General features: G+C 51.0%; 61 protein-coding genes and 1 tRNA gene (2 of these 62 running past the window's edge). 33 read left to right on the forward strand and 29 right to left on the reverse strand.

The window, feature by feature from the left end; all coding sequences use genetic code 11:
• Positions 1-1444 carry the 3' portion of a penicillin-binding protein 1C gene (pbpC, locus tag BD_RS01380; protein WP_011162895.1) on the forward strand. 575 nt of this gene lie to the left of the window's left edge, so the window shows 1444 of its 2019 coding nt (coding positions 576-2019); its start codon lies off the left edge, out of view; the stop codon is at positions 1442-1444.
• Here pbpC and BD_RS01385 read toward each other — a convergent pair whose 3' ends face one another.
• From BD_RS01385 to BD_RS01400, 4 genes are read right to left on the reverse strand one after another with little or no spacing between them, the layout of a single operon-like run.
• Complete coding sequence (locus BD_RS01385; RefSeq protein WP_011162896.1) at positions 1445-1852, reverse strand: OsmC family protein; 408 nt, start codon at positions 1850-1852, stop codon at positions 1445-1447.
• Between the two features lie 52 nt (positions 1853-1904).
• Positions 1905-2408 (reverse strand): response regulator, encoded by a 504-nt coding sequence (locus BD_RS01390; protein WP_011162897.1) that lies wholly within the window; start codon positions 2406-2408, stop codon positions 1905-1907.
• A gap of 11 nt (positions 2409-2419) precedes the next feature.
• Positions 2420-5818, reverse strand: coding sequence for an ATP-binding protein (locus tag BD_RS01395; protein ID WP_011162898.1), 3399 nt, complete (start codon positions 5816-5818; stop codon positions 2420-2422).
• 6 nt (positions 5819-5824) lie between these two features.
• Positions 5825-6130 carry an Hpt domain-containing protein gene (locus BD_RS01400; RefSeq protein WP_226987893.1) on the reverse strand — a complete coding sequence of 102 codons (306 nt, stop codon included), beginning with the start codon at positions 6128-6130 and terminating at the stop codon, positions 5825-5827.
• A 99-nt stretch (positions 6131-6229) separates the two neighbouring features.
• Between BD_RS01400 and BD_RS01405 the strand changes: the two genes are divergently transcribed.
• Both BD_RS01405 and rnk read left to right on the forward strand, forming a co-directional pair.
• Complete coding sequence (locus BD_RS01405; protein ID WP_011162900.1) at positions 6230-7147, forward strand: phosphate/phosphite/phosphonate ABC transporter substrate-binding protein; 918 nt, start codon at positions 6230-6232, stop codon at positions 7145-7147.
• 218 nt (positions 7148-7365) lie between these two features.
• On the forward strand, positions 7366-7782 hold the full coding sequence (rnk, locus tag BD_RS01410) for a nucleoside diphosphate kinase regulator (RefSeq protein WP_011162901.1): 417 nt from the start codon (positions 7366-7368) through the stop codon (positions 7780-7782).
• Here rnk and BD_RS01415 read toward each other — a convergent pair.
• Positions 7779-8159, reverse strand: coding sequence for a hypothetical protein (locus BD_RS01415; protein WP_011162902.1), 381 nt, complete (start codon positions 8157-8159; stop codon positions 7779-7781). The genes rnk and BD_RS01415 overlap by 4 nt on opposite strands.
• Before the next feature lie 127 nt (positions 8160-8286).
• On the opposite strand from BD_RS01415, the gene BD_RS01420 reads away from it, so the two are divergent.
• A complete protein-coding gene (locus tag BD_RS01420; RefSeq protein ID WP_011162903.1) occupies positions 8287-9267 on the forward strand; it encodes an NAD(P)H-quinone oxidoreductase in 981 nt (326 codons plus the stop codon).
• A gap of 6 nt (positions 9268-9273) precedes the next feature.
• Here BD_RS01420 and BD_RS01425 read toward each other — a convergent pair whose 3' ends face one another.
• On the reverse strand, positions 9274-10140 hold the full coding sequence (locus BD_RS01425) for a M14 family metallopeptidase (RefSeq protein WP_231839245.1): 867 nt from the start codon (positions 10138-10140) through the stop codon (positions 9274-9276).
• 114 nt (positions 10141-10254) lie between these two features.
• On the opposite strand from BD_RS01425, the gene BD_RS01430 reads away from it, so the two are divergent.
• Together BD_RS01430 and BD_RS01435 are read left to right on the forward strand one after the other, a co-directional pair.
• A complete protein-coding gene (locus BD_RS01430; RefSeq protein WP_011162905.1) occupies positions 10255-11154 on the forward strand; it encodes an aminoglycoside phosphotransferase family protein in 900 nt (299 codons plus the stop codon).
• An 87-nt stretch (positions 11155-11241) separates the two neighbouring features.
• Entirely contained in the window at positions 11242-11856 is a 615-nt protein-coding gene (locus BD_RS01435) for a DUF899 family protein (RefSeq protein ID WP_011162906.1), read from the forward strand.
• Here the strand turns inward: BD_RS01435 and BD_RS01440 are convergent.
• Complete coding sequence (locus BD_RS01440; protein ID WP_226987896.1) at positions 11853-12701, reverse strand: pirin family protein; 849 nt, start codon at positions 12699-12701, stop codon at positions 11853-11855. The two genes, BD_RS01435 and BD_RS01440, sit on opposite strands and share 4 nt — an antisense overlap.
• On the reverse strand, positions 12658-13068 hold the full coding sequence (locus BD_RS01445; RefSeq protein WP_226987897.1) for a SpoIIAA family protein: 411 nt from the start codon (positions 13066-13068) through the stop codon (positions 12658-12660). Before BD_RS01445 ends, BD_RS01440 begins: the two co-directional genes overlap by 44 nt.
• A 111-nt stretch (positions 13069-13179) precedes the next feature.
• Between BD_RS01445 and BD_RS01450 the strand changes: the two genes are divergently transcribed.
• Positions 13180-14343, forward strand: coding sequence for a benzoate/H(+) symporter BenE family transporter (locus BD_RS01450; RefSeq protein ID WP_011162909.1), 1164 nt, complete (start codon positions 13180-13182; stop codon positions 14341-14343).
• Here BD_RS01450 and rsmG read toward each other — a convergent pair whose 3' ends face one another.
• On the reverse strand, positions 14344-14961 hold the full coding sequence (gene rsmG, locus BD_RS01455; protein WP_011162910.1) for a 16S rRNA (guanine(527)-N(7))-methyltransferase RsmG: 618 nt from the start codon (positions 14959-14961) through the stop codon (positions 14344-14346).
• Positions 14962-15157: 196 nt separating this feature from the next.
• Between rsmG and BD_RS01460 the strand changes: the two genes are divergently transcribed.
• From BD_RS01460 to BD_RS01470, 3 genes are all read left to right on the forward strand, one after another.
• Positions 15158-15922, forward strand: coding sequence for a transglycosylase SLT domain-containing protein (locus BD_RS01460; RefSeq protein ID WP_011162911.1), 765 nt, complete (start codon positions 15158-15160; stop codon positions 15920-15922).
• 61 nt (positions 15923-15983) lie between these two features.
• Positions 15984-16481: a thiol peroxidase gene (tpx, locus tag BD_RS01465; RefSeq protein WP_011162912.1), complete on the forward strand. Its 498-nt coding sequence runs from the start codon at positions 15984-15986 to the stop codon at positions 16479-16481.
• Between the two features lie 94 nt (positions 16482-16575).
• On the forward strand, positions 16576-17931 hold the full coding sequence (locus BD_RS01470) for a DEAD/DEAH box helicase (protein WP_048349682.1): 1356 nt from the start codon (positions 16576-16578) through the stop codon (positions 17929-17931).
• Positions 17932-17964: 33 nt separating this feature from the next.
• On the opposite strand, the gene BD_RS01475 is transcribed toward BD_RS01470, so the two are convergent.
• The 3 genes from BD_RS01475 to BD_RS01485 are packed head-to-tail and all read right to left on the reverse strand — an operon-like array spanning position 17965 to position 19150.
• On the reverse strand, positions 17965-18291 hold the full coding sequence (locus BD_RS01475; RefSeq protein ID WP_011162914.1) for a hypothetical protein: 327 nt from the start codon (positions 18289-18291) through the stop codon (positions 17965-17967).
• Entirely contained in the window at positions 18292-18651 is a 360-nt protein-coding gene (locus BD_RS01480; protein ID WP_011162915.1) for a hypothetical protein, read from the reverse strand.
• A gap of 1 nt (position 18652) precedes the next feature.
• Positions 18653-19150 carry a hypothetical protein gene (locus BD_RS01485; RefSeq protein WP_157865627.1) on the reverse strand — a complete coding sequence of 166 codons (498 nt, stop codon included), beginning with the start codon at positions 19148-19150 and terminating at the stop codon, positions 18653-18655.
• A 306-nt stretch (positions 19151-19456) separates the two neighbouring features.
• Between BD_RS01485 and BD_RS01490 the strand changes: the two genes are divergently transcribed.
• Entirely contained in the window at positions 19457-19771 is a 315-nt protein-coding gene (locus tag BD_RS01490; RefSeq protein WP_011162917.1) for an RNA recognition motif domain-containing protein, read from the forward strand.
• Positions 19772-19837: 66 nt separating this feature from the next.
• A complete protein-coding gene (gene infA / locus BD_RS01495; protein ID WP_011162918.1) occupies positions 19838-20059 on the forward strand; it encodes a translation initiation factor IF-1 in 222 nt (73 codons plus the stop codon).
• A gap of 24 nt (positions 20060-20083) precedes the next feature.
• Here infA and BD_RS01500 read toward each other — a convergent pair whose 3' ends face one another.
• Together BD_RS01500 and BD_RS01505 are read right to left on the reverse strand one after the other, a co-directional pair.
• The gene (locus tag BD_RS01500) at positions 20084-21331 is read right to left on the reverse strand and encodes an NAD(P)/FAD-dependent oxidoreductase (protein WP_011162919.1); all 1248 of its coding nucleotides are present in this window, start codon (positions 21329-21331) and stop codon (positions 20084-20086) included.
• A 79-nt stretch (positions 21332-21410) separates the two neighbouring features.
• Positions 21411-21995 (reverse strand): dihydrofolate reductase family protein, encoded by a 585-nt coding sequence (locus BD_RS01505; RefSeq protein WP_041583433.1) that lies wholly within the window; start codon positions 21993-21995, stop codon positions 21411-21413.
• Positions 21996-22178: 183 nt separating this feature from the next.
• Between BD_RS01505 and BD_RS01510 the strand changes: the two genes are divergently transcribed.
• Positions 22179-23417 carry a DEAD/DEAH box helicase gene (locus BD_RS01510; RefSeq protein ID WP_011162921.1) on the forward strand — a complete coding sequence of 413 codons (1239 nt, stop codon included), beginning with the start codon at positions 22179-22181 and terminating at the stop codon, positions 23415-23417.
• A gap of 20 nt (positions 23418-23437) precedes the next feature.
• Here BD_RS01510 and BD_RS01515 read toward each other — a convergent pair whose 3' ends face one another.
• The gene (locus tag BD_RS01515; RefSeq protein WP_011162922.1) at positions 23438-23785 is read right to left on the reverse strand and encodes an arsenate reductase family protein; all 348 of its coding nucleotides are present in this window, start codon (positions 23783-23785) and stop codon (positions 23438-23440) included.
• A gap of 2 nt (positions 23786-23787) precedes the next feature.
• Complete coding sequence (locus BD_RS01520; protein ID WP_011162923.1) at positions 23788-24336, reverse strand: glutathione peroxidase; 549 nt, start codon at positions 24334-24336, stop codon at positions 23788-23790.
• Positions 24337-24545: 209 nt separating this feature from the next.
• Between BD_RS01520 and BD_RS01525 the strand changes: the two genes are divergently transcribed.
• The 3 genes from BD_RS01525 to BD_RS01535 are packed head-to-tail and all read left to right on the forward strand — an operon-like array spanning position 24546 to position 27267.
• The gene (locus BD_RS01525; protein WP_011162924.1) at positions 24546-25301 is read left to right on the forward strand and encodes an SDR family NAD(P)-dependent oxidoreductase; all 756 of its coding nucleotides are present in this window, start codon (positions 24546-24548) and stop codon (positions 25299-25301) included.
• Positions 25298-26935 (forward strand): CRTAC1 family protein, encoded by a 1638-nt coding sequence (locus tag BD_RS01530; RefSeq protein ID WP_011162925.1) that lies wholly within the window; start codon positions 25298-25300, stop codon positions 26933-26935. The genes BD_RS01525 and BD_RS01530 overlap by 4 nt, the downstream gene beginning before the upstream one ends.
• Complete coding sequence (locus tag BD_RS01535) at positions 26935-27267, forward strand: nuclear transport factor 2 family protein (RefSeq protein ID WP_011162926.1); 333 nt, start codon at positions 26935-26937, stop codon at positions 27265-27267. The genes BD_RS01530 and BD_RS01535 overlap by 1 nt, the downstream gene beginning before the upstream one ends.
• 200 nt (positions 27268-27467) lie before the next feature.
• On the opposite strand, the gene BD_RS01540 is transcribed toward BD_RS01535, so the two are convergent.
• The 8 genes from BD_RS01540 to BD_RS18025 all read right to left on the reverse strand — a co-directional run bounded on the left by BD_RS01540 (position 27468) and on the right by BD_RS18025 (position 34733).
• Positions 27468-27558 (reverse strand) — tRNA-Ser (locus BD_RS01540).
• Positions 27559-27636: 78 nt separating this feature from the next.
• The gene (locus tag BD_RS01545) at positions 27637-28140 is read right to left on the reverse strand and encodes a hypothetical protein (RefSeq protein ID WP_011162927.1); all 504 of its coding nucleotides are present in this window, start codon (positions 28138-28140) and stop codon (positions 27637-27639) included.
• Positions 28137-29246, reverse strand: coding sequence for a 3-oxoacyl-[acyl-carrier-protein] synthase III C-terminal domain-containing protein (locus tag BD_RS01550; RefSeq protein ID WP_011162928.1), 1110 nt, complete (start codon positions 29244-29246; stop codon positions 28137-28139). The genes BD_RS01545 and BD_RS01550 overlap by 4 nt, the downstream gene beginning before the upstream one ends.
• Before the next feature lie 44 nt (positions 29247-29290).
• On the reverse strand, positions 29291-30562 hold the full coding sequence (locus tag BD_RS01555; protein ID WP_041583434.1) for an NAD(P)/FAD-dependent oxidoreductase: 1272 nt from the start codon (positions 30560-30562) through the stop codon (positions 29291-29293).
• Positions 30563-30743: 181 nt separating this feature from the next.
• Positions 30744-32087 (reverse strand): AmpG family muropeptide MFS transporter, encoded by a 1344-nt coding sequence (locus BD_RS01560; RefSeq protein WP_011162930.1) that lies wholly within the window; start codon positions 32085-32087, stop codon positions 30744-30746.
• A complete protein-coding gene (locus BD_RS01565; protein WP_011162931.1) occupies positions 32084-33727 on the reverse strand; it encodes an amidohydrolase family protein in 1644 nt (547 codons plus the stop codon). Before BD_RS01565 ends, BD_RS01560 begins: the two co-directional genes overlap by 4 nt.
• A 20-nt stretch (positions 33728-33747) precedes the next feature.
• Complete coding sequence (locus BD_RS01570) at positions 33748-34203, reverse strand: GNAT family N-acetyltransferase (RefSeq protein WP_011162932.1); 456 nt, start codon at positions 34201-34203, stop codon at positions 33748-33750.
• Entirely contained in the window at positions 34200-34733 is a 534-nt protein-coding gene (locus tag BD_RS18025) for an HNH endonuclease (protein ID WP_080558973.1), read from the reverse strand. Before BD_RS18025 ends, BD_RS01570 begins: the two co-directional genes overlap by 4 nt.
• Positions 34734-34893: 160 nt before the next feature.
• Between BD_RS18025 and BD_RS01580 the strand changes: the two genes are divergently transcribed.
• The 7 genes from BD_RS01580 (at position 34894) to BD_RS01610 (ending at position 41484) form a co-directional block, all read left to right on the forward strand.
• On the forward strand, positions 34894-35367 hold the full coding sequence (locus BD_RS01580; protein WP_011162933.1) for an FKBP-type peptidyl-prolyl cis-trans isomerase: 474 nt from the start codon (positions 34894-34896) through the stop codon (positions 35365-35367).
• A gap of 199 nt (positions 35368-35566) precedes the next feature.
• Entirely contained in the window at positions 35567-36052 is a 486-nt protein-coding gene (locus BD_RS01585) for a YajQ family cyclic di-GMP-binding protein (RefSeq protein ID WP_011162934.1), read from the forward strand.
• A gap of 129 nt (positions 36053-36181) precedes the next feature.
• Positions 36182-36544 carry an RNA recognition motif domain-containing protein gene (locus BD_RS01590; RefSeq protein WP_011162935.1) on the forward strand — a complete coding sequence of 121 codons (363 nt, stop codon included), beginning with the start codon at positions 36182-36184 and terminating at the stop codon, positions 36542-36544.
• Between the two features lie 66 nt (positions 36545-36610).
• Positions 36611-37210 (forward strand): arylesterase, encoded by a 600-nt coding sequence (locus BD_RS01595; RefSeq protein ID WP_011162936.1) that lies wholly within the window; start codon positions 36611-36613, stop codon positions 37208-37210.
• Positions 37207-37872 (forward strand): ABC transporter ATP-binding protein, encoded by a 666-nt coding sequence (locus BD_RS01600; protein ID WP_011162937.1) that lies wholly within the window; start codon positions 37207-37209, stop codon positions 37870-37872. The genes BD_RS01595 and BD_RS01600 overlap by 4 nt, the downstream gene beginning before the upstream one ends.
• Entirely contained in the window at positions 37872-40421 is a 2550-nt protein-coding gene (locus BD_RS01605) for an ABC transporter permease (RefSeq protein ID WP_011162938.1), read from the forward strand. Before BD_RS01600 ends, BD_RS01605 begins: the two co-directional genes overlap by 1 nt.
• 46 nt (positions 40422-40467) lie before the next feature.
• The gene (locus tag BD_RS01610) at positions 40468-41484 is read left to right on the forward strand and encodes an L-threonylcarbamoyladenylate synthase (RefSeq protein ID WP_011162939.1); all 1017 of its coding nucleotides are present in this window, start codon (positions 40468-40470) and stop codon (positions 41482-41484) included.
• Here BD_RS01610 and BD_RS01615 read toward each other — a convergent pair.
• Both BD_RS01615 and BD_RS01620 read right to left on the reverse strand, forming a co-directional pair.
• A complete protein-coding gene (locus tag BD_RS01615) occupies positions 41474-42358 on the reverse strand; it encodes a cation:proton antiporter (protein ID WP_011162940.1) in 885 nt (294 codons plus the stop codon). The genes BD_RS01610 and BD_RS01615 overlap by 11 nt on opposite strands.
• Positions 42355-42873 (reverse strand): hypothetical protein, encoded by a 519-nt coding sequence (locus BD_RS01620; protein ID WP_144313896.1) that lies wholly within the window; start codon positions 42871-42873, stop codon positions 42355-42357. The genes BD_RS01615 and BD_RS01620 overlap by 4 nt, the downstream gene beginning before the upstream one ends.
• A 120-nt stretch (positions 42874-42993) precedes the next feature.
• Between BD_RS01620 and BD_RS01625 the strand changes: the two genes are divergently transcribed.
• The 5 genes from BD_RS01625 to BD_RS18135 all read left to right on the forward strand — a co-directional run bounded on the left by BD_RS01625 (position 42994) and on the right by BD_RS18135 (position 46374).
• Complete coding sequence (locus tag BD_RS01625) at positions 42994-43869, forward strand: GNAT family N-acetyltransferase (protein ID WP_011162942.1); 876 nt, start codon at positions 42994-42996, stop codon at positions 43867-43869.
• 35 nt (positions 43870-43904) lie between these two features.
• On the forward strand, positions 43905-44669 hold the full coding sequence (locus BD_RS01630) for a lysophospholipid acyltransferase family protein (RefSeq protein ID WP_011162943.1): 765 nt from the start codon (positions 43905-43907) through the stop codon (positions 44667-44669).
• A gap of 32 nt (positions 44670-44701) precedes the next feature.
• Positions 44702-45772, forward strand: coding sequence for a DNA polymerase IV (gene dinB / locus BD_RS01635; protein ID WP_011162944.1), 1071 nt, complete (start codon positions 44702-44704; stop codon positions 45770-45772).
• A gap of 247 nt (positions 45773-46019) precedes the next feature.
• The gene (locus BD_RS18235) at positions 46020-46157 is read left to right on the forward strand and encodes a hypothetical protein (RefSeq protein ID WP_162145199.1); all 138 of its coding nucleotides are present in this window, start codon (positions 46020-46022) and stop codon (positions 46155-46157) included.
• Between the two features lie 67 nt (positions 46158-46224).
• On the forward strand, positions 46225-46374 hold the full coding sequence (locus tag BD_RS18135; RefSeq protein WP_157865628.1) for a hypothetical protein: 150 nt from the start codon (positions 46225-46227) through the stop codon (positions 46372-46374).
• Between the two features lie 27 nt (positions 46375-46401).
• Here BD_RS18135 and BD_RS01640 read toward each other — a convergent pair whose 3' ends face one another.
• Positions 46402-46761 carry an arsenate reductase family protein gene (locus tag BD_RS01640; RefSeq protein WP_011162948.1) on the reverse strand — a complete coding sequence of 120 codons (360 nt, stop codon included), beginning with the start codon at positions 46759-46761 and terminating at the stop codon, positions 46402-46404.
• On the reverse strand, positions 46754-47809 hold the full coding sequence (locus tag BD_RS01645) for an agmatinase family protein (RefSeq protein ID WP_011162949.1): 1056 nt from the start codon (positions 47807-47809) through the stop codon (positions 46754-46756). The genes BD_RS01640 and BD_RS01645 overlap by 8 nt, the downstream gene beginning before the upstream one ends.
• Before the next feature lie 148 nt (positions 47810-47957).
• Here BD_RS01645 and BD_RS01650 point away from each other — a divergent pair, with 148 nt between their 5' ends.
• The 5 genes from BD_RS01650 to BD_RS01670 all read left to right on the forward strand — a co-directional run bounded on the left by BD_RS01650 (position 47958) and on the right by BD_RS01670 (position 53427).
• Positions 47958-49580, forward strand: coding sequence for a peptide-binding protein (locus tag BD_RS01650; protein WP_011162950.1), 1623 nt, complete (start codon positions 47958-47960; stop codon positions 49578-49580).
• A gap of 53 nt (positions 49581-49633) precedes the next feature.
• Positions 49634-50665 carry an ABC transporter permease subunit gene (locus BD_RS01655; protein WP_011162951.1) on the forward strand — a complete coding sequence of 344 codons (1032 nt, stop codon included), beginning with the start codon at positions 49634-49636 and terminating at the stop codon, positions 50663-50665.
• Positions 50662-51681, forward strand: coding sequence for an ABC transporter permease subunit (locus BD_RS01660; RefSeq protein ID WP_011162952.1), 1020 nt, complete (start codon positions 50662-50664; stop codon positions 51679-51681). The genes BD_RS01655 and BD_RS01660 overlap by 4 nt, the downstream gene beginning before the upstream one ends.
• 160 nt (positions 51682-51841) lie before the next feature.
• A complete protein-coding gene (locus BD_RS01665) occupies positions 51842-52435 on the forward strand; it encodes a hypothetical protein (protein WP_011162953.1) in 594 nt (197 codons plus the stop codon).
• A 107-nt stretch (positions 52436-52542) separates the two neighbouring features.
• The gene (locus BD_RS01670; RefSeq protein ID WP_011162954.1) at positions 52543-53427 is read left to right on the forward strand and encodes a hypothetical protein; all 885 of its coding nucleotides are present in this window, start codon (positions 52543-52545) and stop codon (positions 53425-53427) included.
• A 104-nt stretch (positions 53428-53531) separates the two neighbouring features.
• On the opposite strand, the gene speA is transcribed toward BD_RS01670, so the two are convergent.
• Positions 53532-55104: the 3' portion of a biosynthetic arginine decarboxylase gene (speA, locus tag BD_RS01675; RefSeq protein WP_038450681.1), read on the reverse strand. 329 nt of this gene lie beyond the right edge of the window; the window shows 1573 of its 1902 coding nt (coding positions 330-1902); its start codon lies beyond the right edge, outside the window; the stop codon is at positions 53532-53534.

Below are 55104 nucleotides of genomic sequence, written 5' to 3' on the forward strand. Positions count from 1 at the left end.
GGATCTTTCCCGGGTGGATGCGACCCTCTTGTCGGTCCTGATTCGTTCACCAAATTCTGAAACAGCCCAGTGGGAAAAGCGCGCCTGCTGGCAGGAACCAGATCTGTGTGCGACCTTCAAAGACAGCATCAGTCGTATTCAGCCGCAGAAGATGATTTCTCAGAATCAGCAGGCCTTGCACTTGGCCCAGCGGTTTTCCAAAGAAGGCCGTCGTGGGCAGATCCAAACAACCCTGGATCGCGATCTGCAAAGCTATATCCAGGAACAGATCACTTCCCAGATTCGCAGGCTGCAGGCACAGAACGTGAATGATGCCGCGGTGATTGTGATTGAAAACCGCACCGGCGAGGTCTTTGCCTATGTTGGAGGATCCGGTGATCTTTCCAGCGCGCCTTATGTCGACGGGGTGCAATCCCTAAGACAGGCAGGGTCCACATTAAAACCATTCTTGTATGCCACGGCATTTGAAAAGAAATTGTTGAATCCGGAATCCTGGCTTGAGGATTCCGCTGTGGATATCGTCTTTGACCGGGGAGTTTACAAACCCCAAAATCACGACCGTCAGTTCTATGGCTGGGTGATGGTGAAGACGGCCCTGGGATCTTCACTGAATGTTCCGGCCGTGAAGGCCTTTAAACTTTTGAATGATGAATCCTTCTGGGGAAAGTTAAAGGCTCTGAATTTTAGAAACCTGGAAGAACCCGAACACTATGGCCCGGCCTTGGCGCTGGGGGTGGCGGATGTGACCCTGGAAGATCTGGCGCAAGGTTATCGAACCTTGGCGCAGGATGGATTCTTGTCGTCGCTAAAGTTTGAACCTCACCAGGAAACCGCCGAAGCCACGGAAGTGTTTGAGGCTGCCAGTGCACGCGAAGTGAAAGAAATCCTGTCCGACAATCAGAACCGCGCCTTGGGGTTTGGTCTGGATTCAGCTTTGGCACTGCCGGGGGCGGCGGTGAAAACCGGCACCAGCAAAGACATGCGCGACAACTGGTGTGTGGGCATGAATGACCGCTTCACTGTCGGTGTGTGGGTTGGAAACTTCAGCGGAGAACCCATGTGGAATGTGATGGGCGTCAGTGGTGCGGCCCCGATCTGGAAGCGCACCATGATCTGGCTGCAGGATCACTATCCGTCGGAAGCCCGAATGGCTGAAGTCGTACCGGTCAAAGAGTCTCAGCCTGAAGCTTATCCGGGGGCGCGGATTTTGTATCCGCAGGATGGCATGGTGCTGGCGCTGGATCCGGCGATCCCGGCGGGCAATCAGAAGATGCCGCTGCTGGTGGAAAATTCTTTGAAGAAAGATCTGTACTGGAAAATCAACGAAGACAAAAAAATAAAGGCGACCGAGTCTTATCTATGGTCGCCTTCACTGGGTCGTCACCACTTTGTGCTTTATGAAGGAGACAGCAAAGTGGCCGAGGTTTCTGTTCTGGTGAAATAACTAGATGTCATAGTGGAACAAAACCGGAACCTGCATGTCCGGGTGAACGCTTTGTTTCACCGGGCAGGTCATGGCGATTTGTTCCAGTTTCTTTCTGTAGTCGTGCGGGATGCTTTGAGGCATGTGAAGAACCACATTCAGCTTCACGATACGGCGCGGGTTTACGCCCATTTCTTTTTCCACTTCAAAGCGGGCGCCTTTCAGCTCCACGCCGTCTTTTTCGGCGGCAATAGCCATCACCGTCATCATGCAGCTGCCCATGGCGGCACCCACAAGATCGGTCGGAGAAAATGATTCACCTTTGCCATTGTTGTCTTTAGGGGCGTCAGTTTCCAGCGCGGCACCGGATGGGCCGTGTTTGATTTCACTGTGTTTGTGACCTTGATAGACTCCGGACATTTTAACCATGGGGCAACTCCTGTGAAGTTAACATGGCCTCAAATCGGGAGCCGGTCAAATCTTAGGACGACATTTCCTCGATAATCTTACGCAGTCTCATTTCGGAAGACTTGGACATATCCGCATAGATTTTTCGAAGGTGAGAGGATCTCACAGCATCGTTTTTGGAGGACTTCATCTCACGGCCGAACTTCAAAGCCGCACAGACGCTTTCGATCACGACTTTGCGTTTGGAATCCTTGGTGATGAAGTCAAAGGCGCCTAAAGAAAGAGCTTCCAGGGCGCGGGAATGATCACCGTGAGCAGTCAGCACCACAAACGGAGTCATCTGACCCAAAGAGCGCACATAAGCCAAAAACTTAAGACCGTTCATATGGGGCATTTCAATATCAGACAAGATGGTGTCGAATTCCTGGGCTTTGACGAACTGAAGAGCGGCAGAGCCGTCCTCGGCTTCCACGATTTCATCCACAAATTCTTTGAGGAAATGCTTCAACAGCTCACGGATATCAGAGTCGTCCTCGACGATGAGCAATCGGCTTTTCTCTTCTTGTGGCGCAGCCATCCTTGGTTCTCCTACAGAGAGTATTTGTTAATGACTCCCAACAGGGTGTCCTTCTTAAACGGCTTGGCGATGTGATCGTTGCAGCCGGCCCGTAAGGATTTTTGTCGATCTTCCGCCAAAGCATGCGCCGTCAAGGCGATGATAGGAACCGGAGGCTTGTGACTTTCCTTTTCCCATTCACGGATGCGATCGGTGGCTGCATAGCCATCCATTTCAGGCATTTGCACGTCCATAAAGACGATGTCAAACTCACCTGACTTTATCTGATCTATGGCTTGAAGTCCATTCTCTGCTTCAATTATTTCAAACGGTTCGTTCTTAAGATAGTGAGTGAACAGGGTGCGATTGTCCTCGGTGTCATCGGCAATCAGGATCTTCACCTTATGGTTTGGATCACGCGGCTTCGGACTTACAAAATCCAGCTCAGGGGTGCGCATTGGCACCGGCATATAGTTTACCGGATTATAGATCTGTTCGCGATACGGAATCGTGAAGAAGAAGGTCGTTCCAGTGCCCGGGCGGCTCTTAAACCAGATCTGGCCACCCATCAGTTCCACCAGGCTCTTGGAGATCGCAAGACCCAGACCTGTGCCTCCGTACTTTCGGGTGACGGAGTTGTCGGCCTGAGAGAACTTTTGGAAGATCATGTGCTGGCGATCCTCGGGGATGCCGATGCCAGTGTCAGTGATACTGATAAGCAAAGTGTCTTTTTTGGACGGATTTTTGCCGATGACCAGACGCACCTGGCCCTTGTTGGTGAATTTGATCGAATTCCCGATCAGGTTGATGAGCACCTGGCGAAGCTTGGTTGGATCGCCCATCAGGTGAGGCGAAACTCCCGGAGCAATTTCACAAATACAGTTCAGGCCCTTTTCAAGGGCTCGTGGTTTCATCATGTCCTCAACATCGGCCATCAGCTTTTTCATGTCGAAGGGGATGTTTTCAATGGAAACTTCACCGGCTTCGATTTTGGAAAGATCCAGAATATCATTAATCAGAGACATCAGGACTTCACCGGCTTTGCAGAAGATCGTCACATAGTACTTTTGATCGACATCCAGTCTGGTTTCTTTCAATAGCTCCGCCATTCCCATGATTGCGTTCATCGGCGTGCGGATTTCGTGACTCATCTGGGCCAGGAATTCGGACTTGGCCTGGGACGCCTTCAGAGCTTCATTTTTGGTGGTGATCAGGGACTGCTCCACACGACGGAGTTCGGTGATGTCCTGAGTGGTCACGTACATGAACAGGGCATTGCCATAATCGTCGTACTCGGTACGGCCCTGACAGCGCACCCAGATCAGGTCGTTGGAGTCCTGCTTTTTCATGCGCAGATCCACATGGAAGGGGGCAATGTTTTTATGGGCTTCAGCCAGTGCCTTGTCAAAGACCGGCAGATCCTCGGATAGAATCAAAGAGCGGAACAAATCATAGCTGGGCACTACGTTGTCCGGGGTTAAACCCAGCAGGTGGAATTCTTCTTCTGACCACAGGCATTTGCCGGTGCGGATGTCCCAGCGGAAGGATCCGGTCTTGGAAAGCGACTGGGATTCCTTCAGAAGCTCTTCCTTCAGCTTCAGTTCTTTTTCAATTTCCTTCTTCCAGCGCATGTCTGTGCCCATCATCGCCAGCAGGACCTTGTCTTTGTTTTCTGTATTGACCCGGGCCCAGGAGACCTCCAGCGGAACACGGTCACCGGTGATCTTTTTCAGGGAGGCCTCTGCTGTGTGGGTGGACTTGTTTGCATCCCTTTCGCGCAAAGAATTTTCAATCACGGAATAGTCGGTCTCCAGCCACAGGCTCAGATCGCTGTTTTTCAGGGCGGGGCCCGGAGCCCCGGTCAGGGATTGTGCGGTGGGGTTGAATCCCCGCACGCGGAAGTTCTTGCGCAAACTGTCTTCGACGTCCTCCACCTCAACGATGAAAAAGACTTCATTCAGTGAATAGACGACATTTTCCAGGAAGTCGCGGGCCGCCTTGGTTTTGCGGAAGTCCTCACGAATCTCGTCAAATTTCTTGTACAGGTCTTTGTATTCTTCCTCTTCAGGTGCCTGGAGAGTTTCGCTGAAGTTATGCGACTTTAGTTTGTCCATGCCATCAGACAGCACCTGTGACGGGAAGAACATGCGGCGATAAACCAGCCACGCTCCTCCCAGAGCCAGACTCCACAGCAAAAAGCCACCAATAAAGAACCAGGGAAGCTTAAAGGACAGAGGTGCCAGCGCTTCGTTCAGATCCATTTTGCTGATGATGATCCAGTCGGTGTTGTCGACCACGTTGACACGGCCCGCAGACTGCAGGCTGCGCGTGCCCATATAGTCTTCGCCAGAATCAAAGGCCACACCCCGTTCCATATAACGACGAATCTGGGTGGGGGGAAGAATCAAAGATAAAGAGGCCGAACTGGATCTTTCAATGCTTTCCAGGGCGGCACGGGCGTCTTCCTGCTGGCGGACTTTTTGGAGGAATTGAACCGGGCTTTCCAGATACAGGCGGGGGTTGTTGCGCACAAAGCCGTCGGTGCCAAAGGCGACAACCTCGCCAGTCATGCCAAGTCCCAGCTCTTTCCACTTGCTGTTGTGGCTGAGGATTTGATCAATGCGCTCCAAAGAAAGCTGAAACACCAGGGTCCCGACAAAGTTGGTTTGATCAAAAAGGGGCATCGTCAAAAAGGCGGCGGGTGTGTGCCAGAAATGACTGACCGGGGTGAAGTCAAAATACTTGGTGGCGCCTTTGGGGGCATTCAGTGACCAGCGATAAGCCTGTGCCAGGCGGGAGTTGGAAAGAGGGCCGGAGATAAGGTTGTCCCCCAGCGCCAGGGACTTTGCCGCCGAGTATGCCACCGTGCCGTTGGGTTCAATCAGCAGCACGTCGTTCAGGTGAGATCGTTCCAGAACGTCGAATAGTTTAGAATGAAGACTTTCGTAACTGCGGAAATAGTTCAGATCAGAAAACCCATTGACCGAAGCCAGTTGGGGTAACGGGCGGTTCTGGGAGCGCGCACTTTGCTGAAACTGGTATTGTAAGAACAGCGGCAGCGCCGTGAACTGTTCCAGAATGCGAGGATAATCAGAAACCTGGGGCGGGCGGTGTTCTTCCATCTCGTTACGCCAGGCGGTGGCCTTGCCGTGGGAGCGCAGCCAGCTCTGCATTTGCTGGTGTTCTTGGGGATAGCGACGCAGGAATTGCAGGATCGGGGTGTATTCCGAAGTCAGCACCAGCGCATTCTTCAGATAGGCAAATTCTTTTTGAATTTCGTCCGACTTGAAGTCGCGAATCTGCACCAGCCGTTCGCGGGTGCTTTGTTCCAGCGAAGAACTGCCCATCTTGTAACCGACAGTTCCGGCAATGAGCAGGGTGCCCAGTACCAGAACTGAGGTGAAAAGAAACAGGCGGTTCTTGTGGTTCATAGGCTCCTACATCGGGACGTAATGGATCTCTATATTCAGAAAGTGAATGCGCATTTTCTTAACAAGGTCAGGCAATGGAGTTGCATCGTTTTTCTTCGCGGCAACTTCCATTTGGGCGGCAAGGTCGCTGAGTTCAGCGAAACCGTAACCAGCAGCAGCACCTTTGATTTTGTGAGCCATTTGCGCGATGGACTGGAGATCGTTTTTCTCCACGAGAGCGCTAAGGGACTCAATGTCCTTCTTCCGATTCTCAATAAACTGAGGAATCAGATCTTGTAGATCAGCATCGATTTCAACCTTCACCTTAGACATTTCCATGCCCTCCTTATCCTCGAAAACCGCTCATGTTTACAATTCATATTAGTTTATGACAGTGTTTATTGCATACATTTAATACCAAGAGTAAATTCGATGAGAAATTTTCAGGAGAGCCCTTTGCTAAAGCATTTGCTGGTATATTTTTTACCGGTTTTTTTGATTACATGCACGTCACAAAAGGAACTGGGAAGTCGTGAGAAGCCCATTCAATTTGCATTGGTGCCGGGCCAGGATTCCGCCGTTCTTATGGAGAATGGAAAGCTGCTGGAAAAATGGATTCTGGAAAAATCCGGGCTGCATGTGCGCATGCAAGTGCCGGTCAGCTATGTCGCTGTGGTTGAGGCGATTGGCTCGCAGCGGGTGGATGTGGCGATCCTAAATACGTTCGGCTATCTTTTGGCCCACGACAGGTATGGGGCGCAGGCAAAGCTGATTGGTGTGAACCGCGGCACTTCGGAATACTGGGGCCAGATCATCACGGCCGATCCGAAAATCAAGTCTCTGAACGATCTGCAAGGAAAGAAATTTGCCTTCGTGGATCCGGCATCGACGTCAGGGTATGTCCTGCCAGCGAAGCTTTTCAAAGATCATAGTATCAAGCTGGCCGAAACGGTGTTTGCCGGTAAACACGACAGCGTGGTGACGATGGTGTATCAGGGGCGCGTGCATGCCGGGGCGACTTATCACACGCCTTCCGAAGACGGAGTTCCTCAGGATGCGCGCCGACTGGTGAAAGAACAGTTTCCAGACGTCTATGAAAAAGTGCGGATTATTCAGAAGACCGACTCCATTCCCAGTGATCCGGTGGTGTTTCGCAAGGACTTTCCGGCCGATATCGGGGCTCGGTTGATCGCGGCACTGAAAAGTTTCCCGTCCACTCCGGAAGGGGCCAAAGCACTGAAAAACCTCTATCACCTGGAGGGATTCAAGGATTGCTCGGACAAAGACTATGAACAAGCCCGCAAAATCCTGCTGGAAATAAGCCAGCAGGTTCAGGAACCCGCAAAGTAATCAGTGACTTACGGTCTTTTCGCACTCGACCTTGAAAAAACGGGCTGAGTGCGGTTTAATAACCTAATGAGCCGCGCAACATTCGCAAATCTTATTCTAAGATTCTGTTGCAGCAGAGAAATTCTGCTGAAGGCCTAGTTTTACCTTTTTAGTTCCCCGCATTTTTTCAAAATTCAAATTAACTTAAAACAAACGCTCTTATTCCTTTAGGAGGAGTTATGAACAACAACAACAGCACTGAGCCTCGCATTTTAGTCACTGATCAGGATTTCCATCGTCTGTCTGCATTGGTTTCCCAGGTGGAAGGACCCTTTGCCGAAGCACTGGAAGAAGAACTGAGCCGCGCCAACGTGATCGCGCAAAAAGAGATTCCAAAAAACGTGGTGACGATGAATTCCCGCGTGCAGTTCCTGGATGAAGTTTCCGGTCAGGAAAGTGAAATGACCCTGGTTTATCCGCAGGATGCAAAACTGGAAGAAGGCCGCCTGTCCATTCTGGCACCTGTCGGTATTGCGTTGCTGGGTCTAAGTGTCGGTCAGGAGATCAACTGGAAGCTGCCAAACGGGCAAAGCAAAAAACTGAAAGTGCAGGCGGTGACTTACCAGCCGGAAGCATCAGGAAATTTTGATCTTTAATCGCGAAGCTCTCGGCACACGAGAGCTTTCTTTTCTTCGTTTTTGGTGTAGGTGGCTTTGAATTCACGGCCACCCTGTGACAAAGACAGTTGCGCATCGACGCGAACGTCTTTGGAGTTCCACAGCTGCACATAGGTTTGATTGTCCAAAAGGGGAATCTGATAAACGCGGGTCGGGGTGCTTTCAACGACCACCAGATTCTGCAGCAGATCGACTTTACCCATCTGCATGTTTTCCGCGGGATCAAAATACTTTTTCATACGCAGGGAAGCAAAGTTCCCGTACTCGCCGTCAAAGCGGCAGGTGTAGACCGAACTTTCTTCGGCTTGAGTTGTAGCAGCACTTGCGATGATGAGCCCCAGCAGCCATTTCTTCATGCAAATCTTATCGTGTTTCTGGTCTTCGGGCTTAACGCCCGGCAACTGGCCTATGGCCCAGTTTCAAAGTCTTGACGACGGAAAAACAGGGGCGCATTTTGAATTATTCCCAGAAGGAGTCACTTTCATGCGTGCAGTTGAAATCACCCAACCCGGCGGACCTGAAGTTTTAAAAATCACCGAACGAACCAAGCCTGAACCTGCCATCGGCGAAGTGCTGATCGAGATCCATGCCTCGGGTGTGAATCGTCCGGACTGCGCGCAAAGACAGGGAACTTATCCACCACCTCCGGGGGCCTCCGATATTCCGGGGCTTGAGATTGCCGGAAAGATTGTGGCCGTGGGTGCGGGTGTCAGCAAATGGAAAGTCGGCGACATGGTGTGTGCGCTGGTTTCTGGTGGTGGTTATGCTGAATACGTTGCGGCCCCTGAGGGGCAGTGCCTGCCTGTTCCAACGGGAATGAGTGTTGTTGAAGCCGCCGCTTTGCCAGAGACCTTCTTCACCGTTTGGACCAACTTGTTTGAAAGCGGTCGCCTGCAAAAAGGCGAAAGTGTTCTGATTCACGGCGGAGCCGGCGGCATCGGCACGACGGCCATTCAAATGGCCTCGGCCATGGGTGTGCGGGTTTTCACGACGGTGGGGAAAAAGGAATCCGTATCGATATGTCAGGAGCTGGGGGCTGAACGAGTGATCCTGTACAAGGAAGAGGATTTTGTCAGTGTGGTGAAATCACTTACGGCTGACAAGGGTGTGGATGTGATTCTGGATATGGTGGGTGGGGATTACTTTGCCCGCAATATTGAGGCCCTGGCCGTCCAGGGGCGGCTGGTGCAGATCGCAACGATGCAAGGGGCGAAGGTGGAGCTGGATTTGCGCAAAGTGATGTTTAAGCGTCTGACTTTGACAGGTTCAACCCTGCGCGCACGCCCGGTCGCAGAAAAATCCCGCATTGCCACGGCGTTGTTGCAGAATATCTGGCCGCTCTTGAATAAAAATCAAATGCGACCGGTGATTTATAAAGTTTTGAAACTGGAACAGGCCGCTGAGGCCCACGCGATGATGGAAGCCAGTCAGCACACCGGAAAGATTGTGCTGACGACCCGTTAGACAAGTTTATTCCAAGTGCTCTCTTTGACGGGAGCTCTTGTCGCATTTGCCGGTGAAGGCATGATTCACAGCGCGCTGTTTCGGCGCGTTTTCAAAGAAGCGGCGAAGACCCGGCACATTCACTTCAATCATTTGTTTCATCTGATTTTGGGACGGGGAATGAGTCGTGCCCATTTCAAAGAGCAATGACCACACGCCATGTTTCCAGTAAGCATAGTCTTCAAATGCGCCATCGGCGGCATAAAGAAGTTCTTTGGAGTTCCCCACTTCATAACCACTTTCCACCACGGCGTCTTTGGAAAGGCCGATGAAGGTGCTGTCGTATTCGGTTTTGGTGTCACGTGTGGAAAAACCCCAAGGATAAAGAACGGCCGGCCAGTGCGTGTGCAAAGTGGCGGAGCTGACGATCTTGGCGTTTTCCAGGAACTCTGCCAAAGCTTTCGTGGCTTTGGAGCGGTGAGAGGCGCCGTTCACACACGGACCCGGGTAATCACGGTTGGGATCCACGGTGCCACTGGAAGTGCGCTCATAGCGATTGCGGGAGTTGTAGCCGGAGATATTCAAAACCGGAATCACGTACACGGTGTGACCTGGAATCGGATTTCTGGCAAAAGCTTCAGCGGCCCCCAGGGCAACAGCGGTGGATCCGTATTCATTGCCGTGGTGAGTGGCAACAATCAGATCGGCGATTTCACCGTTTCCGATTTTAAGACCCGAGATCATCTGACCGGAATCAGACGGACCGATATCGATCCATTGAGCGTTGGTGGGATTTTCCTGAACAATGCGGCGAAGAGTGTCAGTCACACTCGCGTAATTGCTTGCAGGAGCGGCTTTCGTCATCAGAAATAGAGACAGAATCATTTCTAGCATGAATTCAGGCTCAGCGCGTTCCTGTCTTAAGTCAAAAGCCCCTCCGCCAATCTGGATCAAGGTCCAAAAGGTACCTGCTTACTTTTTCCGAAGCGCTGTGCCAGAGTCAATAGTATGAATTTTCCCGCACCGTTCGTGAAAAACATCCGCGACACTTTTGGCATGGCCGGTGAGGAGTGGCTGCAAGGTCTTCCGTCATTGCTGCGAGGTCTTTGTCTGCGCTGGGATCTGACGATCACCGGTCGCGCTGAAGATCTGTCTTATAACTTTGTGGGATATGCACGCACCAATGCGGATAAAAAACCTGTGGTCCTCAAAGTACTTTGCCCGGATGGGATTTTGGATAAAGAACTGCTATGGCTGAAGTCTTATCCCGAAGTCACCCCCGCGGTTTTGGCGGTGGAGGCCGAGCAGCGGGCTTTTATGATGCAGATGGTTTTGCCGGGGAATTCTTTAAAGTCACTGGTGAAACAAGGCAAGGACGCTGAGGCCACGGCGGTGATTGCGCAAATGATCCGGGCTTTGGGAAAAGAGCGTCCTGCAGGAGTGCTCCCTTATAAGCATGTGCGTGACTTCTTGCCGACACTGTCGCTGCTGCATGGGAAACTTCCTTCCGAACTGGTGCTGCTGGTGGCGGTTCTTTATGACGAGCTCTGCATGACGGCTCCGCGGGACGTGCTTTTGCACGGCGATCTTCACCATGACAATATCCTGGCTTCGGGGGATGGGTGGAAGATCATTGATCCTCACGGATACTTGGGCGACCCGGCCTTTGAAGTCGGGGCAATGATTTCAAACCCTCTGGACTGTTATCCATCGGGACCAGCACTGGAAAAAATTCTGGAGCAGAGACTGAACATCCTTTACGGTGAGCTTGCCATGGATCCTTATCGGATTCTGGGCTGGGCGTTTTGTTATTCCATGCTTTCTGCAGCCTGGAGCGTGGAGGACCGGCAGGAGGTCCCGGAGAACCTCTTGCAAATCGTGCGGATTTTAGCCAGCAAACTGACATGATTGAGAGATGCTGTTGCAGGACCACTGACAGAAAACAGCCGGACAAAGCGCATTCTTCTTTCTAGAATAAAAAAAGGGGGGGCGTTTATGTTGAATGAAAATCCTCTGGGCGAAATTCAAAAAATTGAAAACGATATTTATCGGTTGCAGCGTCGACTGGAAGCCTTAAGAAAAGAAAACCCTCCGCTGGAAGTCAAAAACTACATCTTCAAAAATCTGAACGGGGAAGTCACTTTGCGCGATCTTTTTGATGGCAAGGACCGACTGCTGGCCATTCATAATATGGGACAGGGATGTCGCTCCTGCACACTGTGGGCGGATGGCTACAATGCTTTTTTGCCTGCGCTGGAAGAACAGTTCACTGTTGTGCTTTTTTCAAAAGACGCCCCGGAAGTGCAGCGTCGTTTTGCCAATGACCGTGGCTGGCGTTTTAATATGGTGTCTCATGGGGGCGGTCTTTATATCCGTGAACAAAGTGTGGTGCCGGGCAGGAACAATATGCCGGGACTGGTGTACTACGAACGGCGCGGAGAGCGGATCTTCAAAAAAAACAGCAGCGTGGTGGGACCTGGGGATACCTTTTGCCCGGTGTGGAGTCTGCTCAGTCTGGCCGGCATCGGCATGGATGAGTGGACGCCCCAGTACCGTTACTGGAGCCGCCCGGAAAGACTGGACGACGGCGGTATGAATCTGAGTCTTTAGCCGAATTTCCCGGCTTGATAGTCTTCAATGGCCTCGATGATTTCTGCTTTGGTGTTCATCACAAACGGTCCGTGTGAAATCACGGGCTCATTGAAAGGATCAGCATGGGCAAAAAGGATCACGGCATCTTCTTCCGCATTCACCCGCAAGGTGTCACCGTCGTTGTTAAATTCAACCAGCTGAAACCGTTCGGCGGTCTGGCCATTAACCGTCACAGTTCCGCGCACGACATAAAAGAAAACATTCCGCGGGGCTGACACGGTCAGATCCAGCTGGGCGGATGTTTTCAGGTGAAGCACCTGGCACTGAATATCCACCAAAGGATTGAAAGCGCCTTTTTCCCCCATCCAGGTTCCTGAGACCACATCCACGGTCACTTTGCCATCGTCGGTTTTGATCTTGGGAATGTCCGGAGCCTGCAGACCTTTATAGTTGGGTTTGGTTCTTTTAAGTTTGGCGGGAAGATTCACCCACAGCTGAAGAATCTCCAACGGTCCGCCATTTTTCATAAATTCGGCGGAAGAGACCTCTTCATGGACCAGGCCGTCTCCGGCAGTCATCCATTGCACACCACCGGCGTTGATCACACTTTCGTGTCCGCCGCTGTCCCGATGGGCGATGTCGCCTTCAAGAATGAAAGTCACTGTTTCAAAGCCGCGGTGCGGATGGGGACCGAAGGGCAGACCCTGATTCGGAGAGGGATAAGTCTGTGGACCGTGGTGATTCAAAAACAAAAATGGATCCACGATGCGCACTTGATTGGTGGGAAGTGCGCGTCGCGTGACAAGATCGTCAATATCCTCACGGATTGCGGAGGCCACTTGTTTTATTGATCGTTGCTTCATCAGGTTCCTTTTCCGCCAGCCAGGCGCGGGCCTGATCCAGCTCTTTGCGAGTGAAAACCTCGATGTCAGTGCCCACAATCGGATCAAAGAAATTACTGACGTTTTTCACCCAGTGGATGTCTGTGACTATAGCAGCTTTTGGAATTTTCTTGAGATTTTTTATGCCAAAACGAAGGTCCTTCCAGAAGGCGGCAAGCTCTACCTTGCCGATATCACGAACTTCTTCCAAAACACTGACTTCACCCCAGTCATCAATGCGTTTTTGTATCAGATTCAGAAGAGGTACAACGGAATCCTTACTAATATCTCCATCGACCAGAATTTCTATGTATTTGAATTCCGGGTGTTCAGCGGTCACTTTCAGCATGGCAAACTCCTTCTTGCGGATGAGTTTGTTATCGTCTTTCACAAGGCCGAGCGGGGACAAATTAAATTCCCCCTCCTTGTTGAACGGCAAAGTGCATGGTAGCGTTCAGGCATGAAATCAGTAACTTCCGTTCTTCCCAGTGTGGCGACAGGCATCGTGGCGGTGCTGGTGGGCTTTGCAAGCTCTGTGGCCCTTTTATTTCAAGCAGCACAGGCCGCGGGGGCTACGACGTCTCAGGCGAGTTCCTGGGTCTTTGCCGTTTGTGTCGGGGCGGGGTTGGTTTCGATTCTTTTCTCGTGGCATTACAAGATGCCGATTCTTGCCGCGTGGTCCACGCCGGGCACCGCTTTGTTGGTGGCAAGTTTTGCGACTCCCATCCCGATGCCGGAAGTGATCGGAGCTTTTGTCTTCTGTGGTGTGCTGATCGTGCTTTCCGGGGTCACGGGAATTTTTGCCCGCGTGGCCAACCGGATTCCGGTGGCGTTGGCGTCGGCGATGCTCGCCGGGGTCTTGGTGCGTTTTGGGATGGATGTGTTTCATTCGCTGAAGGCACAGCCGGTGCTGGTGCTGATCATGCTGGCGGTTTATTTTGCCGCCCGCCGTTTCAGTCCGCGTTTTTCCGTGCTCTTTGTGTTGCTGGCGGGTGTGCTGGTGGCGCAGGTGCAAGGGATGTTGGATTTTTCTTCCGTGCAACTTGAATTTGCCAAGCCGGAGTTTGTGGTTCCGGCGTTCTCTTTCCCGGTGATGATTGGGATTGGTTTGCCGCTCTTTGTGGTGACGATGGCCTCGCAGAATCTGACAGGGGTGGCCGTATTAAAAGCTTCCGGCTATCAGCCGCCGATTTCTCCGGTGATCACCGGAACGGGTCTTGCCACGATGTTGCTGGCACCCTTCGGCGCTTTCTCTGTGAACTTTGCTGCAATCACGGCGGCGATTTGTGCGGGGCCGGAAGCCCACAAAGATCCTGCCAAGCGCTATATCAGCTCTATTTCTGCCGGAGTTTTCTATTTGCTGATTTCACTTTTTGCCGCCTCGATCATGGCGATTTTTGCGGTCTTCCCGAAAGAGCTGGTTTTGTCGGTGGCAGGCATCGCCTTGTTTGCGACAATTGCCAACGGTCTGGCATCTGCCATGCGTGAGGACTGGAGCCGAGAGGCGGCTCTGCTCACGTTCCTGGTGACAGCTTCGGGAGTGACATTGTGGGGGATCGGCTCGCCGTTTTGGGGTTTGGTGGCCGGGGGCATTGGCCTTGTGGTGACAAGGCCTGCAAAATAGTTAAATAAGAACCAGATGGCGTTCCACTTCCAGCACCGGGGAGCTCAGGGGCTGGACGGTGACTTTCAGATCCTTGAACTTTTTGCGCGCCAACGCGACTTCTTCGTCGATCTTTTCTTTGCGGCCTTTGAGCAGGAAGTACTTGCCGCCCTTTTTGTAGTAATCACGGCTGAATTCCAAAATCACATCAACAGGTTTGAAGGCACGCGAAGTGACCACTTCGATTTTTTCAAGCTTTGGTGGGATCTCGCCGTGAATGCGCAGATTCGGCGCAATGCTTACGCAGCGATTTAAGAAGTCCTGCTTCAGTTTGGATTTTTCAAACAGATGATATTCCACGTTCGGGAACTGAATGGCATAGATCACACCCGGCAGTCCACCGCCAGAACCAAAATCCGCCGCGACTTTCACATCTTTCGGAAAGTCCTTGATCGGGAGCAGGCAGTCGATGACGTGATTGTCGATCAGCTCCTCATAGGTCATTTTGCGGCTGATCAGATTCAATTCTTCATTGGAGGACCACAACAGATCCAGATAAGCCTTCAGCTGAGGCAGCGCTGCTTCGTTGAAACCAAGCTGTAAAAAGACCGGACGACGTTTTTCGAAATGTTCAGACATCCCCCAGTTGTAAAGACTTCGTCGCCAAAAGGGAAGTTCAGACTCAAGCGACGTTCACTTTTTTGCCACGAACAGGCCTTCGGTGTGTAGGAAATCCATGATTTTCGGTTTATGGAAAAAGGCCCAGAAAATTACAAAAACTTCGACAGTTTGAACAACAGTCAAGAGGGTCCAAATTTGTGCCGATGGGTTCAGAATGAAAAACACCCCTCAACACAAACTTTTTTTCGTAGTCGCCCTGTTGCTTGTTGTTCAGATCCTGGCGGGTTGTAAATCTTCTAGCTCCACGACGGCAGGTTCCACAGAGAACTCCTCGTCGTCGACTCCTGATCCTGATACCGGCACCACAACGCCGGATCCTATCGAACCGGAAGTCGTTCCGCCGGTGACGCCTCCTTCGGTGGATAGCAATCTGCGCGAAGTCATTCCTCTTTGGGAAGACAAGGTTGCTGACGGCAAGGCTTGGTCTACCCACGTTTACAGTGCACTGGATAAGCTGGGTCCGAATCTGCTGGATGTGATTCCTGCGGACCGCAGCTTGTTTTGTCCGAAGTATTCCAGCTTGTCCTATGCTCAGCGCAAGCAGTATTGGGCTTTTGTGCTGTCGTCCATGGTCAGATTTGAGAGTAACTTTAAAACCGCAATGTCCTACACCGAGGATTTTAACGACAGCAACGGCAATCGTGTGATCAGCCGGGGCTTGTTGCAGATTTCCATCGAGTCAGGCAATGCTTATGGCTGTGGTTTTAAGTCCACCAAAGATCTTCATGATCCTTTGCAGAACCTGAGCTGTGGTATCAGAATTCTGGATCGCTGGGTGAGTCGCGACGGGCGTATTGCCGGTAAAGTGGATGGAGCCTGGAAAGGTGGCGCCCGCTACTGGTCTGTGCTGCGTGCCGGTGACAAGACCAGCTATAAGTCCATCGTCAGCTGGAGCCAGAATCTGTCTATTTGCAAGTAGATCGTTTTGATCTTCACCGGATCGGTGCTATGCTGGGTTCGCTTAAACAAAAGGAGCATCCATGGCATCGATCACACTCAAAGGCAATCCCGTTAACACTTCCGGCACTCTTCCTGAAGCGGGCACTGCCGCCAAAGACTTCAAATTTGTGCGCAACGATCTTTCTGAAGTCTCTTTGCACACCTTCGCAGGCAAAAAGAAAGTTTTGAACATCTTCCCAAGCGTGGACACCGGCACTTGTGCTGCTTCTGTTCGTCGTTTCAATCAGGAAGCCTCCAAACTGGATAACACGGTTGTTCTGAACATCTCTGCGGACCTGCCGTTTGCCCAAGCCCGTTTCTGTGGCGCTGAAGGCATCAAGAACTGCGAGACTGTTTCCACTTTCCGCAGCTCTTTTGGCAAGGACTGGGGCGTTCAGATCGTGGATTCTCCGCTGGCGGGTCTTCTTTCCCGTGCGGTGGTGACTCTTTCTGCAGATAACAAGATTTTGTATGTTGAGCAGGTGTCCGAGATCGTCAATGAGCCAAATTACGAAGCGGCTTTGGCGTCTTTGAAGTAATCAGGTCTGTTATAATTGCAAAGCGGCTTTGGGCGAAGGCTCAAAGCCGCTTTTTTTTGTCTCTTTTCAACGGGTTGTGGTACACCTGCCCGCTATGAAATTGCATAATTCCCCCGTTCGCGCCCATACCTTTCAGGAAATGAACCTGGCACCCGTGCTGTTGCCGGCTTTAACGAAAATGAAAATCTCCAAACCGACGCCGGTGCAAAGCCAGGCGATCCCGGCAAGCCTGGATGGTTCTGATATCATCGCCATCGCCCAAACCGGCAGCGGCAAGACGCTGGCTTTCGCCTTGTCTTTGCTGACCACTTTGCAGAAGAAACCTGAGGCGCGTGGTTTGATTCTGGTGCCCAGCCGTGAAATGGCCCAGCAGATCTACAAGGTCTTTCTGGAGCTTTGTGCAGAAATGCCGGTGTCTGTGTGTCTGGCAATCGGCGGGACCACGGGTTCCAAACAAGCCAACCAACTGAAGAAAAATCCGCGTCTGATCATCGCGACTCCGGGTCGCATGAATGACCATCTCTCCGGCAACAAGCTGCTTTTGCAGAATGTGGAAGTGATCGTCCTGGATGAAGCCGACCGCATGCTGGACATGGGCTTTGCCCCGCAGCTTCGCACGATTCAAAGCACCCTGCGTGGTCCGCGCCAGACGATGATGTTCTCGGCAAGTTTTGGTTCCAATGTGGAATCCATCGCACAACTGTTCATGAAACCTGATGTGGTGATGGTGCGTTCGGAAAAAGCCGAAGCCCCGGTGGAAAGTCTGAAGCAAAAAGTGCTGTTCCTGGATCGTTCCATGAAAAATGACCGTTTGCTGGATGAACTCAACGCCACTCGCGGCGGTGTGATTGTCTTCACGGGCAATCAGGAAAACTGCGAGGCAGTCGGGAACTATTTGAAGGAATACGGCTTTTCGACCGACCTGATTCACGGGGGGCTTTCTCAGGGACAAAGAAACCGTGTGGTGCGAGGCTTCCGCGAAGGTGAAATCCGCATCGTGGTGGCGACCGATCTGCTGGCGCGGGGCCTGGATGTGCCGCATGTGGATCATGTGGTGAATTTTGATCTGCCATTCCAGTCAGAGGACTTCCTGCACCGAATCGGACGGACCGCTCGCGCGGGCCGTGGTGGTGAGGCCATCACCTTTGTCACGCCGTCAGACACACGCATGTACGCCAAAATCAAAGGCTACTTGCAGGGCGCTCAGGAAATCAAAGTCGATCCGACTTTTGCCTTCATTGATCGCTCGAAAAAGTTTGATAAAAACAAACCTGCCAAAGGCAATGAACCTGCGCGCCGAAATGCGCCGGGGAAACCTCAAGCCGTGAAAAAGGCGGCTCCTGCCGGCAAGCCAAAAAGCAAGGGTGGCAAAATCAACCCCTTTGCCGGCAAGACGGTAGCACCCAAAAAATCGGGTGCAAAGAAATCAGGATTTGCGAAGAGAAAATAAACAAAAGGCCCTCTGAAAAGAGGGCCTTTTTAGTTAGATCTTTTTAGCCTGATTAGGCAGGCAAAGTCCCTGCATCAGGATCTTGTTCGTCCAGGAAAAGAATCCCAGACTGGTGGAATACTGCGTGGTGATGGCTGTCACTTGCCCCTGAGGGCAGGCGCGCATCAGTTTGTTATAGGCTTCATCCACATAGTCGGTATTTCCGATGAAATGGAAGATCACAAACTGTTCAGAATAAGCCTTGACCATTTCGCCGCTTTCAATCGGCGCTGCGGGCGCAAAATCCGAGGTGTGCACCTCATGAATGGAGTGCGCACAGGACGCCAGGAAAAGGAAAAGGGACAGTCCCAGGGCTTTCATTTATGAATTCCCCGCTTTTTTCGTTGTCACAGCCTTCGCCGCTGGAGCCGTGTTGCAGAAGCCGGTGGTCACCACGTGCTTTTTGAACACCAGGAGGTAAGCGATGGTTTCGTCCTTGGTCAGGATGCCGGAAACAACACCGTTCGGGCATTGTCTTTTCAGGTCTTCAACCAGCGGATCGATATAGTCGTTGTCGAAATTGAAACCCAGAATAATCCAGCGGGATACTTCCGCCTTCACGGGGGTGTTGCGGTTGGCGGGAATCGGAGTCAAAGAAACGGAATTCACACTGGCACAACCCACCAGGCCAGAGCCAAGAACAAGAACAGACAAGAGAGCTTTGGATAGACTCTGGAACATTTTAGATATCTCCTTTGTTGGAATTCATGATTTCGTTGTGGCTGACATCAGCCGGGGGCGCTTGACGGGCTTTGCGGCAAAACCCGGTGACTTTCACGATCTCACCTGACACCGCCGGGTACTTGCGCATTTCACGGATCGACATCAAGCCTGTCACGTTGCCTGAAGGGCATTTTTGATAGATTTCATAAATCAGCTTTTCGGCAAACCGCTGATTGTAAGTCACATTTCCGGTGCGAGGACCCATCTGGAAAAGAGAGATAAGAGCTGCAATTCCCGCGGCATCGTCACCACCCTGGGTGTTGGAAGCCTTCAACAGGCCGCCAATCTCCTCAGTGCTGACGCCCACTTCGCTCATCAGAATTTCAAAGGGGATTTGCACCGCTGTGTTGCGGTTGTCGATGGAGCCCACCTGCACATGGTGCAAGACGGCGCATCCGGAAAGGCCCAAAACAAGCACAGGGCTGAGAACTTTAAAAAGTGCATTCGGTTTTTTCATGGAACTCATCCTAAAGAATCCAAAGTTGTTAAACCACAACTTCTGCCTGGCGTTAGGACCACGAACTTCGTCGGCGACGGAAACTGACTCGCCTCGATATAGGGCCAATGTTTTATCACAAATTCACGTCTCAACTCGTCGGTGAACGATCTGAGTCTTAGTATGGTATAGTTTCTTCATATGGGTGTTTGGCTATATCTTTAGCGTGGGCGCTGTGTTCTACTGAAGTCACTTAGTCGTTCACATACTTCATCAGATGTCCTTTTGTCTTCTGCGAATGGCCCCTAGCTTTCTAAGGAGGCAAATATGGGAAAAAAAATATACGTCGGTAATCTTTCATACAATGTGGATCAGGATCAGCTTGGTGGCTTGTTTGCTGATTTCGGCACTGTTGATTCCGTAAACATCATCACAGACCGTGACACTGGTCGCAGCAAAGGTTTCGCATTTGTTGAAATGTCTTCGGACTCTGAAGCAACTGCTGCGATTGACAAGCTGAATGGCATGGATCTTGGTGGTCGTGCGATGAATATCTCTGAAGCTAAACCACAAGAGCCGCGCTCTGGTGGCGGTCCACGTCGCAATGGCGGTGGATTCGGCGGATCTCGTCGTTCTTACTAGTATTATCATAGGCAGTCGGCCGGTACTTTAAAATACCGGCCTTTTCATTTCTAAACAGGGAGGCCTATGGCTAAGGACGATTTAGTAAGTATTGATGGGAAAGTTTCTGATATGTCCGGCGGGGGTGTTTATTTCATCACTCTTGATAACGGAGTCGATATTCGTGCACGTTTGTGCGGAAAAATGAAAAAGTTCAGAATCAAGGTTGTGGTCGGTGACCGTGTCACTGTGGGGTTGTCCCCTTATGATCCAACCCACGGCCTGATCACCCACCGATTCAAGGCTTAAGGCCTCAAAAAGCGCGAATCGCAATTAGAAACGATTCGCGTTCACAACCGACATATCAATAAACGGCTTCTTTCCTTCGACAAGGTCTGCGACCAGCAATCCTGTGCCTGCGCCACTTTGCAGTCCCAGCATCTGGTGACCCACGGCCAAAACAAGATTATTCAGATTCTGATGATATCCAATCAAAGGCACACCATCCGGAGTGCACGGGCGAAGGCCCGCCCACAGTTCCTGTACCTGAAGCTCCTCTGGAAGATGCAAAAATTCTCTGGCGCCCTTTTTGATGCTTTCAACACGTCTTTGGGTGATTGAGAAGTCCTGGTCCACCAGCTCCAGTGTGCCGGCGATGCGCAGTGTGTTTTCGCGCGGGGTGATGGCGATCTTTTTTTCGACCAGCATGATCGGGTATTGCGGCTGTTTTTCCAGGGTCGGAACAATCATCGCATAGCCTTTGCCACCCAGAATCGGCACCCGCAGACGCATCATCTTGGCCAGGGATTTGGACCAGCTGCCGGTGGCCATGACAATCTGTTTGGCGCGAATGGTGCCTTGGGATGTCTTTACCGATTCGATACGGTTGCCAGAGATTTCCATATCCTGCAGCTCGCAGTTTTCCAGAATTTCACCACCGTTTTTGCGGATTTCTTTGGCCAGGGCCTGAACCACTAGATAGGGTTCGGCCATGGCTTCCTTGTCAAAGTAAACACCGCCCAAAAGGGGAGCTTTCAGTGCTGGCTCCATCTGCTGGATGTCGTCGCTGTTTAAGACCTTGCCGGTGACGCCGATGTTTTTGACGTATTCCAGCTCTTCGACGGCAGCAGCCACGCCGGCTTGGGTGCGGCTGACCATCATCAGGCCTTTTTGTTGGAAGCGGATTTCCGGATAAAGCTGCCCCAGCTTTTCATATTCGGTCAGACTTTTTTGGGAAAGCACCACCAAGGCATCCACCGCGCGGCGTGCTTGGGTGGCGTTCATGTTCTTCATAAAGTGGTACATCCAGTTCGCCAGATCCAAAGATAATGAAGGTTTGATGTAAAGAGGACCTTCGGGATTCAGCAGCCACTTCATGGATTTAATCAGCATGCCAGGCATTGGCAGGGGCATGGCAAAACAAGGGGTCATCCATCCGGCATTGCCGTAAGAACAGCCTTTGCCGACGGCGCCCTTATCAATCACACACACCTTGGCGCCACGACGAGAAAGTTCAGCACCCACAGACGCGCCAATAATACCGGCGCCCACGACCAGAATATCCACTTCTTTATTTTGCATTTCTACATTTGATAAAGTTTCACACTCAAAAGCAAGTGGGGCTGGGCCTGAATTTTCGTGGTCATGAGGATATTTGCATTTAGTGAAGGTCGTCGTGAATATCCGCTGGACGATAGCGCAGGAACACGTTTCCATTTTTAAAACTGCGGCACTCTACCAGCTTCAGATCCCGGCGGGATTTCAGTCCCTCAAACTGGGATCGGCCCGAACCTAAAAGCAAAGGCAGCACCACAACGGAATATTCATCAATCAGCTTGGCCTCGGCCAGCTGGGCGACAATGCTACCGCTTCCCAGGATGGCGATGTCCGGCCCATTTTGCTTTTTTAGCTTTCTGATTTCACTGACCAGGTCACCTTTGATCAGCTCTGAGTTTTCCCAGGTCACTTCGTTCAGACTGTGCGAGACCACGTATTTTTTCATGCGGTTCATGCCCTCGGCAATTTCGGGCATGGCCTCTTTGGCCGAAGGGGTGGGCCAGAAGCTGGCCATCATGTCATAGGTTTTTCTTCCAAACAGCAGGGCACCGCCACCTTTGGCATTCCCGGCGACAAAGGCGGTGAATTCGTCGTCTTGTTCCTGATTATGGGCCCAGCTCATGTCTGAAATTTTATCCGCAAAATAGCCATCCAGCGAAACAGAGTTAAAGACGGTGATAGTGCGCATAGGGCCTCCTTGCAGTGCCCTTATTTTAAGTCCGTTTCGGGGTTTTGAAACCCTGCAATTTGTCATTTCGATTTAAGGCCCGGTTGATGGGTAAATTCTGGAAATTTCTTCCTTTTTTCAATTAAAGGTCCCGCTTTTTCAGGCCCTGTGGTAGATGCTTCGTTTAATTCCAAGAGGTTTCCCGTGAAGTTTGAAAAGTTCCATTTGTCCGAAGATCTGCTGCGTAACCTGACCGACAATGGTTTCTTCAGAACCACCGACATCCAGTACAAAGCCATTCCTTCCATTCTGAAGGGCGAGGACGTCCTGGCGATTGCTCAAACCGGAACCGGAAAAACCGCCGCCTTTGCCATTCCAATCATCAATATGATCCACACGGAAAAAAGCAGCAAACGTGCGATTGGGATCAAATGTCTGATTTTGGTTCCAACCCGTGAATTGGCTCAGCAGATCGGCGAGGTCTTCAATAAACTTTCCAAGCACACCAAGGTGAAGCCTTTTGCCCTGTTTGGGGGCGTGGAACAAGATGCGCAAATTCAGAAACTTCAGGACGGGATTGATATTCTGATTTCGACTCCGGGTCGCATGTTTGATCTGATTGCCCAAGGGCATGTGGACATCAGCCGCATTGAAACTTTGGTGCTGGATGAAGCCGATCACATGCTGGATCTGGGCTTTATTGATGACATCACCTCTGTGAAGCGCAAGCTGACGAAACGTCACCAGACTTTGTTCTTCTCTGCGACGATCAATCCTGAAATCAAAAAGCTGGCGTTTTCTCAAGTTCGCAGCAGTGCGATTCGCATTCAGATTTCCCCGGAAGATCCCGTATCTAAAAACATCACGCACTTCGTGATGCACGTTGAAATGGACGACAAGCGTTTCTTCCTGGCGGAATACCTGCGCCAGAATCCGGATGGAAAATTTATTATCTTTGTTCGTACGCGCGTGCGTGCGGAACGTGTTGCAAAAGCCCTGGCTCGCGTCGAAGTTCAGTCTTTGACCCTGCATGGGGAAAAGGATCAGACCGACCGTGCGGAGGTTATGAAGACCTTCCGCAAAGGGGATTGTAAGATTCTTATCGCCACGGACTTGAGTGCTCGTGGTATCGACATCCCGGATGTCACTCATGTGATCAACTATGACCTTCCCGAAAAGCCGGAGAACTACGTTCACCGCATCGGCCGCACGGGTCGTGGCTTCAATAAAGGTGTGGCGGTTTCTTTCTGCAGTACGGAAGAAAAGCCGTTGCTGGCAGAGGTTGAGTCTTTGATCACCAAAAAGATCGAAGTCCTTAAGGTCAGCAAACAGGATTATAAGGCTATCGTTGAAACACAAGACCTGTCTTTGGATGCAAGTCTGCAGGAGCTTTTGAACAGCGAAGACAACTACAAGAAGGCTTCCAAAAGAAAGAAGAAGTAGAACGGCGCCGAACGATCTGCCTAGTTCTTCTCTAAAAGTTCCTGGATCTTTTCAAAAGGACGTCCGATGGCAGCGGCTTTGCTGCCAATCAGGATCGGGCGTTCCATCAGCTTGGGCTTTTTTGCCAGATGCTGAATCACTTTCTCGGTACTATTCACATCAAAAGGCGCCTCGGTGAAAAGCGCTTCTTTCGTGCGTACCAAGCTCGACACCGGGGTGCCGAGCTTTTGGATCAGCGAACGCAGTTCGGCTTCATCTAAAGGGTCCTCAAGATACTTGCGCACCTCAAGCCCTTCGATGGAACGAAGGGCTTCAATCGCCTCGCGGCTTTTACTGCAGCTGGGATTGTGAAGCAGAACCCACGTCATGACTAGCGAGCCAGCTCAGCTTCAATCGCTTTTACGATTGTGGGATCTTCCGGAGTCATGTCAGGAGCAAAACGTGCCACCACGTTGCCGGATTTGCCGATCAGGAACTTTTCAAAGTTCCACATGATGTCGGAAGGACCGCCAGACAGAAGGCCGTGCTCTTCCAGAACAGATTTCAGTTTGCCGCCCGGAACCTGTTGTGCTGCCGGCTGCAGAGTCGTCAGTTGTTGATACAGTGGATGTTGGCCTTCACCTTTAACAACCATTTTTGCAAACACCGGGAACTTCACACCGAATTGAGTGCGGCAGAATTCCTGGATCTGTTCGTTGGAGCCGGGCTCTTGAGCGCCGAACTCGTTGGCCGGGAAGGCCAGAACGCGCAGTCCCTGGGATTCGTATTTTTGATGAATTTTTTCAAGACCCTCATACTGTGGGGTCAGTCCGCATTCAGAAGCCACGTTCACAACCAAAAGAACTTTGCCGCTATAGTCAGCCAAAGTCGCCTTTTTACCATCTGCCGTGTTGAATTCGATGTGATTAAGAGTGCTCATTAGAATCCTTTCAATGGGTGCTTATCCCTGGATAGGCAGATCTTTATCCAATACCGGGCGGCAGGTAAAGGGACTTTTTGTGTGTACTCCTAATAGAGGTCCACCCATAGTCCAGCCAGTCTGGAGTCTGTTTCATTTTGTGTTCCCAATTCTGGACCTGATCTTCCATGTTTCTTGCTGAATGTCAGGCCGAAATCCATAATTGAATCATGGATTTATTTATTGTTACCGGCGGTTCCAAGGGACTGGGGGAGCAGGTGTGTCTGCAAGCTCTTGAAAGAGGGCATCAGGTCATCAACCTGTCGCGCACTCGGCCAAACATTAAGTCAGAGCGCTTTAAACATGTCACAGCCGATTTCAGTCGGGGATTGAAAACAGTTCAGAAAGTGGACTCTGTTCTGCAAGACATCTCGATGACGGCATTCAAAAAGATTCATCTGATCAACAATGCGGCGCTGATCAATCCGGTGGGCTCATTGGTGGATCTGGATCCGGCCGAGATGAACACCCACCTGGTCACGAATTTGATTTCTCCGCTATTGCTGTCACAAGTGTGTGCGCGGATTGCGACAGAAGAAAAGAAGCCGCTGACGGTCTTCAATATTGGGTCCGGAGCTTCGTTCCGTCCTATTGCCGGGTGGTCGATGTATTGCTCCTCGAAAGCCGGTCTTAAGATGTTTACCGAGAACACGGATTTGGATCTTCAGATGGCCAGGAACAAGAGGATCAAAATTTATCACTTCAGTCCCGGGGTTCTGGATACGCAGATGCAACAGACCATTCGTGGTTTAAAGAAAAAAGATTTTCCTGATGTCGCGAACTTCAAAAAGTTGAAGTCCGAAGACCAGCTGCGCGATCCAGCGGATGTGGCGTCTTTGGTTGTCAGATTCTGCCTGTTCCCACAAACGTCTCAAGGTCAGTCATGTCTGATTACTGTTCAGGATTTAGAGGGGTCTTTGAAATGAATCGTACTTTCTTCTGTGCGGCAGTGATAGCGGTGTGTTTTTTGTTGGGCTTTAAGGTTGCTAATCCGGAAGGTGCGCCTCGGGCGGGAAAAGAAGATCTCAGTTCCACGGCCTCGCAGTTTCAGGATGTGACGGGGGCGACCGGAATTCCCAAAGTTCATTCCGGAACAATCGTCTTTGGAGACTATGACGGTGATGGCTGGGTGGATATGCTGGCTGCGGGTCGCTTGTTCCGTAACGTCAGCAACTCCAGCAATATTCGCTTCACTGATGTGACTGATTCCGTGGGTATTGTAGATCTGAAGGGGGCGCCGTTGTTTGTTGATATCGACAACAACGGCTTGCTGGATATACTGACCACCAAGGGACAAGCCTTCGTGCAAGTGTCTGCAGGTCGCTTTGTAGAATCTTCGAAGGCGTTGCGGTTTGCACTGCCTGATCATGCTCATGACATGGCGATCGTCGATGTCAACAAAGACGGCCTGATGGATGTCCTGGTTGGTTTTGCTGAACCTAAATTCGGTGATCCTTTGCTGCCAGCCAAGATGTACTTAAACATCAAGGGGAAGCACTTCCTGGAAGCGAATCCTTCCATGTTTGCCCAGAATCCGAATTATCTGCGCGGGATTGCTGTCGCGGACTATGATAACAACGGGCAGACCGATGCCTATTTTTCTAACTATCGTCTGCGACCGAACAACTTTTATACTCTGAATCCCACCATCATGGTGGATAAGGCTCCGCTGTTGAATGTTCAGGGCGCTTATGATCCGAAGAAATTCTATGACAGCTCCCGCAAAGAATACTACGGCCCTCGCTATGGGCATACCATTGCTTCGATCTGGGCGGACCTGGATAACGATGGCAATCTGGATTTGTGGGTTTCCAACCTGGTACACAAGTTTGTCGGCATGACCCCGAAAGGAACTTTCGATCAGCGTGGTTATCTGTGTGATGATTCCAAAATCTATCGCAACACCGGGCATCCTTCGTATCGCTTGATCGACGTTCGGGCGGAATCCGGCATTCCTTATCGTCCCATCGGGGACTTCTCGAAGTACAAAGGGGATGAGTTGTGGGCACAGACCACAGCTGCTGACTTTGATAACGACGGCCTGCTCGATGTCTACATCAGTCAGGTTTATGATTTGGCTTACTCGTATTCAGTACTTTACAAAAACACTGGCAAGTTCAAGTTCCAGGACGTCAGCGCCGTTCATGGGACTCGCGTCTTTGACAGCTATGCCGCTGCCTGGGCGGATCTGAATAACGACGGTAAGATGGATCTGGTTCAGTCCGGCAGAGCAAAGAACAAAGAAGCTCCGGCCATTCGTGTTTTGCAAAACGTGATGGGGGATGGAAACAACTATCTGCGCGTGCAGATCAAGGGCACTCGTTCGGGGACTCAGGCGGTGGCGGCCCAGGTACGAGTCTATCATTCTGGCGGGGTCTTCTTGCGTCAGGTGGATGGTGTGACGGGTACGATGAATCAGCAGAATGATCCGACTTTGCATTTCGGTTTGGGGTCGGTGAAGAATATTTCCAAGGTGGAGGTCCGCTGGCCTTCGGGGAAAGTTCAGGTCCTTGATAATGTTTCTGTGAACAGCACTTTGAAAATTGAGGAGCCTCGCTAATGACCACCGAACAACGAGTCGCTTTGGTTCAGGGACAGCTAGAGGCTTACAACGCCCGGGACATTGAGAAGTTTTGTTCGTTCTATCATGCCGACGTCACGGCTTACCGCTTGGGGCAGGATGTGCCGTTCATGGTGGGTATGGAAGCATTTCGCAAGAGTTATGGCGAGAAGTTTAAGAACACGCCGGATCTGCATTGTACTTTGAAAAGTCGGATTGTTTTGAATGGGAAGGTGCTGGATGAGGAGTCCGTGGTTCCCAGTGGGTCGCATGTGGTTGCCATCTACGACTTTAAGGATGGGTTGATTAAGGATATTTGGTTTGTTTATTGAGCCGAGAGAGATTGGCTGCGCCCATCCTGGGCTTGGTCGCTGCGCGACTGTTGGGCAAAGCCCAACACCTAAAAAGCGGCTTCGCCGTCGCGCTAACGCGCGATCGCATCGTGCGACTTTTTACGAACTCTTTCGTTCGAATCGGGCCGACGTATGTTGTCTCTAGTTTAAATTTTTGGGCTTAGTTTTTTGGGAATAAATGGCGGAGAGAGAGAGATTCGAACTCTCGGTAGGCTTGTGACCTACACACGCGTTCCAGGCGTGCGCCTTCAACCACTCGGCCACCTCTCCGCAAACAGGAACGTAAAGAGAAGCCAAAGTATCATAGCGCAACGCGGCAATGCAAGGACTTGTACCAAAAAATTGGGCCTATTCTCCGAAGTATTCGTACAGTTCTTCCTGCCGAACCCGGGCGTAGTGGGCCTTTTGTTTCGCTTTCTGTGCTTGGGCCTCCACAAAGTTCCAGTAGACCACCTGATAGATCAGAAAGACGAAGATTCCTCCGGCCACGGCCAGGAACAGCGGACGATTGTCTTCCCATTCGGCCATTCCGGTGAACAGCACCAGGGGATGCATCAGGAACAGGATCGCGTGCAGCCACATCTCTTCGGCCGAGCACAGTTTGCGGTGGATCCACTCATCCTTGGTCACCAGCAGGCAGGAAAAGCCTGCCAGGATATAATAAACCACTTCGGTCGTTGGCGTCCGGTCCACCAATGCTAGAAACAGCAAGCAGGCAATCACCGAGATTGTGTCCAATGGATGCCCGATGCGTTCCCACCGCGGAAGTCCGCGGCGGCGATGAAATACGAATTCGTCAAATAAGATGGCCGCTCCTTGAATTCCCGACGCAACCAAAAATGCGCTGATCATAGTTTCTCCATCAAACTTCCGCAGACTGTCAGGCCGGGGCCGAAAGCATAGCTGATGATCGGTGTCCCCGACGGAACGCTGTCGTCTCGAAGAATCTGCTCCCACAGGTGCGGCAAGGTTGCTGAAGACATGTTCCCGCGCTGACGAAGCAGGGCGCGGCTGTGGGCGACTTGTTCTTCCTTCAGCTCCAGATGTTTCACAACCTGATCGATGATCTTGGGTCCGCCGGGGTGAACGGCGAAAAGACCGTTTTTGACGACGTGGGAAAGATCGTACCCACGTTCTGCCAGCCAGCGTGTGGTAAAGTCGCGGATCTTATCGCCCACCATCATTGGCACGTCTTTGGACAGACTCATTTTCATGCCCCAGTCCGACACCATCCACTCCATGGCGCCGGTGGTGTTGGGGATCAGCTCTTCATACAGGGATTGAACTCTGAATCCCTGCTTGGGCTGCTGAGTGGACATTGAATAAGCAATGCAGCCGTCGGCAAACAGGCTTTGAATCACCATTTGTTCCAGAGTGGGATCTTCCGGATTCAAATGCAGACTGCAAAGTTCCGTGTGCACCAGATCCACGGTCAGCTTCTTCCCTAGAATGTTTTCATTCGCCAGAAAGCCCGAAGCCATGCGCAGGGCGGGGAAAGCACCATAACATCCCATGTGATAGGAATGCGTGACGGTGACGGGCTTGGGCGCTTTCACGGCGGTCATCTGAGCCGCACTGGGTGAGATGTACCCGGTGCAGCTGACGTGAATCAGATCATCGGGGAAAGTGCGCTCGGCATAGATGCGTTCGAAAAGCTCTTTCACAGTCTTGTGATAGTACTCGTGGCGCATGTGCATACTCACGCCATGAGAACTGGCTTTGACCGGATAGATCGGTTTGTCATCCCAGTTAGAGCGTTCCACGTCGGGGATGAAGAAGTACCTTTTTTCGATCTGCGTTTCCGGGCATCCCACTCGTTGCAGCATCTTCAGGTAATCCTCTTGCGAGTACTCCTGATTCTTCTGCGCCAGCTTGTGGGCCTCGGAAAGCCATTCAAGGCATTCCTTCTGGTTTTTTTGATAAGGCGGCTGTATGGAGTGAAAGTTTTGTAAGTACATGCCTTGAGGCTAAGGACAGCCTCAAGACTTGAATAGATCCAGTGTTACGAAACAGGCGGCTTAGGTTTGGAACGCCACTCTTTATCGACAATCAAACGGGCACCTCGTTTGAAGGTGAAGTAAGCGTACGCCCACTGCCAGATAACGAAAACTTTGTTCTTAAAACCAATCAGATAATAGACGTGAATGAATAACCACAAAATCCACGCGAAGAATCCGCTGAATTTCAGATTGCTGATTTGTGCGATGGCCTTGCGGCGGCCAATCGTGGCCATCTGTCCCTTGTCGAGATACTTAAACTCAAGTCGGGGTTTACCTTCGATTTCTCTTAAAATCTGATTCGCAGCATGGGTCCCTTGCTGCATAGCCACCGAAGCAAGTCCCGGCAGGGCTTGGCCTTTGTCAGTCAGATAACAAGCTTGATCGCCCAAAACAAACACTTCCGGGTGTTCTTTCAAGCTTAAATCTTTTTCGATGATCACTCGTCCCGCACGATCCAGCGGCACACCCAGAGTTTTGTTAATGCTGGAGGGTTGCACGCCGGCGGCCCACAAGATGGTGGCGGCTTTGATGACTTCATCACCTAATACCACAGAATCAGATTTCACATCTGTGACCCGGGTGTTGGTCCAAATCTGCACGCCCAGGTCCTCCAGGTCAGCTGCGGCTTTGCGGGAAAGATCCGGATGGAAGGCGGCAAGAATTCGAGGGCCCGCTTCGATCAGAATCACACGCGTGCGTGAGGGATCAATGTGGCGGAAGTCCTTGGTCAATGTGTGGCGGCTGATTTCGCCAATGGTGCCGGCAAGCTCGACGCCGGTCGGGCCCGCGCCCACGATCACAAAAGTCAGTTGTTGCTTTTGTTTTTCTGGATCGGTTTCTTTCTCGGCTCTTTCAAAGGCCATCAGCAGGCGGCGGCGGATTTCAGTGGCTTGTTCCAAAGTCTTTAAACCCGGGGCATTTTCTTCCCATTCTGGATGGGCGAAGTAGCTGTGTTTGGCTCCGCAGGCCAGAATCAGATAGTCATATTCAAGAGAGCGATCCTGCACCTGAATTTTTTTATTCGTCAGATCGACATTTTCCAGATTGTCCAGAAAGACAGAGACGTTTTTATATTTGGAAAGTATTCCCCGGATGGGGCCGGAGATTTCCGCTGGAGAAAGTCCCGCTGTGGCTACCTGATAAAGCAAGGGCTGAAAAAGATGATAATTGCGGCGATCAATAAGAGTGACGGAAACATCTTCATTGTTTCCCAAAGCGCGCGCGGCTTTCAGCCCCGCAAAACCACCACCGACGATGACGACTTTTTTTGGCATATGAACCTCTGAAGGCACTGTAACATTTCAAGGAGTGAGAATGAATCAGAATCAATGTTATGGATACCGCAGAATAGATCGGCCCCTGAAGCACTATCAGTGGAGGTGCTGGAAAACAACACTGTGGTCTTTCGTCGTCAAAGAGCCGGAAAAACAAAAGGCCCCAGCGGGGCCTTTTTCTTTAAGTGCTTGCAGGCATCTTCATTTTTGTATTGCTCCGAACAAGCAGGATGCATAAAAGCAGCGCCGGGATTCCGATCATCGCCGTTCCCAGGAAGAACAGCGCATAGGATTCCATCAGAGCGTGGGTTTCGTTCAGTTTTTGCACCACCAGCCCCGAGAAGCCTTTCAGAACTTTTCCTAACAAAGCATAGAACGAGCTAAGCAAGGCGTACTGGGTGGCCGTGTATCCGAGCGTCGTGAGGCTCGACATGTATCCAACCAGTGCCGTCCCGGCAAAGCCGGTGGCAAAGTTATCCACGATCATGGCACCCGTAAACACTTCAGTGCTGGGTCCCATCATCGCCAAAACAGAAAAGCCAAGGTTGGAAGCCGGACCAATCACCGCCCCAATCAACAACGTCGAGATAAAGCCAAAGCGAACGGCGGTCAGGCCGGCCGCCGCAACACCCACGACCGAAGCAATCAGTCCGACGGACCCGCGCACGGCGCCCACAGTTTCTTTGGTCAGGCCAAGATCCGCATAGAAAGGATTGGCCATCGGACCCATGACAAAGTCAGAAAGGCGGTACAAGCACACTGCCGCCAGAATCAATAAAGCGCGCTGACCGTGTTGTTTGAAGAAAGAGATAAACGGACCCGCGACGGCATCAAACAGACCGCGTGCGGACCACAAAGGCACGGCCCCCGGAACATTCGCTGGTCCGTGCTTGGGTTCAGCAGCAAATAGTGTCGCAATCACACCCACGGCCATCAAAGCGCCCATGGCAGAATAAGAAACCGACCAGCCAATCGCGCCAGCCAGGATCAGAATCAATGCATCTGTCACCAGCAAAGAGGCGCGGTAACCCAGCTGATATGAAGACGACAGCAAGGCCATGTCTTCGCTGGCATCAGATACCTCAATCCTCCACGCATCGACCACGATGTCCTGGGTGGCGGAAGCAAAGGCCGCAATCGCCGCCAGCAAAGTGAACAGCGCCAAGCCGCCTTCAGGTTTGATGTAAGCCATTGCAAACAGACAGATCCCCACCAGAATTTGGGAAATGATCATCCAGCCGCGACGGCGTCCCAGCCAGGCTCCGAAAATCGGGGCATTCATTTTATCAATCAATGGAGCCCAGACAAACTTCAGCGAGTAGGCAAGCCCCACCCAGGAAAGAAAGCCGATGGTCGCCAGCGCGATACCGCTTTCACGCAGCCAGTACCCCAGGGTGTTTCCGACCAACATGAACGGCAGGCCTGAGGAAAAGCCCAGGGCCAGCATAATTGAAACTTTGGGACGAGCCAGGGACTTGATAGTGTCCATCCAGCTCAGGCGGCGAGATTTTTTTTCAGTTGTCATCGGTGCGCGGTCTTTCCAAGTTGCTTTCGCATCTTCCACAGAAGATGGCTGATGTACGGTCGGCGTATTTCGCCAGTGGTTACCATCAAGAGTTTTGTGATCTTCAAATTCACCGCATCGGTGTACAGAAGGATCAGCATTTCATAAATGAAGTTCGTGTTCAATGTCACGTGGTTGTCGGTGCCAACGCCCAGTTGCACGCCTTTTTTCTCCCACCACGAAAACGGATGGTCCTTGTAGTCTTCAAACTTGCCAGTCAGCTTGTTGTTTGAGGATGGCAGGGACACCAGGGTCACACCTTTTTGAATCATACGATTCAGAACATCGTGCTGATAGTGTTCGACTTCGCGGGCGGTGTGGAACTTGGCTTTGACGAACAGAATGTCTTCTTCCGCAGTGATCTTGGTCCCTTTCAGGATTTTTTCCAGAACGTGGCGGTTGAAACCCCAGTCCAGTTCGGTCAGCTCGCGGTACAACGGATCTTTCTCAGAAATCGGCTGACCCTGTTGGTTCTTGGCCAGAATGTCCTGATAAATCCGGTGGAAGTATTTGTTCGGATTGATGCCCAGACTGATTCCGTGTTCCAGAGTGTCGATGTGCCAGATGTTCATGGCATTGTCGACGGCCTGGATGCCCTTTTTCAGAGTGTGCCAGGTTTCGCCGTGATGCGAACGGATTTTGAAGCCACGGTACTGCAGCTTGCGGAAGCCCGCCTGCATTTCGTTGAAATGTTCTTTACGGTAAAGTTCGCGTTCATCGCCGACAGTATCGACATCGCGCAGGTGGCGCTCCAGGAACGGATACTTGTCGATCATGTCGACCAGCTCGTTGATTTGTTCCATGAAGTGTTCCTGGCGGGTTTTGAACTTTTCAGAATCAAAGTGGTTGGCTTCTTTTCTGAAAGACGGCGACAGGATGAAGTCAAAGTTCGGGTGTTTTTCCTGGAAGGCACGGAAACCGTCATACAGGCCCAGCACCACGTCTTCGGATGTCACATTGTCGATACCCGGAATTTGCTCTGACGAGCTGGCGGTGGAACGGGACAGCGAGAACTTCAAACGCACACGGCCGACGTTGAATTTGTAATACAATTCTTCAGCCATGGAATAGGCCGCTTCCTTGTGAACTTCGCGATTGATGAAGATCAATTTTGGAAGATAAAGAATTTTCAGATAGCGCGAGAAGCCTTCATTTTCCTGCAGGCGGATCAGACGGTCGACGTCTTCAACCGAACGAATGGGCAGGGCTTTGTCGCCATAGACCTCTTTGATTTTTTGTTCATAGATGTCTTTGTCCGGGCCTTCCAATAGTTTTTTCAGGCGTGGAAAAATGAACTCGGCGGTGATGGCGCCGGTCAGGTGAATGTGCTCTTCGTTGTATTTCAATGGAAAATTTTTGAAAAACTCAAACAGCGCCGCAGACATGGGGTGCTTCAGCAGGGACGAGATCGTCACCTGATTGATCTGAAAACGATTCAGCAGATCGCGGAACTCGACCACAAGGCCGTAGGCATCCAGATTCTCTGTTTTCATTTTCGAAGACAAAAGCAGATCAATGGTGTCAGAAAGCGAAATCCCGTTGGTTTCGCTGATGATGGTGGTCAGTGCTGAGGTCAGCTGATTGTGAACATCCTTATTCACCGATTCCTCCTGCAAAGAGGTTAACGGGGAATAAGATGCTTGTACATGGTTTTATGGGGACCGATATCCTTGATATCAAACAGCGGTCCATAGAATGAAAATCCAAGTCTTTCATAGAACGGAAAAGCTTTGATGCGCGCATTGAACCACACCAGGTCACAGCGACGGCTTTTTAATTCTTCCACACCAAAGCGCACCAGTTTTTGTCCCAGGCCCTGACCGCGATAGCTGTCATCCGTGGCCATGCCACGCAGGCGATAAGGATAGCCGGCTGAAAAAGCGGGATGTGATTCCTGGATGAAGGTCGCGACCGAAACAAGATTTCCGGAAATAAAAAGGCCGAAGTGGAACGTGGTCGGAAGATCGTCTCCCGGATTCACGCATTCTTCGGCGCGCAGGTGAGGCTTAAGAACTCTTTGGCGGATCGGCAGAGTGTCGGTGGTGGTGATGGTTTTAAATTCGTACTCTGTCGTCATCCGGTATTCAGTCTTAAATAGGGCGTCCAGTCGGGAGGCACGTGATCCTCGCCGATTTCCAGTTGCAGTGTTGGCAACCATGATGGAGCACGGGGCTCACTCAGTAAAGGCATATTGGCGGTGCGGGGTGTTCGGTTTGCTTTTCTTTGATTGCAGTCCCGACAGGCGGAAACAACGTTGGTCCAGTTTTTAGGGCCGTTATGAGAGGCGGGGACGACGTGATCAAGAGTGAGGAGCTTGGCGGCGAGTTTGGTGCCACAGTACTGGCAGGTGTAATTATCGCGGATATAAACGTTTTCCCGGCAGAATCGGACGGCTCCGGCGGTCCGGGGTCGTACATACGTCTTCAGCCGCAAGACACTGGGCAGCTGAAACCTTCGTTGTACCGACCGGGCAAACGCAGAGTGATATTCCAATATCTCTACTTTTCCCTGAAACCACAATACCAAGGCCTTTTGCCAACCTACGATCTGCATCGGCTCGTAGCTAGAGTTGAGCAACAAAGACCTCAGCGAGGACATGTGCATCATGCGTTCCCCCCTCAGGCGCGATCCTAAATATGATTATATCTAGCTCTGCGTCTCAATTTCAAGTGTCTCGTTAAATATTCAAAAGAACTGGGTCTTTTCGGTTGCCTGAATAGGTCCAAAATGGGATACCGTCGGCATTAAGCGCACAGGAGGCATATAAATGAAAAGAGTCTTGGCATTTAACTACGTTTTAAAAGGACCTGACGGCAACGTATTGGACGCTTCTGAGCGCAACCAGCCGCTTCCATTCCTGGAAGGTGCGGGCCAGATCATTCCTAAACTTGAAGAAGAAATCAAAGACCTGCAAGAGGGCGATAAAAAAACTGTGAAGCTGGCAGCGAAAGACGCTTACGGCGAAGTGAAAGACAATATGTTCATGGACGTTCCTAAAGCGGAGCTTGCGCACCTTCCACAATTGGAAGTCGGTGCTCACCTGCGTTTGGAATTGGGTCAGGGTGCACACATCGTGCGCGTGACTAAAATCACTGACGAAGCAGTTACTTTGGATGGCAACCACCCATTGGCAGGTCAGGATCTTGAATTTGCAATTGAGATGGTTTTGATTCGTGAGGCGACGGCGGAAGAAGTTCTGCATGGACACCCGCACGGCCTCCACGGCAACAGTGGCCACTAGTCGGCCGATGAAAAGGGCCCATCCGACTGCGTTGTCGGGGGACCCTTTTCGCTTCGACGTGCTTGGAGCACGCCTCCGCTTCAAGGGGACCCCTCCGCCTTGCGGCTGAACCCTTTTGATCAGCCTCATTGTAGTTTGATGGATTGGCTGATCGGATTTTAACTTTGAATTTCTTTTGAATTTATTTGGGAGTTTTTCGATGCCTTCGTTTGATATTGTTTCTGAGATTGATGTTCAGGAAGTGGACAACGCCGTAAATCAGGCGCGTAAAGAGATTGAAGCTCGTTACGATTTCAAAGGCAGTAAGGCTGAGCTTCAATGGGATAAGAAAGAAATGGTCCTTCTGGCGGAGGATGATTACAAAATTGGGGCGATGGCCGGGATTCTGCAAACCAAATTGCATCGTCGTGGGATTGATATCAAAGCGATTAAATTCGAAAAAATTGAAGAAGCTGGTGGCAGAATGCTTCGCCAGAAGGTCACTTTGGTACAGGGAATTGACCGCGAGATCGCCAAGGATATCATTAAATTGATTAAGGATTCCAAGCTGAAGGTGCAGCCGCAGGTTGCGGATGACAAACTGAAAGTGACGTCAAAAAGTATTGATGAGCTTCAGGAATGCATCAGTCTGGTGCGTGGTGGGAACTTCCCTCTTCCCTTACAATTTAATAATATGCGCGCTTAAAATTGGGCTTGCACGTTTTTTGGGCTATGCTAGCGTTATTGGTAGTTAAAAGTCCCCGTGTGAGTGTACTCGATTTCATCTTGTTCGAAGGCTTCCTCGGGTATTATGGCCCAACCATAGGAGGTCTTTGTGGCTAAGAAACTTTACGTAGGCAACTTGCCTTACTCTGTAGACGATGAGGCACTTCATCAACACTTCGCACAGTTCGGTGCGGTAGATTCAGCAAAAGTGATCATGGATAGAGAAACCGGTCGCTCTAAAGGCTTCGGCTTTGTAGAGATGTCCGATGACTCTGCTGCTGATCAAGCTATCGAAAGAGGCAACGGTATTGAGTTGGGCGGTCGTCCTATCAATATCTCTGAGGCTCGTCCTCAGGCTCCTCGTGAAGGCGGCCCACGTCGTGGTGGTGGCGGCTTCGGTGGTGGTCGCGGCGGTGGCGGCGGCGAAAGACGTGGTGGCTTCGGCGGCGGTGGTCGCGGTGGTCCTCGCTAAGCAGCCCATACTTTGACGAAGCTGGACTTGTCATTGTCTTAAAAACTAAGGTCTCATAGGAACCCTATGAGACCTTTTTTATTTTCACTCATTCTTCTTTTTAGTTCTTTTTCGTTTGCCCAAAAAAAACTGATCGTTCTGGGTGATTCGCTCACCGAAGGATATGGCGTTGCCAAAGAGGCCGCGTTCCCCGCGGTCCTGGAAAAGAAACTTCACGAGGCCGGCAAGAAGGAATGGACCATCATCAATGCCGGGGTCAGTGGTTCCACCACAGCGTCGGGGCTTAGCCGCATGAAGTGGGTGTTTAAATCAAAGCCTGATGTTGTGCTTTTGGCCTTGGGGGCCAACGATGGTTTGCGCGGTTTGAAAGTCGAAGACAGCGAAAAACATCTGGCTCAGTCCATCGAATACGCACAATCCCAAAAAGTAAAAGTCATTCTGGGTGGTTTGTACATGCCACCGAACTACGGCAAGGACTACACCGACAAATTCAAAAAAATGTACGAGTCGCTGGCCAAGAAATACAAGCTGACCTTCATTCCATTCATCCTGGACAAGGTGGCGGGAAATCCAAAATACAATCTGGCCGACGGGATTCATCCCAACGAAGAAGGTCATAAAATTATCGCAGACAATGTGTTTTCAGTTCTAAAGGGGGCGTTGTGAGTTTGATCCTGAAAGATGTCAAAAAAGGTTTCCTGCAAGGGGAGTCCGAGATTCAGGTGCTGAAAGGCCTTAACGTCACCATCCAGCCAGGACAGGTCGTTTCTGTCGTGGGCCAGTCCGGCAGTGGCAAGTCCACGTTGCTTTCAATTCTGGCCGGCCTTGAGCGCGCGGACAGCGGCGAGATTCTGGTTGATAACATCAACCTGACCCCGATGAGCGAACAGCAAATGACTTTGTTCCGCGCCCAGAACATTGCGGTCGTCTTTCAGCAGTATCATCTGATCGCGCATCTGACGGCGGTGGAAAACGTGATGCTGGCGCTGGAGATTCTGAAAATGGAAAATCCCAAAGCCCGCGCTGAAGAAGCCCTGACCGAGCTGGGGCTGGGGCATCGCCTGAATCACTTCCCCAGTCAGCTGAGCGGTGGGGAATGTCAGCGTGTCGCGATTGCACGTGCGCTGGTGGTAAAACCTAAAATTCTGCTGGCCGATGAACCAAGCGGGAACCTGGACATCCACACGGGCGACAAGGTCATGGATGTGTTCTTTGATGTGGTTCGCAAACACAAGATCACCACGTTGCTGGTGACTCACAGTGAAGCTCTGGCGAAAAAATGTGAACGTACTTTGCGCCTTGATGAAGGCCAGTTGAAGGAAGCGTAATGATTTTCCGACTTGCCTGCCGGGAGCTTCTGCGCAGCTGGCGCTTTGGGCTCTTTTTCATATTCAATTTAAGTCTTGGTCTGACGGGCTTTGTCTCGCTTCAGGCCTTCAATGTGGCCCTGGAAACAGAAATCAAAGCCAACGCCAAATCCATTCTTTCTGCGGATCTGGCCGTGGCTGCACGCCGCGAACTGACTGACGATGAAGCCAAGAAAATGCGGGAAGTGGTGCCGGCAGCTGCCACTGAAGGCAAGATCTATGAATTCTTTGCGATGTTAAGTTCGTCCAAGGGTTCAAGACTGGTTTTGGTCAAAGCCGTGGATCAGGCCTATCCGTTTTATGGGGAGCTGGATCTTGAATCCGGCCGCCAGATCACCGCGGGCAGTGATAATAAAGATATTCTCTCCGCACCCAAGGCGTGGATCTATCCTGAGCTGAAATCCCAGCTGGGACTTGATGTCGGCGATGAGATTCAGCTGGGCCAGTTGAATTTGCAAATTTCGGATGTGGTGAAAAAAGACGCCACTCAGACCTTCCGCATGGCAAGCCTGGCGCCGAGAATCTTTGTGAACCGCGAGCTTTTGCCGCAGTCGGGTCTTTTGCAGTACGGAAGCACGTTCTCGCTGGCGCACTTGTTTAAGCTGCCAGAAACCACGGATCACAAGCTGGTGCGCGATCAGCTTTATAATGTTTTGACCGATCCACAGATCAATGTCGAAACCCCTGAAACGGCGGGTGAAGATTCCGGGCGTCAGCTGGGTTATTTGTCAGACTATCTGGGCCTGGTTGCGATCGTGGCCCTGTTTATGTCAGCGCTGGGGGCGGCCTACATTTACCGTCTGTTCCTCTCCACGCGGATGAAAGAAATCGCTATCTTGCGCACCCTGGGTCTGCAAAGTGGCGAGGCGGTCAGCGTTTACATCCTGCAAGCCTCCATGCTGGGATTGCTAGCCACCATTCCGACCATGCTGTTTAGTTTGTTGGTGTTGCCTTTGCTCAGCAAACTGCTTGCGAACTTCACTCCGTTTGATTTAAGTCCGACGGTGACGCCGGAAGCGTTCCTGATTTGTCTGTTGATGGCGGTGTTTGGCAGCTTTGTGGTCAGCATCCCGTTCCTGATGAAGATCTTTGATCTGCGTGCGGCGAAGCTGTTCAGTGAAGAAAAGTTTGCGGTGGGTGAAGGGCAGCGTCGTTATTGGACGTTCCTGCCTTGTGTGGCTTTGTTCTATTTCCTTTCGGTGTATCAGGCACATTCCTGGAAGATCGGCAGTTTGTTTGTCGGTTCGATGGTGGCTGTGGTGCTGGCGCTGCTTTTGATCGGCTATGGCACTGTCAAAATGGCCGGCTGGATTCGGGGCTTGAACCGCTGGTTCCTGAAGTTCAGCTTCTTAAGCCTTTCCCGCCGGGCGGGGGCGAGTCTTGCGATCTTTGTGGCATTGGGCTTGGGGGCTTTGCTGATCAATATCCTGCCACAGCTGAAGAACTCGCTGCAGGCGGAATTCCAGCTGGATGCCAACAGCAAGATCCCGTCACTGTTTATGTTCGATATTCAGGATGAACAATGGACGGGTCTTGAAAAGATTCTGGCGGATCGTGAAGTGAAACCATTGGGCAGATCTCCGCTGGTGCGCGCGCGTATCCTGAAAGTGAACGATCAGGATTATGAAAGAAAGCTCGACACCCAGGGATTTAAAACCCGTGAAGAAGAACGTGAAGCCCGCTTCCGCAACCGCGGGATGAATCTGTCCTTCCGTGAAGGTCTTTCTGATTCCGAAATCATGATTGATGGCCGGCCGTTCTCAGGTCCTTTTGATCCGGAAAAACAAAAGCGAGCCGAGCTGTCGGTGGAAACCCGCTTTGCCGACCGCATGGGCTTTAAGATCGGTGATGTGCTGGTCTTTGACGTTCAGGGTGTGGAAGTGGAAGGCGAAATCATCAACCTGCGCAAGGTGAAGTGGACAAGCTTCCAGCCGAATTTCTTTATTATGGTGCAAAACGGTGTTTTGAACGAAGCCCCGAAAAGCTGGATCGCGGCGATTCCGTTCCTGCCAGAACAGCAAAGATCTGAACTGCAAAATGCCATCGCCAAAGAATTTTCCAACGTGTCCGTTATTGATGTTGTGCGCACGGTGGATGATGTCCTGAAGACCGCCGAAAAAATGAGCTGGTCCCTGGAACTCATGGCGGGTCTGGCGCTATTGACCGGATACATCGTATTGTTCTCGATTGTGCGCAGTCAGATCAAGCTGCGCCGTTGGGAGCTGAACATGCTAAAAATCCTCGGCGCCAGCTGGGGAGAGGTCGCAAGCTTCATTCTGACCGAATTTGCATTTCTTGCATTTATTGCCTCGTTCTTTGGGGCGGCTTTGAGTGTGGTGGTGAGTTTTGCTCTGAATACATTCATCTTTGAAAGCGACTTTAAGTTGTCATTGATTCAGCCGCTTTTGTCGGTGGTGATTATCACGACTTTAAGTCTGGTGATTTCATTCCTGGCCAGTCTGGATATCGTGCGTGAAAGCGCCCTGAGCATCCTGCGGGAAGAAAAATAGACGGGAAACCTTTCAATCCCGTCTGCTTTGATGTACAAAAGTATCCATGATGTCGCCAAACGAGGCCTTGGCCAAAGCCAAAATCATACTTGAAGAAGGGGGAGTCATCGGCTTCCCCACCGAGACCGTTTACGGTCTGGCGGCCCGTATTGATATCCCTTCGGCCATCGAAAAGATTTTTACCACCAAAGAGCGTCCGTTCTTTGATCCCTTGATTGTGCATGTGGCGTCCATTGAACAGGCCAAGAAGGTCACGGCCTTCTGGGGACCGGCTTCTCAGGCGCTGGCGGAAGCTTTCTGGCCGGGTCCGCTGACCATGGTGCTGCCACGGGATCCTTCCGTAAATGCGATGATCACGTCGGGTCTTGAATCCGTGGGCATTCGCATGCCAAATCACCCGCTGGCTTTGGAACTGTTGCAGCAGGTGGGTGTGCCTTTGGCGGCGCCAAGTGCCAACAAGTTCGGTCGCACCTCCCCGACGTCCGCGTCCCATGTGCGGGTGGAATTTAAAAATGAAAACGTTTTCGTGGTTGATGGTGGCGATTGTGAAATCGGCATCGAATCCACGGTCTTGCTGGTTCGTCACCGTCCTGAAGGTGTGATGCTGTCGATTCTTCGCCGCGGGCATATTCTGAAATCAGATCTTGCGCGTGTGCTGGAAGAAAAGGGCCTGGCTTATGAATTCATCGAGCAGGTGGATAAGCGCGAATCCCCAGGCCATATGAAACATCACTATATGCCGCCAGTTCCGCTGGTGGTGTGTCTGGATCCGTCCCGCAGCCCGGAAAGTGTGCTGAAAGAAGTGAATGAAAAGATCGGCGAACTGCCGGATGAAATTGAAAGCATCAAGATCATCAAACCTAAAGCGGGCATTCATTCCTACGAGGTTTTAAAACTTTCCGAAGACCCGTTGCTGGCAACACGTGAATTCTATGGTCACTTGCGTGACGTGGCTGCGCGCGGGAAAGATTGCATTCTGTTTTACCGTGAAGCCCACCAAACCGGTGAGCGCTGGGAATCCCTGTTTGACCGCCTGAATAAAGCGGCCTCTCTTATTGTCTGAGTTTTCTTTGCAAACGGAAAGTCAAAGCCGGAACCATGGAGGTGATTATCGCCATGGCAACAAGGCTTGTGAACAAAGTCATGTCAATCAGTCCGGCCTTCAGGCCGAAGGTGGCCATCAGAATCTCCATGGCGCCGCGGGCGTTCAGTGACAGACCAATAGTCATGCTGTCGGTGTGATTGAACTTGCGCCAGCGGGAAACCGCGTAAGACCCGACGATCTTTCCAGCGAAGGCAATCAAAGTCACAATCGCCACCTGACGGGCATCAAAGTGCTGGGCCAGATTCAGACCCCAGCCGATGGTGACAAAGAAAATGGGTGCAAACACCCAGCGGGTGAAGCTTTCAAGTTGTTCAATGCGTTTTTCTGAAATCAAGTTCCAGTCTGAAATGAAAAGTCCCGCCATAAACACAAACACCGGCAGATGCGAGGCAATCCACGGCCCCATGCTTTGGGGTGGCAGCAGGAATGAAAACATGATCCACGCCAGAATATCACATAAGGTGGCAGCACTGACGATCAGGCGGCCCAGATTGGTTGTGTAAAGATTGGCTTCTTTTAAAAGCTGAATGATCACCGGCAGGGCTGATACGGCCATGGCGGTGGCCACGAACAAGGTGTTGCTGCCTTCCGGAAGCAGGTACAAGGCACCAGCATATCCCGTAATCAATGGGAATATGAAAGCGCCCACGCTGATCCACGAGGCTTCTTTCAGATGAGCCAGTGTCTTTTTAAGACTCAGCTCCAGGCCGGCGGCAAACAGAAAGACATAGGCTGCGATCGTGCCCAGCAGGGACACGGTTTCAGTTTTGGGAATATTTAGCAGGGTGGGGCTGAGGATCAGACCCGCAGCGATAAATAGAAACAATTTCATTTGCGGGATTTTCTCCACGCGAAAAAGCCCAGTGTTCCAAACGAGGTCAGGATAGCAAGGACCAGCATTACTGTGTTGCTGGTGGAGGGATCTGCAGAACCGGTGATTCCGAAATAATAGACGGCAGTTTTCAGGATGATCATCGATTGGATCATCACCCAGATATACGGCCACAGCTCACGCGCGGTTTTTTGATCTTCAGTCAGCTCTTTTACGGGCTTTTGTGCCTGAACCGGATAGTTCCAGTTGTTGTGACGGTGATAGTCCACCAGGATGGCATTCCAGCCCGAACGCAGATCTTCAAAGCTGACAGGTTTATCGCAAGTCTTCAGATGTTGCGCCAAACGTTCCGCCGCATCCTTGGTCAGAAGCTCTTCAGTTTCAAGGGAGTAGTAACCCGCGCGATCTGGAGAAAGGTCCTGTGGCAGGTTTTGAATGATTTCCTTCAGGTAGCTTTCAGCTTCCTGATTCAGCGGGATATCGGAAAGTGGTTTGCGAAAAACGGCTGTTTCCATAGATGTACCCTTCTCATAGCATAGCCCTTTAAGGGAATGCCAACAATATCCTGTCGGAGTTCTGACAATCTTCACATTTAAAGCCCGCTACACTGAGGTTGATCTTAAGGGGGGCCTTCGATGATCAACTCTCTGGCTTATGCAAGTCTTGAGCGTGTTTCCACGAATCTGCAGTCGTTCTATCAGCTGCGTCTGAATCGCATCCACAAATTCAAAGCCAAGATCCATATTCAGTCAGATGTGGGTCCTTTTGAAATTAAAACGGTGACCGATGTCGAAGAACTAAAAGAGGCGCTGGCTTTGCGTTACGAGGTCTTCCACCGTGAAATGCAGGGCAAGAAAGCCCCGACAGGGGTGGACGTCGATGAATTTGACTTTGACTGTGACCACCTGATCATCAAAGAAAAGCGCAGCAATCGAATTGTGGGAACCTACAGATTGAACTGCTCTTTGTTCACGGATGAATTTTATTCCGGCAAAGAATTCATGATGAATGGAATTCTGGCTCAGCCGGGTGTGAAGCTGGAGCTGGGGCGCGCCTGCATTCACAAGGATTTCCGTCGCGGGGTTTTGATCTCGCTTTTGTGGCGTGGAATTGCCGAATACATGGCGGCCTCAGATTCCAAGATGCTTTTTGGTTGCGCGACGGTGAAGACGGATGATCCCCGCGATGCAGCCCTGTTGACTCGGTACTTTGAAGAGGAAGGGCGTATTGTGCCGGGGCTTCGCACCCGTCCGACGCTGGCCTTTACAATGCCTATGCTGAATCATTTTTTAGAAGAAGTCCGAAGCCCTCTCACGGAGACTCAGAGAGCCCAGGCTGAGGAACTTCTTCCTCCTTTGTGCCGCGCCTATTTGAAAGCCGGAGCCTATATCGGTGGGGAGCCGGCATGGGATCGTGAATTCCAGTGCATTGACTTCTTGACCATTCTCCATCGGGAAGATTTAAATAGGACCCTGTGGAAGCGATTCAAGCTGGACTCCGCGGAGTCCTAAAACTTACTGTCTTTGTTCTGATTATCCTGACATTCATGTTGTGGTCGTATATCTGCCATCTGGTGGTGCGCGACCCGCAGAAAAGGCTTCAGCGCTTTTCAAATAACTCGCGCTTTTTCTCGGGCCTGATTCTGAAGGTTTTCAATCTGGATCTGACGGTCATCAACAAGCCGGCAAGTGATCAGAAATGTCTGATTGTTTCCAATCACATGGGTTTCGTCGATATTCTGATGCTGGCGTCCTGTCACCCGATGCTGTTTGTGACTTCCAATGAAATGCGTGAAACCCCGTTCCTGGGTCTTTTGACCGAGATGGGTGGTTGCATTTACGTCGAGCGCCGCAGCCGCACAAAAATTCTGGATGAAATGAAGTCCATCGTGAATGCCCTGCGCGCCGGCTTCCGTGTGGTGCTTTATCCGGAAGCGACGTCCACCAATGGCGAGCGTGTGTTGCCGTTCAAAAAGACCCTGATGATGGCGGCGGCTCAGGCTGGCGTGCCGATTCAGCCGGTGGTGATCAACTTCCGTGAGGTGAATGGTGAAGAGTTCAGCCTTAAATGGCGTGATCATCTTTGTTGGTATGGTGATATTCCCTTCGCGACGTCGATGTGGAAGTCTGCGATCCTGAAGTCTGTGAAAGGTGAGATCGAATTCCTGGAGCCGATTTACGCGACCCCGGATGATGATCGGGGCCTGATTGCCGACAAAGCCCACGCGGCCATTTCGGCTAAGTTCGTTCCGGTCAAAGGTCTTCCGGCAGAGCCCCAGCCTCCGGCCGAGATGCAGGCAGATCCCACTTGATTTAGTCCGTCCGATATGTAAATAATGTGTAAATGAGGAAGATCATTCACATCGACATGGACTGCTTTTACGCGGCTGTGGAAGTGAAGTACCGTCCCGAACTCAAAGGCAAACCTTTGGGGATCGGCGGTCCACCGAACACCCGCAGCGTGCTGTGCACCGCGAGCTATGAAGCCCGCAAGTTCGGCGTGCGTTCGGCAATGCCCTCTTCGCAAGCGGTACGTCTGTGCCCGCAGCTGGTTTTGATTCCTCCACATTTTGACTTATATAAAGCTGAAAGCCGCAAAGTCCGTGAAATCATGGAAAGATTCACAAACAAGATTGAGCCTTTGTCCCTGGATGAAGCCTATCTGGATGTGACCGATTGTGAGCAGTTCGGTGGCAGTGCCACCCTGATTGCGCAGGAAATCCGTCGTTTGATCTTTACCGAACTGAACCTGACGGCGTCCGCCGGGGTGGCGCCGAACAAGTTTCTGGCCAAGATCGCCAGTGACTGGAAAAAGCCCAACGGGCAGTTCGTGGTCAGACCTCAGGATGTGGAAACTTTTGTGAAAGACCTGCCGGTTGAAAAGATCTTCGGAGTGGGCAAAGTCACCGCCCAGAAGATGCATGATCTGGGGCTTCGCACGTGTGGTGATATTCAGAAATACACCGTTCTTGAATTGTCGCATTGGTTTGGATCGCGCGCGGCGGAGCTTTATGATTTTTCCCGCGGCATAGATCATCGCGAAGTGATCACCGAGTGGGAGCGCAAATCGCTGACGGTGGAGGAAACTTACAACAAGGATCTTCCCACGTTGCAGGATTGTTTAAAGACGTTGCCGTCACTTTACGAGGACTTTGTGCGCCGGATGGATCGTGGGCAGTATCACGATCGCATCAAGGGTCTGGTGATCAAGCTGAAGTTCTTCGATTTCAAACAAACCACGCATGAAGAAGTCATCAGCGAGCTTCCCACGTTGCAGGATTTTGAACGCCTGCTGGAAAAGGCCTGGAATCGCCGGGGTGTGCCGGTGCGCCTGGTGGGCTTGGGGGTTCGCTTGGGCACACAAAAGAAATTTTCCTCGGAATCCGATTCTTCTCAGTTGAAGTTTGCCATTTAGTTGTAAATCACGGTTGGAAACAGGTGGTGCATTTTTTTCTGGCATCACTGTTGCTTTAACAGTCCTTTGCCCACCAGCGGGGCCACAACGGCTTCGTTTGTTTTAAGAAAGGACACCACTATGAGAAAAATCGTATTTTCCGGCCTGCTCATAGCCACCTTGTTTCGTTGTTCAGGCGTTTACTGTTAGGGCTTTACAGCAAGAACTGTCGGGGTTGTCTCCGGCTCTGGCATTGATTCCTGGCTCTATGGCGGTCATCACGGTGATGATTGTGGTTTTGCACGTTCTGGTAAATGCAGAGGATCTGACCGAAGGGCGGTCCCTGCGCAAGTCTGTAGAAAAATGGCTGGTCAAGCTCGCTGATATGTTGAGAAACAAACGCTGAATAAGGAATCCTCTCTATTTGCTCACTTTTCTTTGTGAAAAGATGAAGTCAGCGAAGGGAGGTAATTATGATAAGCCTGACAGTCGTGATCTTGGCGCTGGCTTTGAGTTTTGGAGGATTCTATTTCATTCTTCGCAGTCGTAAAAACGGCTTCTTTGAAGAAGAGATCGGTAAGAAGAACCCTCCGGGATTTCATCCTCACCATCGAACAAAATAAAAAGGTCCCGCAAGGGACCTTTTTGCTTTAGAAAACTTTTTTCCATTCATCTTCTTTAAATCCGACCAGATGAGTGTCGTCGCCAATGACGAACGGACGCTTCACCAGTTTGCCGTTTTCAGAAAGAAGTTTGATGGCTTCTGATTCTGTCATGGACGGAAGCTTTTCGCTTAATTTCATTTCCTTGTACATCACGCCTGAAGTGTTAAACAGGTTGCGGATGCTGCCTCCACGCTCTTTCAGTGCGGAAAGCATGTCTTTCAGCTCTTTCTGAGAAGGGGCTTTGTCGACGATGGGAAGTTTGTCGTATTTGACTTTTTTCCCATCCAGAAACTTCAGCGCCTTCACGCAGGTAGAGCACTTTGCGTACTCGTAAACCTTAAGCATTGCTCTTCACCAGCCAGCCGCACATTTTATACAAAATACGCGCGCCCACGTTGCCGTCCCATTCGACTTCGCCCTCTGGCAAGCCGCCAGTGGAAACTTCGTTCAGGTCAAAAGCCACGATCTTACGACCGGAAGCATGCACTTCGCGGAACAGGAAGAAGACCTGATCCACGCTCAAGCCGCCCGGAACAGGTGTGCCGGTGTGAGGGCAGAAGGCTGGATCCAGACCATCGATATCAAAAGAGATGTAAACGTTCTGCGGAAGCTCTTTGATGATGTCTTTGCAGACTTGTTCCCAGGTTTCGCCTTTCAGCATACGGCGTTTCAGTTCCAGGTCGTAGAAGGTCTTGATGTCTTCACGGGAGTTGCTGAAGTCGTATTCTTCCTCGCAGAAGTCACGGATGCCGACTTGAACCAGCTTTTGAGGCTTTTTAGCATCAGTCATCACGTTGTACATGATGGAAGCGTGGGATTGTTTGAAGCCCTGGTAAGCCGTGCGCAGATCCGCGTGAGCATCAATGTGCAAAACGCCGAACTCGCCTTTGAATTTATCGCTGACTGCGCGGATGGCTCCAAGCGGGGTGGAGTGATCGCCACCAACCAGACCCAGCAGCTTGCCCTTTTTCAGGACGTCAGAGCACTGGTCGTAAACCCATTGGGTCATCTCTTCGCAGGCTTCATTCACCTGGGAAGCCAGCTTGTTCATTTTGGCTTCGTCTTCGCTCATATTGGTGCGCATTCCGATCAGCTCTTGAGCCACGGCTTTGAACTTGTCGTTCATGTTGCACAGGTCTTGCGGGAAGTCGCGCATGTGATAGCCGACTTCGTAGGCTTTGCCCACTTCGATGTCAAAAAGGTCAATCTGTTCACTGGCTTGGCGGATGATCTGAGGCCCGCGCGAGGCGCCCTCGCCATAAGAGGTGGTTACTTCCCAGGGAACTGGAACAAGAACGACCTTGGACTCTTCCTCGGTCATGGGAATTCCGAAGATTCCGAACTCTGCAGAAATGGTGGTCGTCGGGTCGAATTTCACAGTCTTTTCAGACATTTTTTACTCCTTAAATTAGCCCCCATGGTATAGCATTTAAGCGCGGCGTCAATCGAGCAATAACTTGATTATTTTTGTCGCATAACCCATTTTAACCCAACTTTGGGAACCACTTAAATTCCCAGCGAAATTCTTTGGAGGAAACACAATGAATATGAAGGGACTCCTGGCTCTTGCACTGAGCTCAGCTTTGACAGCTCCCGCTTTCGCAGCAGCACCAAATGCTAATGCACCAAAAGGCGGAAATTTCGTAAACAACCTTGGCGGTGAACCACCAACAGTTCATCCGATCACAAGCACAGACGTGTACGGTTCCAACGTGCAAGCGATGGTGTGTGAAGGTCTTTTGTCTCGTGATTCTGAGACTTATGACTGGAAACCTCGTTTGGCTGAAAAGTGGGAAGTCTCCAAAGACAACAAAACTTTCACTTTCTTCCTTCGTAAAAATGCAGTCTTCCATGACGGCAAGCCGGTAACAGCTGAAGACGTTAAGTTCTCCTTCGACGCGATCTTCGAGCCAAAATATGAAGCGGCTCACCTTCGTCCCTACTACGAAGGTCTTTCCAAAGTTGAAGTGGTTGATTCTCACACTGTGAAATTCACCGCTAAAGACATGTACTTCAAAAACTTCGAATCCGCTGCGGGTCTGACCATCATCCCTAAGCACATCTATGGCGATGTTGAGAAATCCAAAAAAATGAACCGTCAGTTGATCTGCACCGGTGCATACTCCATGTCCAAATTCGACCGTGGTCAAATGATCCAGTTGAAGAAATTCGACAAATGGTGGGGTTTGAACGAGCCATTGTACAAAGGCGCGTACAACTTCGACACTGTGACTCTTCGTTTCTACAAAGACGAGAACGTTCAACTTGAGCGCGCTAAAAAAGGTGAGCTTGATTACCTTGACCTGCGTATTGAATCCTTCATGAAAAAAACTGAAGGGGCTCCTTGGGGCAAAACTGTTCTTAAGCACAAAGTTGCCAACAGCGCTCCTAAGTCTTACGGCTTCGTGGGTTGGAACTTCCGCAAAGAATTGTTCCAGGACAAAAACGTACGTGTGGCTTTGGCTCACCTGTTGAACCGCGAAGAGATGAACAAAAAGTTCCGTTACGGCATGTCTGATCTTGCTAACGGCGCTGTTTACATCAAATCCGAATACAACCCAGGCAACAAAGCTTTGGAATTCAATCCGAAGAAAGCTCAGGAATTGCTGGCTAAAGCCGGTTGGAATGACGCTGACAAAAACGGTGTTCTTGAGAAAACCGTGAACGGCAAGAAATCTGAGTTCAAGTTCACTTTGATCTACCCTAATAAAGACGTAGAGAAATACTGGACTATGTACCGCGAGGACCTGAAAAAAGCCGGTATCGACATGGAACTTAAGTATCTTGAGTGGAACTCCTTCCTGAAGCTGGTTGACGAAGGTAACTTCGACGCTGTGACCATGGCTTGGGGTGGTGGTTCTGTTGATCCAGATCCAAAACAAATCTGGCACTCTTCCGGTGCGATCCCAGGTGGTTCTAACTTCATCGGTTACAAAAACCCTGAAGTGGACAAACTTATCGACGAAGCCCGCGTTGAGCCGAATAAAGCAAAACGTGTTGCTAAGTTGAAAGAAGTTTACAGAAGAATCGCTGAAGACGCTCCATACGCGTTCTTGTTCAACGACAAGTACGTATTCTATGCAAATTCTTCACGCATGGGCACTCCTGCAGAGACATTTAAGTACGAAATTGGTACAGACTACTGGTGGATGAAGCCTCAATAGGCTTCTTCCTCTGGAATTGTTCATCTGTCTCTTATTAGTTTGGGAGTAGGGCTTTGATCGTCTACCTGATTCGCCGATTACTACTGATGATCCCGACATTCTTCGGGATCACCATCATGACTTTCGTTCTTATCAATCTGGCTCCGGGCAGCCCCATTGAGCAGAAACTGCAGGCAATTCGCTTCGGTTCTGCTGGTGGCGGTGGCGGCGGAGCTGCCGGCGTTAACAGTCGCGGGGACTCCGCGGTTAACGAAGAAGTGATTGAGGCTTTGAAGAAACAATACGGTTTCGACAAGCCTTTGCACGAACGTTACATCATCTGGCTAAAAAATCTGTCCCGTTTGGATTTCGGTGAAAGCTTCACCTACCAGGAGCCGGTCATTGACGTGATCAAAAGTAAGTTCCCGGTTTCCTTGCAGTTCGGTATCGCCTCTTTGATCCTGACTTATCTGGTGTGTATCCCTCTGGGTGTTCGCAAAGCCATCAAGGCCGGCGGCGCTTTTGACCGTATCACCACTATTATTCTGAATCTGACGTACTCCATCCCACCATTGGTTTTGGGTATCTTCCTGATCGTTGTGTTCGCCGGGAAACTGAACATGTTCCCATTGGGTGGATTGCACTCGGACGATTATGAAGTGCTGACCACCTGGGGTAAGATCGTGGATCGCGCTCACCACTTTGTGCTGCCGCTGATCTGTTACATGATCGGTGGTTTCACGGAGCTTTCCACTCTGATGCGAAACTCCATGCTGGATGTTGTGAAGTCCGACTTTGTTCGTACGGCACGCGCCAAGGGTCTTTCTGACAACGTGGTTATCTTCAAACATGCTCTTCGCAACGCTTTGATCCCGATCGCAACCGGTTTGGGTGGCTTCTTCGGAGCCTTCCTGGCGGGTTCTTTGATCATCGAACAGATGTTCAATTTGGACGGTATCGGTTTGCTGGGTTATCAGTCCATCATGGCGCGTGACTATAACGTGATCATGGGTCTGACATTTATTTCGTCTTTGCTTTTGATGTTCGGACGTATTTTCTCTGACATCATTTATGTTCTTATTGATCCAAGGATTGACTTCAAATGATCGAAAAATATCTTATTCGCAATGAATTGACGCTGAAGAGATATAAGCGATTTAAGCGCGATCGTGTCGCTGTTGTCTCTGTTTGGATTCTTTTGGCTATGTTCTTCGTGAGCTTCACGGCAGAACTTTGGGCCAACAATCACCCGCACGTGATGAGCTACAACGGGAAGTTGTTCTTCCCATTGTTCAAGGACTATCACCCAACTGCCTTCGGCCGTGATGACATCTATGTGATGGATTATCGTGAGCTTGAAATGAAAGAGGGCGACTGGGCGGTATGGCCGGTTATTCAGTGGGACCCGTATGAAAGCAACAAACTTGTAGACACGTATCCATCCCCTCCAACCCAGGTAAATTGGTTGGGTACGGATGAGAGCGGTCGTGACGTGATGACTCGTCTGTTGTACGGCTTCCGTTACACGATGTTGTTCGCGATCGGTTCTTGGCTGGCGACCTATGCGATTGGTATCACCATGGGTGCTATCATGGGTTACATGGGTGGCAAGACCGACTTGGTAGGTCAGCGTCTGGTTGAGATCGTGGAAAGCACCCCGATCCTGATCGTTCTTTTGACCATCATTTCTATCTTTACTCCAAGCTTGCCGTTGTTGATCGGGTTCTTCGCGATCTTCAGCTGGACCGGGATCTCTGCTTATATGCGTGCCCAGTTCCTGTCTTTGAGAAAGCGTGAGTACGTTGAGGCAGCTAAAGCGATTGGTGCGGATCACACCCGTATCATTGGTAAACACATCCTGCCGAACGGTTTGACTCCGATTGTGACTTTTGCGCCGTTCTTTATCGCAGGTGGCGTGAATACATTGTCTTTCCTGGATTACCTGGGCTTGGGTCTTCGTCCGCCGACTCCTTCTTGGGGTGAGTTGCTGGCTCAGGCTCAAAAATGGTTCACGATTGCAGAGTGGATTGTTTGGGGCCCGATGGTGGCTCTGGTTCTGACTCTGACCCTGTTGATCAACATCGGTCTTGCAGTCCGCGACGCCTTCGACTCCAAAATGTAGATAAAAAACAGGTGGCTTAAGGCCACCTTTTTTTATCCCCAAAAAGGTGCCTGGTGACTTTTTACACCTACACCGCATCATTCTTTCTGTCTTTAAAGTTGATCCCCCGGTGGCCTCTCGATAAGGTCCAAACAATTACCACTCTATTCCTGGGGGATTCATGAAGTTTGTCGTTGGCCTTCTAGTGTCTGTATTTGCTGTTTCAGCTCACACTCAAGTTCTTGGCAAAATCAAAGGTGCCGGTGAAATGACGGCGAAGTACTTCCGTTTGGATGGTTCTGCGGATGTTCGCAATGTGAAGTGCACGGTCGCTTTGAATCTGGATCAAACGGCTGACGTGGTTGAGCTTGGTTTTTCTTTCTATGAGTGTGAACAGCTGGGTGGTTGGAATGATCTGCCAGTGTCCTTGAAAATTGATGGCAACAAGCTGGTAAACTCTAAAGGCATCGAGCAGGGGCGTATCTATGCGGACGGCACGTTGGAGTTCACAAGTCTTTCCCGTTCCAAGGTGACTTATCACGATGAAAAGTACGATGGCTTCTGCCGCTTGTATTCCATGGATAAAAAGACCCTGAATCTGGACACCGTGATCAAGTACACGTTTGTGAAAACAGCGACAGGTTACCAGATGAACCGCGAGGTTTCTGAAGACCGTCTGGCTTATAAATCCCGTCGTGATTATCCACGATGTCCTGCGGTTGTGATCCCAACGGCGGTTAAAATGACCTCCAGTCTCAATGCGGGTCTAAAGTAATATATCAGTTCGGGATTCTTTTCGTTTTTGAGGGGCTTGCATAGTCCCTCAATACTTTCCCCCTAACCTGATCCCATCAAACGCACTTGTTCGTGCGGGGGGATCTTATGATGTCCAAACGGATGTACGCGGGAATCTGGGGATTGTTTCTGGCTCTGATGCTGAGCTCTTGTAAGACACCGGTGTCTTTCGCCGAAGAATTCAGTTCCAAAACCTCTGAAGAAACCACCACAACAGACGATTCCACCAGCGATGGCAGTTCTGATGATTCCACCGACGATTCGGAAACGGTACCGGACTCTGAGGTCGTGGGTGAAGTCTGTGAACAACTGGATTCCGACTCTCACAACGCCTCTCAGGGCGATATCATGCAGGATCCATTCTTAAATATGTCTTTTGCTTCCGGCAAGGGGCTTGTTTTGCCCCAGGGCCCTTGTGTAAAGCGCACGGTGAAAGAGGACTCGGATGTCCGCCGCGAGATTCTGTATGAATATTCCTGCCGTGAAGTCAAAGGTACGGTGAATTTGATCAGCACGCGGGAAGAAGAAAACGGGGCGGTGGTTTCTGTTGTTGATACGGATGTCGATGTCTATGGGAAGACGGGTTCGATTCGAAACATTCAGTCCACTCACACGCACATGCGTCTTACCAGCGGAGCGATTCAGATTGATCGCGAGTTTGAGGAAACTTCGACCGTGGAAGGTGTTCAGCATCAGGTCACAGGGGTTTCTTTCTATGACTTTATTCCGGATGAAGATTCTGCCAAAGGGGCGGGCTTTGTTCAGATCAGCGGAAACGTCAGTCACCTCAGGGGTGGCGTGACCCAGAACGTGTACAGCGTGTCTTCCGATGGTTTGCATCGCGCGGTCTGCGGGTTTGATGACGGGGTGGTGACGATGAGATCCTCGGAAAAGATCACCACCGTGACTTACTCTGGCTGTGGCAAGCCTGCGATCACTCAGGCCAATGCAGAAGTGGTTGAAGGACTTTAGACTCTGATGATTGCTTGTGATGAGCCCCAGAGTTCAGGCAAAAAAAAGCGGCGAACTTTAATTCGCCGCTTTGAGTTGCAAAAAAGAACCAGGAACCTTTTGGGTTACTCGGCTTCTTCCAGATATGTGTAACCGGAAAGACCTTCTTCGTAGTGCTTGATCAGAAGCTTGGCTTCTTGTTTGGTGATCGAGCCCTTCTGGATGGATTCCTCTGTCGCCTGACGAACGCTGTCGACCATTTCAGAACGGCCGTACTGAACGTAAGACAGAACCTCAGTCACCGTGTCGCCCGGAACGTAGTGGTCAATGGTGTAACCCACGCCATTCAAAGAGATGTGAACTGCATCAGTATCCCCGAACAAGTTATGCAAATCGCCCAGGATCTCTTGGTAGGCACCGGTCAGGAACACACCCAGATAGTACTGCTGGCCCTCAGTGAACTGATGCAAGCGGATGGTTTCTTTCGGTTCACCAGAAGCGGTGTCGATGAACTTTTCGATCACACCGTCAGAGTCACAAGTCAGATCCGCCAAAGTCGCTTCACGTTTAGGCTCTTCGCCCAGACGGTGAATTGGGATCACTGGGAACAACTGACCCACCGCCCATGAATCCGGCACAGACTGGAACACAGAGAAGTTGGAGAAGTAAGTGTCGCACAGTTCTTTGCCCAAAGCCGCCACGATGTCTTCACAATCCGGAGTCGCGCGCGCCAGTTTGATCATCTTGGTCGCGATCGCAAAGTACATGGATTCACACCATGCACGCTGTTCAAGGCTCAAGACGCCGTAAGTGAACAATTGCAGAGTTTCTTGTTTGGCCTGTTCCAGGTCATTGAAGCACTCGTTGATATTGTCTTTGTTCACCTTTTCAAAGATGTACTGCATGTCCTGCATGATGGAATGATCCGTTTTCGTCGCTGGACGAGGCGGCTCGTGGCGGTGAAGATCGTTCACGCCCATCACGTTGAACACCAAAACCGAGTGGTGAGCCACCAGGAAGCGGCCGGACTCCGTCACGATGTTTGGATGTGGAATGCCTTTTTCATCACACAGAGTCTGAAGCACAGACACGATGTCGTTGGCGTATTCCTGCTCAGAATAGTTCACAGAGCTGTCAGAGTGGCCGGAACCGTCATAGTCAACGCCCAAGCCGCCGCCCACGTCGATGTACTTCAGGCCTGCGCCCATTTTGTACAGCTCAGTGTAGAAGCGCGCGCCCTCTTTCAAAGAGGACTTGATGGACTGGATCTGCGGAACCTGAGAGCCAATGTGGTAGTGCAGAAGTTCCAGGCAATCCAACATGCCTTCGTTTTTCAGGAACTCAACGCCTTCCACGATTTCAGTGGAAGTCAGACCGAACTTGGAGCGGGCACCAGAGGAATCAACCCACTTGCCGGCACCTTGAGTGTTCAGCTTCGCGCGGAAGCCGATTTTTGGACGGGCGTTAAACTTTTTCGCCACATCCACGATCATTTTCAATTCTTCTTTACGATCCACCACGATGATGGTGTTGCGGCCCAGTTTCTGGGACAGGATCGCAGTTTCGATGTATTCCCAGTCTTTGAAACCGTTGCAGATGATAAGTGCATCTGGAGTGTTCATCAAAGCCAGAACGACCAGAAGCTCAGGCTTGGAACCCGCTTCAAGACCCATGGAGTAGTCTTTGCCGTATTTCACC

It is taken from the genome of Bdellovibrio bacteriovorus HD100, from assembly GCF_000196175.1.
Classification (GTDB): domain Bacteria; phylum Bdellovibrionota; class Bdellovibrionia; order Bdellovibrionales; family Bdellovibrionaceae; genus Bdellovibrio; species Bdellovibrio bacteriovorus.

Coding starts and splice junctions, on each gene's coding strand:
- BD_RS01560 (WP_011162930.1), bottom strand. CDS start 32,087: ATGACAACTGAAAAAAAATCTCGCCGCCTGAGCTGGATGGACACTATC.
- BD_RS01475 (WP_011162914.1), bottom strand. CDS start 18,291: ATGAAAGCCCTGGGACTGTCCCTTTTCCTTTTCCTGGCGTCCTGTGCG.
- BD_RS01670 (WP_011162954.1), top strand. CDS start 52,543: ATGATGTCCAAACGGATGTACGCGGGAATCTGGGGATTGTTTCTGGCT.
- BD_RS01520 (WP_011162923.1), bottom strand. CDS start 24,336: ATGAGCACTCTTAATCACATCGAATTCAACACGGCAGATGGTAAAAAG.
- BD_RS01415 (WP_011162902.1), bottom strand. CDS start 8,159: ATGAAGAAATGGCTGCTGGGGCTCATCATCGCAAGTGCTGCTACAACT.
- dinB (WP_011162944.1), top strand. CDS start 44,702: ATGAGGAAGATCATTCACATCGACATGGACTGCTTTTACGCGGCTGTG.
- BD_RS01580 (WP_011162933.1), top strand. CDS start 34,894: ATGAAAAGAGTCTTGGCATTTAACTACGTTTTAAAAGGACCTGACGGC.
- BD_RS01660 (WP_011162952.1), top strand. CDS start 50,662: ATGATCGAAAAATATCTTATTCGCAATGAATTGACGCTGAAGAGATAT.
- BD_RS01530 (WP_011162925.1), top strand. CDS start 25,298: ATGAATCGTACTTTCTTCTGTGCGGCAGTGATAGCGGTGTGTTTTTTG.
- BD_RS01515 (WP_011162922.1), bottom strand. CDS start 23,785: ATGACGTGGGTTCTGCTTCACAATCCCAGCTGCAGTAAAAGCCGCGAG.
- BD_RS01630 (WP_011162943.1), top strand. CDS start 43,905: ATGTTGTGGTCGTATATCTGCCATCTGGTGGTGCGCGACCCGCAGAAA.
- BD_RS01500 (WP_011162919.1), bottom strand. CDS start 21,331: ATGCAAAATAAAGAAGTGGATATTCTGGTCGTGGGCGCCGGTATTATT.
- BD_RS01595 (WP_011162936.1), top strand. CDS start 36,611: ATGAGACCTTTTTTATTTTCACTCATTCTTCTTTTTAGTTCTTTTTCG.
- BD_RS01480 (WP_011162915.1), bottom strand. CDS start 18,651: ATGTTCCAGAGTCTATCCAAAGCTCTCTTGTCTGTTCTTGTTCTTGGC.
- BD_RS01435 (WP_011162906.1), top strand. CDS start 11,242: ATGTTGAATGAAAATCCTCTGGGCGAAATTCAAAAAATTGAAAACGAT.
- infA (WP_011162918.1), top strand. CDS start 19,838: ATGGCTAAGGACGATTTAGTAAGTATTGATGGGAAAGTTTCTGATATG.
- BD_RS01610 (WP_011162939.1), top strand. CDS start 40,468: ATGATGTCGCCAAACGAGGCCTTGGCCAAAGCCAAAATCATACTTGAA.
- BD_RS01390 (WP_011162897.1), bottom strand. CDS start 2,408: ATGGCTGCGCCACAAGAAGAGAAAAGCCGATTGCTCATCGTCGAGGAC.
- BD_RS01425 (WP_231839245.1), bottom strand. CDS start 10,140: ATGCTAGAAATGATTCTGTCTCTATTTCTGATGACGAAAGCCGCTCCT.
- BD_RS01645 (WP_011162949.1), bottom strand. CDS start 47,809: ATGTCTGAAAAGACTGTGAAATTCGACCCGACGACCACCATTTCTGCA.
- BD_RS01395 (WP_011162898.1), bottom strand. CDS start 5,818: ATGAACCACAAGAACCGCCTGTTTCTTTTCACCTCAGTTCTGGTACTG.
- BD_RS01470 (WP_048349682.1), top strand. CDS start 16,576: ATGAAATTGCATAATTCCCCCGTTCGCGCCCATACCTTTCAGGAAATG.
- BD_RS01605 (WP_011162938.1), top strand. CDS start 37,872: ATGATTTTCCGACTTGCCTGCCGGGAGCTTCTGCGCAGCTGGCGCTTT.
- BD_RS01385 (WP_011162896.1), bottom strand. CDS start 1,852: ATGGTTAAAATGTCCGGAGTCTATCAAGGTCACAAACACAGTGAAATC.
- BD_RS01485 (WP_157865627.1), bottom strand. CDS start 19,150: ATGAAAAAACCGAATGCACTTTTTAAAGTTCTCAGCCCTGTGCTTGTT.
- BD_RS18135 (WP_157865628.1), top strand. CDS start 46,225: ATGATAAGCCTGACAGTCGTGATCTTGGCGCTGGCTTTGAGTTTTGGA.
- BD_RS01400 (WP_226987893.1), bottom strand. CDS start 6,130: ATGTCTAAGGTGAAGGTTGAAATCGATGCTGATCTACAAGATCTGATT.
- BD_RS01505 (WP_041583433.1), bottom strand. CDS start 21,995: ATGCGCACTATCACCGTCTTTAACTCTGTTTCGCTGGATGGCTATTTT.
- BD_RS01640 (WP_011162948.1), bottom strand. CDS start 46,761: ATGCTTAAGGTTTACGAGTACGCAAAGTGCTCTACCTGCGTGAAGGCG.
- BD_RS01570 (WP_011162932.1), bottom strand. CDS start 34,203: ATGACGACAGAGTACGAATTTAAAACCATCACCACCACCGACACTCTG.
- BD_RS01450 (WP_011162909.1), top strand. CDS start 13,180: ATGAAATCAGTAACTTCCGTTCTTCCCAGTGTGGCGACAGGCATCGTG.
- BD_RS18025 (WP_080558973.1), bottom strand. CDS start 34,733: ATGATGCACATGTCCTCGCTGAGGTCTTTGTTGCTCAACTCTAGCTAC.
- BD_RS01555 (WP_041583434.1), bottom strand. CDS start 30,562: ATGCCAAAAAAAGTCGTCATCGTCGGTGGTGGTTTTGCGGGGCTGAAA.
- BD_RS01490 (WP_011162917.1), top strand. CDS start 19,457: ATGGGAAAAAAAATATACGTCGGTAATCTTTCATACAATGTGGATCAG.
- rnk (WP_011162901.1), top strand. CDS start 7,366: ATGAACAACAACAACAGCACTGAGCCTCGCATTTTAGTCACTGATCAG.
- BD_RS01420 (WP_011162903.1), top strand. CDS start 8,287: ATGCGTGCAGTTGAAATCACCCAACCCGGCGGACCTGAAGTTTTAAAA.
- BD_RS01625 (WP_011162942.1), top strand. CDS start 42,994: ATGATCAACTCTCTGGCTTATGCAAGTCTTGAGCGTGTTTCCACGAAT.
- BD_RS01445 (WP_226987897.1), bottom strand. CDS start 13,068: ATGCTGAAAGTGACCGCTGAACACCCGGAATTCAAATACATAGAAATT.
- BD_RS01585 (WP_011162934.1), top strand. CDS start 35,567: ATGCCTTCGTTTGATATTGTTTCTGAGATTGATGTTCAGGAAGTGGAC.
- tpx (WP_011162912.1), top strand. CDS start 15,984: ATGGCATCGATCACACTCAAAGGCAATCCCGTTAACACTTCCGGCACT.
- BD_RS01545 (WP_011162927.1), bottom strand. CDS start 28,140: ATGATCAGCGCATTTTTGGTTGCGTCGGGAATTCAAGGAGCGGCCATC.
- BD_RS01460 (WP_011162911.1), top strand. CDS start 15,158: ATGAAAAACACCCCTCAACACAAACTTTTTTTCGTAGTCGCCCTGTTG.
- BD_RS01430 (WP_011162905.1), top strand. CDS start 10,255: ATGAATTTTCCCGCACCGTTCGTGAAAAACATCCGCGACACTTTTGGC.
- BD_RS01405 (WP_011162900.1), top strand. CDS start 6,230: ATGAGAAATTTTCAGGAGAGCCCTTTGCTAAAGCATTTGCTGGTATAT.
- BD_RS01615 (WP_011162940.1), bottom strand. CDS start 42,358: ATGAAATTGTTTCTATTTATCGCTGCGGGTCTGATCCTCAGCCCCACC.
- BD_RS01550 (WP_011162928.1), bottom strand. CDS start 29,246: ATGTACTTACAAAACTTTCACTCCATACAGCCGCCTTATCAAAAAAAC.
- rsmG (WP_011162910.1), bottom strand. CDS start 14,961: ATGTCTGAACATTTCGAAAAACGTCGTCCGGTCTTTTTACAGCTTGGT.
- BD_RS18235 (WP_162145199.1), top strand. CDS start 46,020: ATGGCGGTCATCACGGTGATGATTGTGGTTTTGCACGTTCTGGTAAAT.
- BD_RS01535 (WP_011162926.1), top strand. CDS start 26,935: ATGACCACCGAACAACGAGTCGCTTTGGTTCAGGGACAGCTAGAGGCT.
- BD_RS01440 (WP_226987896.1), bottom strand. CDS start 12,701: ATGAAGCAACGATCAATAAAACAAGTGGCCTCCGCAATCCGTGAGGAT.
- BD_RS01525 (WP_011162924.1), top strand. CDS start 24,546: ATGGATTTATTTATTGTTACCGGCGGTTCCAAGGGACTGGGGGAGCAG.
- BD_RS01620 (WP_144313896.1), bottom strand. CDS start 42,873: ATGGAAACAGCCGTTTTTCGCAAACCACTTTCCGATATCCCGCTGAAT.
- BD_RS01665 (WP_011162953.1), top strand. CDS start 51,842: ATGAAGTTTGTCGTTGGCCTTCTAGTGTCTGTATTTGCTGTTTCAGCT.
- BD_RS01650 (WP_011162950.1), top strand. CDS start 47,958: ATGAATATGAAGGGACTCCTGGCTCTTGCACTGAGCTCAGCTTTGACA.